The organism is Maritimibacter sp. UBA3975 (genome assembly GCF_002384975.1).
Taxonomy (GTDB): Bacteria; Pseudomonadota; Alphaproteobacteria; order Rhodobacterales; family Rhodobacteraceae; genus Maritimibacter.
Genome location: NZ_DGCP01000009.1, coordinates 973792 through 1031462 on the forward strand (window position 1 = coordinate 973792; position 57671 = coordinate 1031462).

Genomic DNA, 57671 nt, shown 5'->3' on the forward strand with positions numbered 1-57671 from the left:
CCCTTCCCGCCATGTCCCGGCACAGCCGGGGCATGGCTCGCCAAGCGCGGGCGGCACGCCCGCACCGCCTGAAAACTCAGACGTCCTCGACGTCCACGACGCCCGAGAGCGACTTCAAAGCGCCCTTGATCTGCGGGTTAAGCGGGTACTCAGTGCCAAGGTCCATCTCCACCTCACCCGGCAGCGCCGGGTCCATCAGGCAGAAACTCACGGGACCGGGCCGGGCCCCCTTGGCCTGCTCACGCGCGGTCTCCAGCAGGTCCGCCACCGTTGCCACCACGCCGGGGCTCGAGACATAGACCTTGAGCGCCATGCCCCCCGCGTCCGCCACGATGGTATCGACCGGCGCGACGGACCGCGCGAGCAGCTTCAACTGCTCCGATTCCATGTTCGCCTCGACCGTGACGACCACGTTCTGCCCGACTTCGAGGTATTCGCGGCAGGCTTCCAACGTGTCTGAAAACACCGTCACCTCGTAAAGCCCGGTGGGGTCCGACAGGCCGACGAAGGCGAAACGATTGCCCCGGGCCGACTTGCGCTCCTGCTTCGACGACACGGCCCCTGCGAGCTTGGCCACGCAGGGCGCGCGCTCGGCCTTTTTCGTCAGCTCTTCCAGCGTCACCACCTGCTTGCGCTTCAGCCCGGCCATGTAATCGTCAAGCGGATGGCCGGAGAGGTAGAAGCCGATCGCCTTGTGCTCCTCGGTCAGCCGCTCGTTGGGCAGCCAGTCGGGCACGTTCGACAGCCGCGGTTCCGGCAGGTCGTCGCCCGCCTCGCCGAAGAGCGACACCTGCGCGCTTGCGCGTTGTTCGTGGATCGCGCCGGAGTAACTCACCAGCGCGTCGAGGCTTTCGAACACCCGCCGCCGGTTCGCGTCGAGCGCGTCGAAGGCGCCGGCCCGCGCCAGCATTTCCATCGGACGCTTGCCCACGCGCTTGAGGTCCACGCGCCGCGCCACGTCATAGAGGTTGACGTATGGCTTTTCACGCCCGTCCACCTTGCGCGCCTCGACGATCAGCTTCATCGCCTCGACGCCCACGTTCTTCAATGCGCCGAGGCCGTAAACCACCCGCCCCTCGGACACGCTGAACATCGCGTCGGACCGGTTCACGCAGGGCGGCACAATCTCGATGCCCAGCCCCCGGCGCACCTCTTCGGCATAGACGCCCAGCTTGTCGGTCAGGTGGATATCGCAGTTCATGACGCCCGCCATGAACTCGACCGGGTGGTTCGCCTTGAGCCACGCGGTCTGGTAACTCACCACAGCATAGGCGGCCGCGTGGGACTTGTTGAAGCCGTAGTTGGCGAACTTCTCCAGAAGGTCGAACACCTCGCTCGCCTTCTTCTTGTCCACGCCCTTCTCGGCCGCGCCGGTCTCGAACTTCGGGCGCTCGGCGTCCATCGCCTCCTTGATCTTCTTGCCCATCGCGCGGCGCAGCAGGTCGGCGCCGCCAAGGCTGTAGCCCGCCATCTCTTGCGCGATCTGCATCACCTGTTCCTGATAGACGATGATGCCCTGCGTTTCCTCGAGGATATGGTCGATCAGCGGGTGAACGCTCTCGATCTCGCGCTGGCCGTTCTTGACCTCGCAATAGGTCGGGATGTTTTCCATCGGGCCGGGACGGTAGAGTGCGACGAGCGCCACGATGTCCTCGATACAGGTCGGCTTCATGCGCCTAAGCGCATCCATCATGCCCGTGGATTCCACCTGGAACACGGCGACCGTCTTGGCGCTGGCATAAAGGCGGTAGGTCTTTTCATCGTCCAGCGGGATCAGGTTGATCTGGTTCTCACCACCCTCCGCCGGGGTGTAGATCTCGGCCCCGTCCGGCCCGATATGCAGATCGCGCCCCTGCCCGTGGATCAGGTCGATGGCGTTCTGAATGACGGTGAGCGTTTTCAGGCCCAGAAAGTCGAACTTCACCAGCCCCGCCTGCTCGACCCATTTCATGTTGAACTGGGTGGCGGGCATGTCCGAGCGCGGGTCTTGATAAAGCGGCACCAGTTCGTCCAGCGGCCGGTCCCCGATCACGACACCCGCCGCGTGGGTCGAAGCGTTCCGCAAAAGCCCCTCGACCTGCTCGGCATAACGCAAAAGCCGCTCGACCACTTCTTCCGAGCGCGCTTCTTCGCGCAGGCGCGGCTCGTCTTTCAACGCCTGCGTGATCGACACGGGCTTCACGCCCTCGACCGGGATCAGCTTGGACAGCCGGTCCACCTGACCATAGGGCATTTGCAGCACCCGGCCCACGTCGCGCACGGCGGCCTTGGACAGCAGCGCGCCGAAGGTGATGATCTGGCCCACCTTGTCGCGCCCGTATTTCTCCTGCACGTAGCGGATCGTCTCTTCCCGCCGGTCCATGCAGAAGTCGATGTCGAAGTCCGGCATCGACACCCGTTCCGGGTTCAGGAAGCGTTCGAACAGCAGGGAGTAGCGCAGCGGGTCGAGGTCGGTGATGGTCAGCGCATAGGCCACGAGCGAGCCTGCACCCGACCCCCGGCCCGGCCCGACCGGGATATTCTGATCCTTGGACCACTTGATGAAGTCGGCAACGATCAGGAAGTAGCCGGGAAACCCCATGCCCTCGATGATGCCCAGCTCGAATTCCAGCCGCGCCTCGTAGTCCTCGACCGGGGCGGCATGAGGAATCACGGCCAGCCGTGCCTTCAGCCCGTCCTTGGCCTGCCGGCGCAATTCGTCCACCTCGTCATCCGCGAAGCGCGGCAGGATCGGGTCGCGCCGATAGGCCATGAAGGCGCAGCGCTTGGCGATCTCGACGGTGTTCTGTGTCGCTTCGGGCAGGTCCGCGAACAGCGTCACCATCTCCTGCGGCGATTTGAAATAGTGTTGCGGCGTCAGGTGCCGGCGCGGCTCCTGCTGGTCGACATAGGCCCCGTCCGCGATACAGATCAGCGCGTCATGCGCCTCATAAAGCCCGGTCTTGGGGAAATAGACGTCGTTCGTGGCGACCAGAGGGATGCCCATCTCATAGGCCATCTCGACAAAGCCGCGTTCGGTCTTCTGCTCGGGTTCGGTCAGTTGGCCGCCCTCGCCCGGATGCCGTTGCAGCTCGACATAAAGCCGGTCGCCGAACACGCGGTGGAACCATGACATCAGTTCCTGCGCCTTGGCGCGGTTGCCTTGCTGGAGCCGCTGACCCACCGGACCCTCGGCCCCGCCGGTGAGGCAGATAAGGCCCGCCGAGTATCTCTCCAGCTCTTCCAGCATCACCTCCGGCAGCGCCCCGTGCTTGTCGAGGTACAGGCAGGAGTTGAGCTTCATCAGGTTCTCGTACCCGCCCTCGTTCTGGGCCAGTAGAACCACCGGCGCGCCGGGCTTCGGCTGCTCCCCCGGTGCCGGTTTTTCGTAGGCCAGGGTGACCTGACAGCCGATGATCGGCTGCACGCCCGCTCCGCTCGCGGTCACGGAAAATTCCAGCGCGCAGAACATGTTATCCGTGTCCGTCACAGCAACGGCAGGCATGCCCATCGCCTCGCACAGACCGGGGAGTTTCTTCACCGGAACCGCGCCTTCGAGCAGCGAGTATTCCGTGTGAACGCGCAGGTGAATGAATCGGGGATCAGCAGCCATGCGCCCAGACTAGGCCCACGGTCGGCGGGGGCAAGCCGGGAACGTCACCCGGTCGCAATTGTGATGGACGCTGTTCGGGCAGCCACGCCAGACTGCCCCAAAACAACGAATGAGGCAGACATGATTCCCGGACCCACGCAGGATGTCCGCACGACCCGCTATCTCAAATCCACGCCCGGCGCGCTCTATCGCGGGCTGACCGACGGTCGGCTGCTGGTGGAGTGGTTCAAGCTCTTCGGCGAAGACCTCGCCGGTGCCACGGTCGAGCCGCAGCCGGGCGGAGCCTTCGACCTGACGCGGGCGCAGGCGGGTGCATCGCTCGAGACCTACCCGGCCTGCGTGATCGAGGCGCGGTCGGGGGCGCGGATCGTGATCACCACGGCGCTCGGCGCTGGGTATCGCCCCACGGGCGTCCACAATCCCGCGACGCTCATCCTCGACCTGCATGAGATCGCTTCGGGCACCCGGCTGGAAGCGAGCCTGATCCAGACGGATGGTGCGCGCCCCGGCCCGTTGGCGAGCTGGGACGACGGGGTGGCGCGGCTCGATTCCCTCGCTGCGGACATGACCCAAAACAGTTAGCCTCTGGGATAACTTTTTTCTTGACCGATGCGCTGGACTCGCAATAGTTAGCTTAATGGCTAACCAAATGGACTCCCTCTTCTCGGCCCTCGCCGACCAGACCCGCCGCGACGTGGTGGAGCGCCTGACGCGTGGCGAAGCGCCGGTCAAGGAACTGGCCGCGCCGCACGACATGGCGCTGCCCAGCTTCATGAAGCACATCGACCGGCTGGAAGAGGCGGGCGTTGTGTCCACCCGCAAGGTGGGCCGCCAGCGCATCGTTGCCCTCACGCCCGGGGCTTTCGGCCCGGCGGAAACATGGCTCGACCGACAGAAACAGGTTTGGGAGGGCCGCCTCGACCGGCTGGAAGCGCTCGCGCGGAAGATCGAGGCCGAAACGAATACCTTTCCGGGCGACGACCCCTAAAGGGCCGACCACACCGAACAAACAACCACGACCCCACGTTCTCAAGGATCCCGCACAATGGACATCTTCGCCTTCAATCCCGACACCGACCTCGAATTTTCCCGCACTATCGCGGCAAGCCCCGCGACCGTCTGGCGCTGCATGACGGATGCGGAGCTGCTCGCCCAATGGTTCTGCCCCAAGCCGTGGCAGGTGAAGAACGCCGTGATCGAGCCGCGACCGGGCGGCGCCTTTCACACCCCGATGTACGGACCCGACGGCGAAGTGATGGATGAGGGGGCGGGCTGCATCCTGATCGCCGACGAGGCGCGCGTGCTGGCCTTCACCGACGCCATGACGCCGGGGTTCCATCCAAAGGGCTCGGCCTTCATGACCGGCGTTTACATGCTGGAGCCGACCGAGGCGGGAACCAAGCTCACCGCCCGCGCGCTGCACGCGGACCAAGCCGCGCAGAAGCAGCACGAGGACATGGGCTTTTTCGGCGGCTGGGGCACCGCAATCGATCAGTTGGGCGCGCTGGCCGAGACGCTGTAGGTCAGGGTCCGCCCCCGGAAATAGGGCGCAAATCCGGTGTCGCGGACATAGCCGACCTCGCTTTCCAGCGGGATGCGCCGTCCGCCGATCTCGCGATAGTTGGAATAGCGCCCTTCCCAGACCATCGAGCGCATCGTTCCATCCGGCTGAATAGCCGGGCGGTCCTGCGCCGTCATACGCGCGACGTCGCCGCGATCATCGAAATAGAGCGTCACACGCGCGGTCCCGCCCGGCGTGTCGAGCGCGACCTCGACCGCATCACCCGCTGACGTCCAGACGAGGTCGCGGTTGAGCAGGATTGCGTCGGGCGACCATGGTATTTCGGCAAGGTAGCGTGCAGCCTCGGCCACATCCGCCGCCGGCCCTTTGAAGGCATCCATGCGCCACGCGCCGAAGAGCCGGACATCGAGAATACCGTGGCCGGCCGCGTAGCTGTCGAGGACGCGCACCACCGGCACGGGACCGGCCCGCATCACGGCGGTCCAGGCGAAGCCCGTCACCCCGGTCCCGATGACTTGCCGCGCCGACAGCGCCATCCAGTCATCGCCGGGGTTGCGCTGCATCTCGGCCGATTGCGTGAGGTGCGCCGCCGTCCCCGGTGTGGCCCCCATCATGCCGCGCAGGGCGAAGGCCTCGACCTTCTCCGGCAGATCGGCACGGGCAGCGCCCGCCCGGTCCGCAACCAGCCCCGCCTCGCGGTCCGCAATCGCGCGCGACACCTGCCACGCCTTTGCCCCGGTGACGATCATCGTCACGAGCAAGAGTCCCAAAACCACGAGAGCCACGATCTTCATGTCAGCCTCCTTCACCCTGGATGCGCCATGACACGAAGCGCCGCCACGCGCCTTGCGCCGGATCAATCCGGGGTCCGGCCGGTGCCGCGCTTTTGGGCAGTCACCCGCCGGACCGCCCGGATGCGTGGCGTTTTCAAGCCCTTGTGGGCCCCGCTGCCTTGCCCGATGGGTAGACAGCGCCCAATTTCTGCGCTTTCCTGACGGAACAACCCGGCTCTTCTACGCCGCATCGAAGGGCCGACCGGGGAAGATCGTAAAGCGGCGGGACAGACAGGGCATGGATATCGCGTTTCTTCTCAACGGAGAGACCGTTGAGCTGACCGGCGTATCTGCGACCACGACGGTACTCGATTGGCTGCGCGAAGAGCGCGGGCTGACCGGGACGAAGGAAGGTTGCAACGAGGGCGACTGCGGGGCCTGCACGGTGATGGTGACCGACCATTCGGGCACGAAACCCATCAACGGCTGCATCCTCTTCTTGCCGCAGATCAACGGAAAATCGCTGACGACCGTCGAGGGGCTCGCGGCCCCGGACGGCACGATGCACCCCGTACAGCAGGCGATGGTCGAACATCACGGGAGCCAGTGTGGTTTCTGCACCCCCGGCTTCGTCGTCTCGATGGCGGCAGGCCAAATCACCGGCGAGACGGATCACGACCGCCAGCTTGCGGGCAATCTGTGCCGCTGCACGGGCTACGCCCCCATTGTGCGCGCCGCCGTGAATGCCGCGCGGCAGCCGGTTCCGGCCTGGCTGCGCGACCGGCCCGCCGGGCCGCCGATGGGTGCTTACGTCAACGACTTTCAGCCGACGACAATCGCGGCCCTCGCCGAACTGCGCCGCGCCCATCCCGACGCCACCATCGTCGCCGGGGCCACGGACGTGGGGCTCTGGGTCAACAAGGACCACCGCCCGCTCGGCAACGTCATCTTCATCACCCAGATCGAGGAGCTGCGCCGGATCGAGGTCGCGCCCTACATGATCCGCATCGGCGCTGCGGCGAGCATCGAGGCGCTCCGCCTCGCCACCGCCCGCCGCTACCCGTCGCTGGCCGCCATGCTGGACCGCTTCGCCTCGGCCCAGGTGCGTGCTGCGGCGACCGTCGGCGGCAACATCGCCAACGGCTCGCCCATCGGGGATACGCCACCGCCGCTCATCGCGCTGGGGGCCATGCTGCAACTGCGCAACGGCGAGGACATGCGGGAAATCCCGCTCGAGGATTTCTTTATCGAATACGGCAAGCAGGACATCGGACCGGGCGAATTCGTCGAGGCGGTGGTCATCCCCCGCGATCAGGAGAGCGACCGGCTCAAGGTCTACAAACTTTCCAAAAGGTTCGATCAGGACATTTCCGCGGTCCTCGGCGCATTCAATATCGAGATCAAGGACGAAAAAGTGATATCCGCCCGCATCGCCTTCGGGGGCATGGCGGGCACGCCGCAACGGGCCCGGGCCGTCGAGCGCGCGCTGGTCGGGCGGCCCTGGACCGAGGCCACGGTGCGCACGGCCAAGTGGTCTTTCGCCGAAGATTTCCGCCCGATGTCAGACATGCGCGCCTCTGCCGCCTACCGGCTGGAAACCGCGGCCAACATGCTCGACCGCTACTGGCGCGAGGATCAGGGTGAAGCGGTGGACGTGCGGGAGGTGACCTCATGAGCATGGGCAAACCCCTCCCCCACGACAGCGCGCCGCTCCACGTCACCGGCGCGGCCCGGTATATCGACGACATTCCGGTGCCCGCCGACTGCCTGCACCTCGCTTTCGGTCTCAGCCACGAGGCGCGGGGCGTCATCACCGCGATGAACCTCGACGCGGTGCGTTCGGCCCCGGGCGTGATGCGCGTCCTGACCGCCGCAGACCTGCCGGGCGTGAACGACATTTCGACCGCCGCCCATGACGAGCCGCTTCTTGCGGCGGGCGACGTGCATTACCACGGCCAGCCGATCTTCCTCGTCCTCGCCACCTCGCACCGCGCCGCACGCGAAGCGGCGGCCAAGGCCGACATCACCATCGAGGCCAAGCCCGCGCTTCTTTCCATCGACGACGCGCTCGCCGCGCGCAGCTATTTCGAAGGCGGCCCCCTCACATGGCGGCGGGGCGAGGTCGCGCCGGCCATGGCCAAGGCCGAAACCATCGTCGACGGGCGCATTGAGATCGGGGGGCAGGAGCACTTCTACCTCGAAGGTCAGGTCAGCCTCGCCATGCCGCAGGACAACGGCGACATGGTGCTTCACACCTCGACGCAGCACCCGACCGAGATCCAGCACAAGGTGGCCGAGGCGCTCGCGACGCCGTTCCATGCAGTGCGGGTCGAGACGCGGCGCATGGGCGGCGGGTTCGGCGGCAAGGAAAGCCAGGGCAACGCGCTCGCCATCGCCTGTGCCATCGGCGCGCACCTGACCGGCAAGCCCTGCAAGATGCGCTACGATCGGGATGACGACATGGTCATCACCGGCAAGCGCCATGATTTCCGCATCGCTTACAAGGCGGGGGTGGATGCCAAGGGCAAGCTGGTGGCGGTGGAGTTCGACCAGTATGTGCGCTGCGGCTGGTCGATGGACCTGAGCCTGCCGGTCTGCGACCGCGCGATGCTCCATGCCGACAACGCCTACTGGATTCCGAACATCCGGATCACATCCCACCGGCTCAAGACCAACACCTGCTCCGCCACCGCGTTTCGCGGCTTCGGCGGGCCGCAGGGCATGGTCGGGATCGAGCGGGTGCTGGATCACATCGCCCACCGGCTCAAGATGGACCCGCTGGAGCTGCGGCAGGCGAATTTCTACAAGAAATCCCGCCCGCAGGAGACGCCCTATGGCCAGCCCGTGAAGGGCTTTATCCTGCCCGAGATGGTCAAGAGCCTCGCCGAGAGCGCCGACTACAAGGGCCGGAAGCAGGCCATCGCGCGCTGGAACGAGAAAAGCACCGTTCTGAAAAAGGGGATCGCGCTGACCCCTGTGAAATTCGGCATCAGCTTTACCCTCACCCACCTCAACCAGGCGGGCGCGCTGGTGAACCTCTATGCCGACGGATCGGTGACGATCAATCACGGCGGCACCGAGATGGGTCAGGGCCTGAATCAGAAGGTCGCACAGGTCGCCGCCGCGGGCTTCGGCATCGGGATGGAGCAGGTGCGCATCACCGCGACCGACACCGGCAAGGTGCCCAACACCTCGGCCACCGCCGCGTCGTCTGGCTCCGACCTGAACGGCATGGCGGTCAAGAACGCGGTGGACGAGATCCGCGACCGCATCGCGCGGTTCCTCGCGACCGAAGCCGGGGTGAAGCCCCGCGATGTGGTGTTCGCACAAGGGCGCGTCACGGCGGGCGAGATGGACATGACCTTTGCCGAGGCCGCCAAACATGCCCATGAAAACCGGATCAGCCTTTCGGCCACCGGCTTCTACGCCACGCCGGACATTTCCTGGGACCGCGCCATCGGCAAGGGGCATCCGTTCTTCTACTTCGCCTACGGCGCAGCGATCACCGAGGTCGCCATCGACACGCTCACAGGTGAGAACCGCATCCTGCGCGTGGATATCCTGCACGACGTGGGCCAGTCGCTGAACCCCGCCGTGGACGTGGGCCAGATCGAGGGCGGCTATGTGCAGGGCGCGGGCTGGCTCACCACCGAGGAACTGGTGTGGGACGAAAAGGGCGTTCTGCGCACCCATGCGCCCTCGACCTACAAGATCCCGGCCTGCTCGGACCGCCCCGACGTGTTCAACGTGGCGCTGTGGAACGGCGAGAACCACGTTCCCACGATCTACCGCTCCAAGGCCGTGGGCGAGCCGCCCCTGATGCTGGGCATCTCGGCGCTGATGGCGCTGTCGGACGCGGTGGGCGCCTGCGGTGACGGCTACCCCCACCTCAACGCCCCCGCCACGGCGGAACGCGTGTACATGGCCGCCAAGCGCGTGCAGGGGGCGCGGTAAATGGCGGAGCCTTTCGCATGAGCTTCGACCGCTCCGCCCTCGCCGCGCGGATCGCGGCGCATGGTCCGATGGTCCGGGTCGTGGTGGCCGAGGTCGCGGGGTCGGCCCCGCGCGAGGTCGGGGCCTCCATCACGGTGTGGGAGGACGGTCAGGACGGCACCATCGGCGGCGGAACCCTGGAATACGAAGCCGCGGCGACGGCGCGGGAGATGCTCCGCGCTGGCACCGACAAGATCACCCGAAGCGTCGCGCTCGGACCCGACATGGGCCAATGCTGCGGCGGGCGCGTGCGGCTCCTGTGGGAGCGGTTCTCCGAGGCTACCCTGCCCGACGGCCCCATCCATGCCCGACCGACGGGCAAAGCGGAACCGACCCTCACCGTCCAGCGCATCCTCGCCCGGTCGCGTGACCGGGGGGATCAACCCGGGCCCATGCTCATGGATGGCTGGATGATCGAGCCGCTCACCGCGCGCCCCGCCCCGGTCTGGATCTGGGGGGCCGGCCACGTCGGCCGCGCGCTGGTCTCGGCCCTGTCCGCCCTGCCCGACATCACCATCACCTGGATCGACACGGCGCCCGAGCGGTTCCCGGATGACATCCCTGAAGGCATCACCGCCCTCCCCGCCCCCGACATCGCGGCGGCCACCCGGTTCGCACCGCCGGACGCCCATCACATCGTGCTGACCTACAGCCACGCGCTCGATCAGGCGATCTGCGACGGTCTGCTCGCGCGCGGCTTTGCCAGCGCGGGCGTCATCGGGTCCGCGACCAAATGGGCCCGGTTCCGCAAACGCTTGCAGCAATCGGGTCACACCTGTGCCGAAATAGACCGCATCCGCTGCCCGATCGGCGACAAGAGCCTCGGCAAGCACCCGGCGGCGATTGCCTTGGGCGTGGCGGCAGATATCGTGAAGAATGTGGGACGCGCGCGGCGAGACGCGCGACCGGGGGACAAGGGGACCGAGAATGACAGACGCCTATCTGGCGATTGATGGGCTGACCAAGGCCTATCCCGGCGTCGTGGCCAACGACGACGTGTCCTTCGCCATCGCCCCCGGCCAGATCCATGCGCTGCTTGGCGAAAACGGGGCGGGGAAGTCCACGCTGGTCAAGATGATCTACGGGCTGGTCAAACCTGACAAGGGCCAAATGCGCGTGAACGGTACGCCCTTCGAGCCCGCCAACCCGCACGCCGCCCGCGGTGCCGGCGTGGCGATGGTGTTCCAGCACTTTTCCCTCTTCGACGCGCTCGACGTATCCGAGAACATCGCGCTCGGCATGGACAACCCGCCGCCCATGCGCGAGCTCGCCCAGCGCATCACAGATGTCTCCGAGGCCTACGGCCTGCCCCTCGACCCGACCCGGCGTGTCGGCGACCTGTCGGCGGGCGAACGCCAGCGGGTCGAGATCATCCGCTGCCTGCTACAGAACCCCAAGTTGCTTGTCATGGATGAGCCGACCTCGGTCCTGACCCCGCAGGAAGTCGAGATCCTGTTCAAGACGCTCAACAAGCTCTCGGACGAGGGCACGGCGATCCTCTACATCTCCCACAAACTCGAAGAGATCCGGGCGCTGTGCGATCACGCCACGGTCCTGCGGCTGGGCAAGGTCGTGGGCGAGTGCAATCCGCGCGAAAAATCGGCGCGGGAGCTGGCCGAGATGATGGTGGGCCAGACGCTCCACACCCCCTCACGAGACTACGCGGAGCCGGGCGACGTGCTGTTGACCGTCGAGGGCCTGACACTGGCCCCCGCCAACGAATTTGGCACCCGCCTGCGTGACGTGGCTTTCGAGCTGCGCGCGGGCGAGGTCCTTGGCATCGCCGGTGTCGCGGGCAACGGTCAGGACGAACTACTCGCCGCGCTGTCGGGCGAACGCACGACCAAGCCGGACGCGGTGCGCCTCAAGGGCATACCCATCGGCCGCCACGGCCCCAACGCCCGCCGCGCCGCCGGGCTTCTGGCCGCGCCGGAGGAACGGCTGGGCCATGCTGCGGCCCCGGAGATGAGCCTCACCGAGAACGCGCTTCTCACCGGCGATATCCGCGAGCAACTGACCACCAACGGCTTCGTCGCCTGGTCCAAGGCGCGCGACTTCGCGGGCAAGGTGATCGAGGCGTTCGACGTGCGTACGCCGGGCACCGAAACGGCCGCCGGGGCACTTTCCGGCGGGAACCTCCAGAAATTCGTGATCGGGCGCGAGATCCTGCAACGCCCCGAAGTGCTCGTCGTCAACCAGCCGACCTGGGGCGTGGACGCCTCGGCCGCTGCCGCGATCCGGCAGGCGCTTCTCGACCTCGCAGCACAGGGCGCAGGCGTGGTCTGCATCAGTCAGGATCTCGACGAACTCATGGAAATCTCCGACCGCATCTCGGCCCTGACCGAGGGGCGCATGGCCCCGCCCCGCCCGGCCAAGGGCATCACGATCGAGGAGATCGGCCTGATGATGGGCGGCGCGCATGACATGCACGAAGCCCACCCCGAGGAGGCCAACGCATGAGCCTCATCCGTCTCGAAAAGCGCCCGGCGCCCTCGCGGCTCCTCTCCGGCCTCACGCCGATCCTCGCCGTGATCGCCACCATGTTCGCCGGCGGCATCATGTTCGCGGCCCTGGGGTTCAGCCCGTTCGAAGCGATCCGTATCATCTTCTGGGATCCGCTCTTCGATCCCCAGTTCGGCCCCTATTCGCGGCCCCAGCTCCTCGTGAAGGCCGGTCCCCTGATCCTTATCGCGACCGGCCTCGCCCTCGGCTTCCGGGCGGGGATCTGGAACATCGGAGCCGAGGGTCAGTACATCATGGGCGCGATCGTCGGCGCGGGGGCGGGCCTTGCTTTCTACCCGTCCGAATCCTTTTTGATCTTTCCCTTCATGGTCCTTGCAGGCGCCTTCGGTGGCTGGGCCTGGGCAATGATCCCGGCGATCCTGAAGACCCGCTTCGGCACGAACGAAATCCTCGTGTCGCTGATGCTGGTCTATGTCGCCGAAAACATCCTCGCCTCGGTCTCCTCCGGCCTCCTGCGCAATCCCGACGGCATGGGCTTCCCCGGCTCACGCAATCTGCGGCGGGACTTTCCGGCAGCCTCCAACACGGAAATCTTCGCCGACACCGGGATGCACTGGGGCGTCGTCGCCGCCTTCATCGCCGTTATCCTCGCCTATGTCCTGATGTCGCGCCACAAGATGGGCTTCTCGATCCGGCTCGCAGGCGAAGCGCCGCGCGCCGCGCGCTTCGCAGGCGTCTCGCCCGCCCGGCTCATTATCTTTTGCCTCGGCACGGCCGGCGCACTCGCGGGCCTTGCCGGACTGTTCGAGGTCTCCGGCCCCGCCGGTCAGATCTCGATCGACTTCAACACCGGTTACGGCTTCACGGCGATCATCGTGGCCTTTCTCGGCCGCCTTCACCCGGTCGGCATCCTTCTGGCGGGCCTGCTCATGGCGCTCACCTACATCGGCGGCGAACTGGCCCAGCTCATGCTCGGCATGCCGGCAGCCGCCATCCAGCTCTTCCAGGGCATGCTCCTGTTCTTCCTTCTCGCGATGGACGTTTTCGCCAATTACCGCGTCCGCATCGGCACGCCCGAGATCGCCAAATGATGGTCTTTCCGGTCTCCAAATATCCCGGGAGAGCGCGAGAGGGCAGCGCCCTCTCGCCCGCCGCCGCGCCAACCGGCGCGGCTCCCAAAGCGCGCGCTTGCGCGCCCAATTCGACAGGAGCCGCCTGATGGACTCGATCAACCCGATCCTTCTGATCGCCTCGCTCATGGTGGCCTCAACCCCGATCCTGCTCGCGGCCTTGGGCGAAATGGTGGTCGAGAAGGCCGGCGTCCTGAACCTCGGGGTCGAGGGCATGATGATCACCGGCGCCGTGGTCGGCTTCGCCATCGGCGTGAACACCGGGTCGAGCTGGGCCGGCTTCGCCATCGCGGCCATCGCCGGGGCGGGCCTGTCAATGATCTTCGCGATCATCACGCAGATGCTTTTGTCCAATCAGGTGGCCACCGGCCTGGGCCTCACGCTCTTCGGGCTCGGCCTCTCGTCGCTGATCGGCAAACCCTATGTCGGAATGAAAGCGCCGGGGTTCGCGAAACTCGACATCCCGGTCCTGTCCGACATTCCGGTTCTGGGGCCGATCCTGTTTCGCCATGACCCGATGGTCTATCTCTCGCTCGCCGCAATCTTGGGCGTCTGGTACCTGCTCACATACACCCGCGCGGGTCTTGTCCTGCGCGCGGTGGGCGAGAACCACAACGCGGCCCATGCGCTCGGCTACAAGGTCGTGCGCGTGCGTTTCATGGCCATTGCCTTCGGCGGGGCCATGGCTGGACTTGGCGGCGCCTATGTAAGCCTCGTGCGCGTGCCGCAATGGGTCGAGGGGATGACGGCAGGCGCGGGCTGGATCGCGCTCGCCATCGTCGTGTTCGCCTCATGGCGCCCCTGGCGCATTCTGCTCGGCGCCTATTTGTTCGGCGGGATCACCGTGCTACAGCTTAATTTGCAGGCAGCCGGTTCGACCGTCCCGGTCGAGTACCTGTCGATGAGCCCCTACCTTGTGACCATTCTCGTGCTGGTCATAATCTCCGTCCGGGGTAATCACGGGGCACCGGGGTCGTTGGGACGTGTCTTCCACGCCTCGCACTGAGGCCGCCGGACAGATCGAGGGATGAGTGTCACGCGCCGAAATCTTGCAGATCCTGGATGGGACGCATCCGACCGTGGGCCGGTCCGTCGCGCTTGCGATGGACCTGCTGGTGCTCGCCTCGGCGCTTGCCATCGCGGTCGAGACCGTGCCGGGCCTCGACCCAACCTTGCGCCGTGCGCTGTTTTCCTTCGAGGTGCTGGTCGTCCTGATCTTCGCCACGGAATACTTCCTGCGGCTCTTCTCTGCGCGCAAACCGGCACGATACGTCTTCAGCTTTTGGGGCGTCGTCGACCTCATGGCCTGGCTTCCGGCCGTGCTCATGTTCATTCCGGCGTTCCAGGCCGTGCGCGTGCTGCGGCTCATTCGCCTTCTGCGTCTCATCAAGCTGTTCAACACGGCCCCCGCGCTGAACCGGCTGATGCAGGCCTTCGGGCGGGTCAAGAGCGAGCTTGTCGTCTGGGGCGTGATCTCGACCCTGCTGCTCTACATCTCGGCCGTCGGCATTTACGTCTTCGAAAACCCGGTGCAGCCCGAGGTCTTTTCCTCGATCCCCGCTGCGCTGTGGTGGTCGGTGGTGAGCTTCACCACGGTCGGTTACGGCGACATGTTCCCGATCACGCCGATGGGGCGGCTCCTGACCACCGTTCTTCTCTTTATCGGCCTCGGCATCTTCGCGGTGCCCGCGGCCATTGTGACCACCGCGCTGCTCGAGGCGGAAACCAAGCTCGACCCGCGCGACCCGGAACCGAAAACACCTGAATCCAACAAGGGAGACTGACATGAAACTTGCTACCAGACTACTCACCGGCACCGCACTCGCGGTTGGCCTCGCAGGCATGGCCCAGGCCGAAAGCCACGGCGAACCCGTGAAGGCGGGCTTCATCTACGTCGGCCCCGTCGGCGACGGCGGCTGGACCTATGAACACAACGAAGGCCGGCTCGCGGTCGAGGAAGAATTCGGCGACATGGTCGAGACCGTGTACCAGGAGAACGTGCCGGAAGGCGCGGACGCCGAGCGCGCCATCACCCAGATGGCCCTGTCGGGCGCCGACATCATCTTCACCACCTCCTTCGGTTACATGGAACCGACCGTCGCCGTGGCCGAGAAGTTCCCCGACGTCGTCTTCGAACACGCCACGGGCTACAAGACCGCCGACAACCTCGCGGTCTATTCCGCCCGGTTCTACGAGGGCCGTGCCATTCAGGGCCACATCGCGGGCAACCTGACCGAGTCGAACATCATCGGTTACATCGCGTCCTTCCCGATCCCGGAAGTCATCCGGGGCATCAACTCGGCCTACCTCCACGCCAAGAAGGTGAACCCGGACGTCGAGTTCAAGATCATCTGGGCCTACACTTGGTTCGATCCGGCGAAAGAAGCCGACGCGGCCAAGGCTCTCATCGAGCAGGGCGCCGACGTGATCCTACAGCACACCGACTCGACCGCACCGCAGGCTGCCGCGCAGGAAGCCGGCAACGTCTATACCTTCGGTCAGGCGTCCGACATGGCGGAATACGCGCCCATGCCGCGCGTCTCGTCGATCATCGACAACTGGGCACCCTATTACATCGACCGCGTGAAGGCGGTCATGGACGGCACCTGGGAAAGCCACAGCGTATGGCAGGGTATCGGTGACGGCATGGTCGGCATCGGCGAGATCACGGATGCGGTTCCGGCGGACGTGAAGGAAGAAGCCCTCGCGCTCAAGGACTCGATCGGCGCGGGCGAGTATCACCCGTTCACCGGCCCGATCAACAAGCAGGACGGATCGGTCTGGCTGGAAGAGGGCGAAACCGCCGACGACGGCACGCTCCTGAGCATGGATTTCTACGTTGAGGGCATCGAGGGCGAAATCCCCAACTGATCCCCGCTGAAAACGGACTGGAAAGGCCCCGCCCTGCGGGGCCTTTTCTTTTGCCGGGGGTCGTGCCAGCGTCCCGCCCATGGACGATTTTCTCATCATCGGCGGCGGGATCGCCGGGCTTACCGCAGGCGCGCATCTCGCCGCCCATGGCACGGTCACGCTTTTGGAATCGGAAGAGGCACTCGGCTATCACGCCTCATCCCGGTCGGCGGCGATCTTCATCCCCACCTACGGGGCCCCGTCGGTCAAAGCCCTGAGCCTTGCCTCGGCGGCGGACCTTCACGACACCGGCCTCACCAGCCCGCGCGGCGTGATGGCTGTTGGCCGGGCGGGCGAAGAGCAACAACTCGCCCATGTGGCGGCCGACCTGTCGCTCGCCCCCATCCCGCTGTCAGACGCGCGCGCACTGATCCCCATCCTCGACCCCGAGGCGATCACGGCCGCCGCGTATCGTGAGGAGGCGTGGGACATCGACACCGACGCGCTGCTCCAACTCTACGCACGCCGCCTGCGCGACAACGGACAGATCGTCACCCGCGCGCCTGTCACGACCATCCGCCACCTGGACGGGTGGGAGGTCGAAGCGGGTGGCAAAACCTACCGCGCCCGCACCCTTGTCAACGCCGCCGGTCCCTGGGCTGACGTCATCGCCGAAATGGCTGGCATCCCCCCCATCGGCATCACGCCCCTGCGCCGATCGATGGCCCGGATCGAAGTGCCGGGCGGCGCAGACGCCCGCGACTGGCCGATGGTGATCGGGGCGCGAGAGAACTGGTATGCCAAGCCCGACGCGGGCGCACTCATCGTGTCACCGTCAGAAGAAGACCCCATCGACCCGATGGACGCCTGGGCCGAGGACATGGTGCTGGCCGAAGGGCTCATGCATTTCGAGGAGCATATCACGGGCGAGGTGACGCGCATGCTCGCCAACTGGGCAGGTTTGCGCACATTCTCGCCCGACCGTCAGCTCGTCATCGGCGCGGAACCGGGGATGTCGGATTTCTTCTGGATGGCCGGGCAAGGCGGCTATGGGTTCCAGACCGCCCCGGCTGCCGGACGCCTGCTCGCCGCGCTCGCGACCGGTCAGGCGCCAGAGGTGGCCGGGGACATCGTCACCGCCTGCGATCCCGCGCGCTTTCGCTGAACCTACTTGCCGCGCAGGATCGCCGCCGGGTCTTCCCGCGCCGCCCGTGCGGCGGGCAGGTAAGCCCCGATCAAGCCGATCCCAAGGCCCAGCGCCAGAGCGCGGGCAAGGAGCGCCGCGTCAATCACCGGCTCAACGAACCCCTCGACACTGGGCGACCGCGCCACGATCCACGCCACGGCGACCCCCGCGAGGATACCCAGCACAGACCCGGCGGCGGTAAGCCACGCGCCCTCGAGCAACAGCACGCGGATCACCCGACCGCGCGGCCAGCCGACCGCGCCCATGATCGCGATTTCACCGCGCCGCTCGTTCACCGTCATGGCCATCGTGTTCAGCACGGCCAGCGCGGCGGAAAGCACAGCCACCGTGGACACCACCCAGGCGAGGATATTGGCGATGCGCAGGTTGAGGTATTCCTCCACCATCTCCTCGGTCGCATCGACGGACAGGTTGGGAAAGCGGTCCGCGAGACCGTCGATCACCGCGTCGCGCTCGGCGGGGGACAGATTGTCCTCCAGCCGCACCACGACCGAGGTCGCCTGCGCCTCGCGGTAAGTCTGCGCCTGCATGTCGCCCAGACGCATGAGGGCTCCGTTCTGCGACATCACCCCGTCGGCCGCGTAAATGCCGGTGACAGCGAAGGGCACGGCAAAGACCTGCACCCTGTCGCCGGGGGCGACGTTCAGCCGTTCGGCCAGACGAGCGCCCAGCGCGATGCCGCCCGCCACCTCGCCGCTCGCATCCTCGGCCACGGGAAACCGGCCCGCGATGATCTCGACACTGTCGAACCCATAGGCATCCGGCGGCCAGCCGACGATAAAGCTCGTCGTCGCCTCGCCCACCGTGGTCATGCGGCCCATCTCGGGCGCAGCGGCCTGCACGCCTTCCACCTGCGCCACCTCGGCGGCGAGGCTTTCGGGCACCACCGACGACAGGATGTCCGCCGCCCCTGCCTCGGTCATCACCACGTCCGTCCCGCGCGAGGAAAAGCCCTCGAGCAGCGTGTTCTCGATCCCGCGCGTGAGCCCCACGAGCGCGACATAGGCCGCGATGGCGAGCGCGACGCCCAGCAACGTCAACCCGGTGCGCCAGGGCCTGTGCGTGAGGTTTCTGAGCGCGATGCCGGTCAGCGTCATGGCGCATCCTCCAGCTTGCCGTCGACCATGTGAACCTCGCGCCCGCAAGCCGCCGCCACGCCCGGATCATGGGTCACGATGACGACCGTTGTGCCGGCGTCGTTCAGCCCGCGCAGCAGGCCGACCACGCGTTCGGAATTGGCCACGTCCAGCTCGCCGGTCGGCTCGTCCGCCAGCACGACGGCAGGGGAATTGGCCAGCGCGCGGGCGATGGCGACGCGCTGCCGCTCCCCGCCCGACAGGCCCGCAGGCAGCCGGTCCGCATGTTTGGCAAGTCCCACCCGGTCAAGCGCTGCATGGGCGCGCTCGGCCCTGAGCGTGGCAGAGCGCTCCACCCCGATCATCGGCATCTCGACGTTCTGCACGGCGGTAAGTGTCGGCAAAAGCCAGTCGTCCTGGAACACCAGCCCGAGCGAGGCCGCCCGCACCCGCGCCCAGTCGGCCCGGCGCACGGGCGTCTGGCCCAGCACCGTGACCGCGCCCGCGTCCAGCCGGATCAGCCCGGCCATCGCGTAAAGCGCGGTGGACTTGCCCGACCCGGAAGGGCCGGTGATCGCCAGCATCTCGCCCTCCGCCACGTCCAGCGACAGATCGTCGAGCGCCGGGTGCTCCATCGCGGGGAACCGTTTGACGAGCCCGCGGGCCGAGATTGCAGCCGTCATGGCGCCCCGGACAGGTAAGCGACGAGCGCGGGCATGTCGCCGGAGATGAGGATGGGCCGGAAGTCCTTTTGCTGCTGGGCCGTGACCAGCACGCCCTCCACCGCCACGTTGCTCACCCGAAAACCACCTCCAACGGGCCTCATGTAGAACTCGGTCATCCGCACGAGCCGCCCGTCCTCGCGCACTTCAGTGCCGACCAGCGTGAGGGAGCCAAGTTGCCTCGTGCCAATCGGGATCAGGTCACCGTCACCCGCCCGCAATGTCCGGCGAACGAACGCGCGGGCGAGGTTGGACCGGTAGGCCTGCAAGTAAGCGTCGTCCGCCTTGTCCCGAAACGCCTCCGGCAAGGCCGACAGTGCCATGGACCTGAGGTCGAACCAGCGATCCAGCGCTGCACCCACCTGCGCAGCGCCGGCAGACGGGTTCGACCCGGCAACCTCGGCCGCCGCTTCGAAATCGGCGCCAAGCGCGCGCACGGCATCTTCCGGCGTCTGGGCCGAAGCCGCTGTCGCGACTATCGCCGCGACGAATGCCAATGCGGCCAGCCAGCCGAGGATCTTCAACATGGGGGCAGCATATGGCGCGGCCCCGCCTCTGGAAACCCATTGCGGATTTGAGCGCTGCGGCTTGATACGCATCAAGGACTTGCCACGAGGGGGCGTCATGGTGCGGGATGGGGAGGCGAACAGGAACGGGCCACCAGCCCAAGGAGCCAGACATGGAAGACAGCCCCCTCAAGGGCATGATGGACCCGGCCTCGGTCGCGGTCATCGGCGCGTCCGAGACACCGGGCAGCGTGGGCGCACAGGTGTTCGCGAACCTCACCGGCGGCGGGTTCGCGGGCGACATCTATCCGGTCAATCCGCGCCGCGACACGGTGGGCGGGCTGCGCAGCTATCGCTCGGCCACGGCCATCGGCAAGGACATCGACCTCGCCGTTATCGCGGCCCCTGCCCGCACGGTTCCGGGAATCATCCGCGACTGCGGCGAGGCGGGCATCCGAAATGCCGTGATCCTTTCACCCGGCTTCGACGAGGACGGGAGCGGGCAGAAGCCACACGGCGACCTGCGCGCCATCGCCGCGCGGGCGGGTGTGCGCTTCATGGGTCCCAACTGCGTGGGGCTCGTGCGCCCGTGGCACAAGATGAACGCGACGATCCTGCCCGCCGGAACCCCCAAGGGCCGCCTCGCGCTCATCTCGCAATCCGGCGCGCTGTGCTCGGCGATTTCCGACTGGGCCGGGCCGCATCACCTGGGCTTTTCCGCGCTGGTGTCGCTGGGCAACTCCATCGACATCGACTTCGGCGACATGCTGCAATACCTCGCCTCCGACCCCCATACCGACGCGATCCTGCTGTATGTCGAGGGCGTGCGCGACGCGAAGAGCTTTATCTCCTCGCTGCGATATGCGGCCCGACTGAAGCCTGTGATCGTGCTCAAGTCCGGGCGCCATGCCCGCTCCGGCGAGGCGGCACATACGCACACGGGCGCGCTCATCGGGTCGGACGCCGTGTTCGACGCGGTGCTGGAACGGGCGGGCGCCGTGCGCGCGATGACCTTCGGACAGCTCTTCGCGGCGGCCGAGATCCTGTCGTCCAACCGCAAGGCCACGGGGAACCGGCTGTCGATCATCACCAATGGCGGGGGTGCGGGTGTCCTCGCCGCCGACCGCGCCGCCGACCTGAACGTGGCGTTGCCCGCGCTGGAGGTGAAAACGGTCGCCGCGCTCGACAAGGCGCTGCCGGGCGGCTGGAGCCACGCCAACCCGATCGACATTCGTGGCGACGCTGGGCCGGCGGCCTACGGCGCGGCGGTCAAGGCGGCACATGACGATCCGAACTACGACGGGGTGCTCGTGCTCCTTACCCCACAGATCAAATCCGATCCGGAAGGTGCCGCGCAGGCGGTCGTGGACGCGCTGCCAAAGCGACGGCGCAAGCCGGTTCTGGCGTGCTGGATGGGCGAGGCGAGCGTGGCCGAGGGGCGCAGGCTCCTCTCCGCGAACGGTGTGGCCGACTTCATCTCGCCGGAACGGGCGGTCGAGGCGTTCTCCTACCTCGCCAAGCATCACCGTAACCGCAAGCTGGCGCTGGAGGTGCTCGGCCCGCTCTCGCCCACGACCGCGCCGGACCTCGACGGGGCGCGGCTCATCATACAAGCGGCGTTGGCCGACGACCGCGAGATGTTGTCGGACCTCGAAGCCAAGGCGGTGCTCAAGGCCTTCCGCATCCCGATCAACGTCACCTTCGAAGCCGAGAGCGCGACCGAGGCGCTCGTCGCGGCTTCGTCAGTGGGGTTCCCGGTGGCGATGAAGATCTCTTCCCCCGACATCACGCACAAGTCCGACGTGGGCGGTGTGCGCACGGGCATCGGGGACGCTGCCGAGGTCAAGCGCGTCTTCCGCGACATCTGCGACCGGGTGCGCCGCGAACGGCCCGGCGCACAGATCAAGGGCGTCACGGTCGAAGCGATGGCGAACATCGAGGCCCCGCGCGAACTGGTGATCGGGGCGAGCCGTGACCCGGTCTTCGGCCCGACGATCCTCTTCGGCGCGGGCGGCACGGCGGTCGAAGTGCTGGCCGACAATGCCGTCGCCCTGCCGCCGCTCAATGCCGTGCTGGCCAACCGGCTCATCAGCCGCACTCGCGTCTCGCGCCTGCTCGCCGCCTATCGCGACATGCCGGCGGCGGACCGCGAGGCAGTGATCTTCGTCCTGCGCCGCATCTCGATGATGGTGAGCGAACTGCCGGAAATCGTGGAGCTGGACCTCAACCCGCTTATTGCCGGGTCGAACGGCGTGCTGGCGGTGGACGCGCGCATCCGGGTGGCGCGCCCGCCCGCGCGCGACGGGCTTTACGATCACATGGCGATCCATCCCTACCCGCGCCACCTGATCCGGCAGGAACACCTGTCGGACGGCACCCCGCTCATCATCCGCCCGATCCGGCCCGAAGATGCCGAGAGCGAGCAGAAGTTCGTGAAGAACCTGTCGGAAGAAGCGCGGATGTTCCGGTTCATGGGTGTGCTGAACGAGCTGTCGCCGGAGATGCTCGTCCAGTTCACCCAGATCGACTACCGCCGCGAGATGGCGCTGGTCGCGATGGCCGAGATCGACGGGGAAGAGGTGCAGTGCGGCGTGGCCCGCTATGTCATCAACCCCGACGGGCGCAGCGCGGAATTCGCCGTGGTCGTGGGCGACCAGGTGCAGCACCAGGGGATCGGGACGCGGCTGATGAAGGGGCTGTTCCGGGCTGCGCGGGACCACGAACTGACCACGATCGAAGGGACGGTGCTGCGCAACAACGCGCCGATGCTCAAACTCATGAGCGAGTTGGGCTTCACCACCCGCCGCGACCCGGACGACGCGGAACTCGTGATCGTCGAGCGCGCGCTCTGACGCGACGAAATACCACCGCGCGGGCGGGGAGGCCCGCGCGGTAGACAGGATGAGGGACAGACGGGAGGGGACATGCTGGCGTTTATATCTCACCACGAGTGCCACGATCACGACGCGGGGCCATTGCACCCCGAACAACCGCTCAGGCTGGAGGCGATCACCAATCAGCTGATCTCCTCCGGGCTCGACTACGTCTTGCGCCATTACGACGCGCCGCTGGTGACCCGCGAGCAGCTGATCCGGGTCCACGACGACGACTACATCGACCGGGTCTACGCCATCGCTCCCGGCGAGGGGATGCAGTCGGTCGAGGTGGACGGCGACACGGTCATGTCCTCGGGCACGCTGCGCGCGGCCGAGCGGGCCGCGGGCGCGGGCGTGCTGGCCGTCGACCTTGTCCTTTCGGGCGAGGCCAGCCCGGCCTTCTGCGCCGTGCGCCCACCCGGCCACCATGCCGAGCGTGGCACCGCGATGGGGTTTTGCCTGTTCAACAACATCGCCGTCGCAGCGGCACATGCGCTGGAAGCGCACGGGCTGGAGCGGGTGGCCATCGTCGATTTCGACGTCCATCATGGCAACGGGACCGAAGACATCTTCCGCTCAGAGCCGCGCGTTCTGTTCTGTTCGTCGTTTCAGCATCCGTTCTATCCCTTCACCGGACACGAGAAGGAGACAGACAACCTCGTCGATGTCCCGCTGTCCGCCGGAGCCGGGTCCGCGGAATTCCGGGCGGGCGTGACGGACCACTGGCTGCCGCATCTCGATGCGTTCAAGCCGCAACTCCTGCTGATCTCGGCGGGCTTCGACGCGCATGTGGCCGACGACATGTCCTCGCTTCAACTGACCGACGACGACTACGCCTGGGTGACGCAGGCGCTCGCGGATGTCGCGGGGCGCCATGCGGAGGGCCGGATCGTGTCGATGCTGGAGGGCGGGTATGAGCCGGGGGTGCTGGCGCGTTCCGTCGTGCGCCACCTCGACGTTCTGCTGGGGTGAGGCGGGGCGCCGCCCCCGGACTCACGAAGTATCCGCAAAGAAAAGAAGACGGACCGGGCGCTCAGACGAAGCCGCGGTCGCGGATGAGGGCGACGAGTTCGTCGCAGCTCTCGTCCTCGGCCTTGCCCGAGGTGTCGAGCTGGGCCAGCGCCTTTTCATAAAGCGCCTCACGCGACGTGAGGATGGACTTGAGCTGTTCCATCGCCTCGGGGTTGCCCGCCATCGGGCGCTCGTCCCCCTGCTCGCGCACCCGCGCCATGTGCTCGGCCGGGGTCGCCTTGACCCAGATCGTGTGGAAATGGGTGAGCAGGCGGTTATAGGTCTCGGGCTCGGCCACGATGCCCCCGGCCACGGCGAGGATCATGGAGTCGTGCGTGGCGATCACGCGGCCCAGCGCCTGCGCCTCGAGCCGCCGGTAGCCCTCCTGCCCGTAAAAGGCCATGACCTCGTCCACCGGCATCCCGGCCTGATCTTCGATCTCGCGGTTGAGTTCCACGAAGGGGATGCCGAGTGCCTCGCCCGCACGCCGTCCCAGCGTCGACTTGCCAGCGCCGCGCAGGCCCACGAGGCAGACACGGTTCGCCCGTTGCATCGCCGTCGGCTCCGGCGACAGGGTCGCGCGCACCGACGCCTGAACGCCGCTGTCGGCGCTGCGGTAAAGATCGGCGACGCGCAGCGCGTCGGAGGTCCAGGGGTCATCCTCGCCCACGAGCCACTCGATCTTGTGGTCGAGCGCCACCGCCACCCGCTGCAACAGACCGATGGAGATGTTTCCCTCGCCCGCTTCGAGCTGGGCGAGGTAGCGCGGCGAGACACCGGATTTCTCCGAAAGAACGCGGCGGGGGATGCCCTTGCGGTCCCGCGCCCGGCGTACCCGTTCACCGACCCGCGCGATCAGGTCGTCGACCGCCCGGTCACCATCGGACCGGTCGTCGCGCGCTTCTCCACGGAAATTGGTGATCTCGGACATACCGCCTCATGTTCAATAGTGCATAAATCCTAGGCGGTGATGCGGGGCGGTTCAAAGGAAAACCGGGATCGACCGGGATATAGTGCACAAAAGCCTCAGCCGCGCACCAGCGGCTCCAACAGGCTGCGCACCCGATCCGGCGGCGGCTGCTTGGTGAAGGTCGAGGCCTGGATGAAGACTTCGACGAAGCTGCCCTCGAAACACAGCGTGCCATCCTGCCGCCCGACCACGCGGAACGTCACCGACGTGGTGCCGAGCCGTTCGGGCCAGACTTCGCAGTCCAGCGGATGACGCGGCGTGACCGGCGCGCGGAAATCGAGCGACATGGACACGAAGGGCATCCCCATGTCGTGATCGATCTCCTGAAAATACCAGCCGCCGCCGATATGGTGGTCGAGAAACGCGTTGATCGCGTCGAGGCACCAGTTCGGGATGCGGCCGGTATAGGCGATCCGGGCCGGGTCGCAGTCCCCCCAGGAAACCTTGACCGTGTGAATGAAAGGTTCGCTCATCTGTGCTGCCTCGCGCAAAAGGACGGGGGCGCGCGGCCCCCGAGTCCTGGTCTGTAGCCGCCGGACAGGCCCGGCTCAGTAGGTCTCGACGTGATAGCGGCCCTCTTCGCGCATCCGGTCCCGGATCGGGGTCCAATCCTGACCCTGGGCACGGGCGATGTCGGCCAGCGCTTCCTCGACGCCGTGCTCCATCTCCTTCTTGCCGCAGATGTAGATATGCGCCTTGTCCGAGGACAGGAGCTTGCCGACCGCGTCCTTCTCCTCACGCAGCTTGTCCTGAACGTAGTGCTTGGGCTGATCCTCGAGCCGCGAGAAGGCGAAAACCTTGCGCATGAAGGGTTCAGGCACCTTCTTGAGCGGCCCGAAATAGGGCAGTTCGCCCGGCTTGCGCGCACCGAAGACCAGCGTGAGCTTGCCTTCGTTGGACGGCATGTCGCGTTGGCGGCGCATGGTAAAGCCGCGAAACGGGGCCGAGCCGGTGCCGGTACAGATCATCAGGAGTTCCGCGTCCGGGTCGGAAGGCAGCAGGAAGGTCGAGCCGAAGGGGCCGGTCACGCGCACCTTGTCGCCCTTCTTGAGGTCGCAGACGTAGTTGGAGCAGACCCCCTGCTCTTCCCGCTTCACGGTGAGCGAGATGTTGTTGTAACCGGGCCGCTCGCCGTCGCGGGGAGATGACACCGAGTAGAGACGTGGCAGGTGCGCCTTGCCGTCCGGCCCCTCGCCCGGCGGGATGATCCCGATGGACTGACCTTCGAGCACCGGCATGGGGGCCGCGCCGAAATCGAGGATGATGTGGCGCACGTCCGCGTCGCTGTCCTCGGCGGTGAGGCGGTAGTTGCCCTGCACCGTCGCCTCGACCGGCTTGCCGAGGTTGTAAAGGTTCACGGTCGCCTTGGAGGCCGACTTGGGAGCCACGGACTTGCCGCCAGCCCCGGCATGGGCTTCGGCCAAGAGCGCCGCCATCGCCTCGTCCAGCGCTTCCATCGAGCCGTCGCCCTCGGAGGCAGGCTCAACGTCGCCCTGCTCGGGAAGCTCGGTCCATTCGAATTGTTCGTCCAGCGAATACGGCTCGTTCACCACGCGCCACTCGTCGATCGAGCCGGTCGGGCAGACCGGGATGCAGTCCATGCAGAAGTTGCACTTCTCGGCATCCACCACGACGTTGTCGTCGTTATGGGTGATCGCCTCGATCGGGCAGGTCATCTCGCAGGTGTAGCAGCGGATGCAGATTTCCGGGTCGATCAGGTGTTGTTTGAGCGGCTTGTTCATTTCTCTTCCGTCCAGAATGGCTGCGTGGACCAATCGAAATTGAAACACGCTTGCTGTTCTCGTTTCAGGCCTTCTTCATCCAGACCCAAACGCCGATAGAAGTTGGCGTCAGCTGAAGGCAGTCGGGTTTGTTTGTTGACGACCAAGACCGGCAGCAGGGGCAAGCCCTGATCCTTGAGCCATTCTCCCATTTCGGTGAGCTTCGCGCCCCATCCTTGGGCAATCCCTCCGAAACGGTCCGCAAATTCACCGTATGTAACCAGCCGTTGTTCCGTCGCTGCTATGGCAAGAAAGGCGGCTTGTTCCGGCGAGAACCTGGGTGAGGCCAAGTCACTTGCCCTTGAGCACGAGATCGGGAACCAGCATCGTCTCGATCAACTCGTGACACAGCCCCCGGCAATCGGCGCAACCGACGCAGCCCTGTTTCAGTTCGACGATCCGGCTCGCGACGTCGCGGGTGCGCGGCGCGTGTCCTGTCTGGCGGTCAACTTGCATGGTCTCCTCCCAATGTCGGGGGCAGGATGAGGGTCTCCCCCCATCCTACACCATTGCTTATGCCATGTGCAGCTTCACGTATTCGAAGTCGCCCGGCTTGTTGTCGATGCCCACTTTCGGCGGCGCGATCCAGCTGGCGAACTTGCCCGGCTCGGTCACGGGAACCATGAGCGACTGGATGAAATCGCCGTCGGCATGGGTCGGCAGCCAATTGGGGATGCCCGCGTCGTATTCGGCACCCGAGACCATCTTGCCCTCCGGATCGAAGTTATGGCCCGAGAAGACGCCGATCTTGCGGTTGAAGCTCTCGTGCGGGAGCTTCAGCTCGAACTGAACGCCGGCCTTTTCGATGATCTTGTTCCAGCGGCCCACGCCACCGGCCGCATCCTTGATGTAGTCGTCGCGCAGACGCATGTTGATGGCCGTCAGCGCCGGGACTTCTTTCTGCACGGCCTTGCCGTCCTCGAAATCCCACACGGTATAGGTCGCGTCCTTGAGCTGGTGATCGTCGTCGATCCGGTGCTCGTGGAAGCGGCCCTTGATCCCTGCGTTGAACGCGTTGGCGGCGTTCGTCGACACTTCCTGGCCGAACAGGTCGAGCGACAGGGTGTAGTGCAGGTTGAGCTTCTTCTGGATCGTCGGCAGGTCGATGACACCGAGCGAACGGATCTTGTCCACCTCATACGGGTCTTCGATGCCGTTCTCGCGCATGACCTGACAGGTCTTTTCGACCGTGCGGCCCACGCCGGTTTCGCCCACGAACATGTGGTGCGCTTCCTCGGTCAGCATGAAGCGGCAGGTGCGCGACAGCGGGTCGAAGCCCGACTGCGCCAGCGATTCGAGCTGCATTTTGCCGTCGCGGTCGGTGAAGTAGGTGAACATGAAGAACGACAGCCAGTCCGGCGTTTCCTCGTTGAACGCGCCCAGCATACGCGGCGCTTCCTCGGAGCCCGAGGAGCGGACCAGCAGGTCGTTGGCCTCTTCGCGCCCGTCACGGCCGAAGTATTTCTGGAGCAGGTAGACCATCGCCCAGAGGTGACGCCCCTCTTCCACGTTCACCTGGAACAGGTTGCGCATGTCATAGAGCGACGGCGCGGTGAGGCCGAGGAACCGCTGCTGCTCGACCGAGCCCGGCTCGGTGTCGCCCTGAATGACGATCAGACGCTTGAGCATGTTGCGGTATTCGCCCGGCACTTCCTGCCAAGCGGCCTGGCCGAAATGCTCACCGCAGGGGATCTTGCGATCCTCGACCTGCGGGGCCAGCAGAACGCCCCAGCGGTATTCCGGCATCTTCACATAGTCGAACTTGGCCCAGCCCTTGGGATCGACCGACACGGCGGTGCGCAGGTAGACCATCGACTTCTGGAATTTCTCGGGGATGAGATCGTTCCACCAGTTGATGTAGCCCGGATGCCATTTCTCGAGCGCCTTCAAGACCTTACGGTCCGAGGACAGCCCGACGTTGTTCGGGATCTGCGTGTCGTAGCTGACATTGATGAGGTCGACCATTTGTCTCTCCCTGTGGGTTTGGGGCAGGCACGATAGCCTGCCCTGCAAATTCTGTTAGACGCGTTCCATGTTGTATTTGCCGCGCACGCCGGTGCCGTAGCTTTGCAGCGCCCCATCGGCGCCAACGGCATTCGGGCGGTTGAAGATCCAGTTCTGCCAGGCCGTGAGGCGGCCGAAGATCCGGGTCTCCATCGTCTCGGGACCGGCGAAGCGCAGGTTGGCCTCCATCCCGGTCATCGCGTCGGGGCTGAACGAGGCGCGCTCTTCCATGAAGATGCGGATTTCGTCGTCCCAGTCGATATCGTCGAGGATCATGGTGACGAGGCCAAGCTCGTCGGCCTCTTCCGCCTCCAGCGCCTCGCCGATGCTCTCACGCGCCTTGTCCACGCTCTCCGGCTCACCATAGAAGCGGGTTTCGAGCCGGGTCAGGTCATTGCCCATCGGGTAGCGCCCGAAGTTCGACTCGCTCAGCGTGATGGTGGCGGTCGGGCGGTTGTCGCCCTCGAACTCGTCTTCCATCATGTAGGTGCGGTCGACCGAGAACAGGATTTCCGCCAGCACGCCCGCATAGCACGACCCATGCTCCACCAGCGCGGTGAGCGAGCGGGAGGTCACGTCGATGCGCTTGAGCACGCGCTTCCAGAACTTGAGGATCTCGTTGGCAAGCCAGTGGTCGTCATTGGCGAGCAGCAGGTCCTCATGGGCCTTCACCTGCTCCGGATCGCCCTGCGTGCGGAACACCCACAGGCCCTGCTCCATTTCGTTGAGCCGCAGGTGCATGATGGCGTCGTCCAGCTCGCGTGCCAGCTTGAGCATGTAGCCGTCCGCGCCCTGCGACACGACCTCGTCCATCGACGCCGGAGCGTCGGCATCGGGGCCGGAGAGCGTGATCGTCGCCTTGCGGCCTTCGCGGTCGATCTCGACCTCGACGAGGTCGTAATGCACGCCCTTGTCGTCGATGGTGCGGTTGAGCGGGGTCAGCTCAATGCCCGTTTCGGCGTCGGCCTTGGCGGAATTGGCCGCGAATTCACGCGCCCGCTCCATCACCGTGTCGGCGAATTTCGAGTTCGGAACCACCTCGTCCACAAGGCGCCAGTCCAGTGCGCGCTTGCCCTTGATGCCCTCTTCGATGGAGCAGAAGATATCGGCCCGGTCCCGGCGCACCTTGCGCTTGTCGGTAACGCGGGTCAGGCCCCCGGTGCCCGGCAGAACCGCAAGAAGCGGCACTTCTGGCAGCGCGACCGAGGTGGTCGAGTCGTCGGTGAGCATGATGTAGTTGCAGGCCAGCGCGAGCTCGTAGCCACCACCGGCGCAAGCGCCCTTCACGGCCGCGATCCACTTCTGGCCCGAGTCGTCCTCGGCGGCCTCGAAGGTGTTGCGCGTCTCGTTGGTGAACTTGCAGAAGTTGACCTTGTGGCTGTGGGCAGCGCCCCCCAGCATCCGGATATTGGCCCCGGCGCAGAACACCTGATCCTTGCCGGACTTCATCACGACGGTCTTCACTTCCGGGTGTTCGAAGCGCATCCGCTGCACGACGTCGGAGAGCTCGATGTCCACGCCGAGGTCGTAGGAGTTCAGCTTGAGCTTGTAGCCGTCGAAAAGGCCGGCGTCTTCGTCCACATCCATGATGACGGTGGCCACGGGGCCGTCGTATTCCACCTTCCAGTGGCGGTACTTGGACGGGTCGGTCTGAAAGTCGATCACCTTGCTCACGGCTGGGTCTCCTTGTTCGCGTGGGTAGCAACATAGTGCGTGTTCATTGCCGAGTCTACCGCATGTTGCATTATAGTGCTAATTTTTCTTTGCTTACTTTTCAATGCCTTGCAAAATAGCATTCCCGTTTATGCACTATTTTGCACCATTTGCCGGGCCTGATTCCAACGCCTCCAGCTCCCGCCAGGCCCAGTCCACCCGTTCGCCCTGCCCGGCGCGCCCAAGATGCTCACGCACCATCGTGGCGATGCGGGTCGCGGCGCGGGGCTGGCCCGTCACCCGCTTGAGGTTACCGTTGGCGAGCTGGATCGCCGCCTGAAGCAGCGACTTCTCCGGCGAATTGGGTGCGGCCTCCATCCAGACCGGCTCCCACGCCTCATGCGCTTCCCAGAAGTAGCCCGCGCGATACTGCGCGAGTCCCTCCGCCCAGCCGGGGGCGATAGAGCCCTCGGGCGGGCGGGCGTTGCGCCCCGGGATGTGGGGCGCGGGCGTCACAGCCCCTCGGGCTCGGCGGCTTCCATCTGGTCGAGGCGTTCGCAGAACTCGGTGATCGCCGCGAGCGTGTCCTCCGGCTGCTCCAGATGCGGCGCGTGTTTGGCCCCCTCGATGATCGCGATATCGGCGGGCGAGTAGGTCCGCGTCTCGATCTCCTCGATCTGGGCGAGCGTACCGTACTGGTCGTCACGGCCTTGAATGGCGAGGCAGGGAATACGCCAGTAGTCGATGACCTCGGCCACATTCCACTCCTTGAACCCCGGCGCGAGCCAGCTGTCATTCCAGCCCCGGAAGGTGTTGTCCGGATCGCGGTGATAGCGCGCCATCTTCTCGCGCATGTCGGTGGTTTCATAGGCTTCGCCCGCCTTGGCGATCTCGGCCAGCCCCATCTCTTCCGTGAAGAAATGCGGCGCGATGAGGATCAGGCCGCGAACCCGAACGTCTGACACCCGCCCCGCGTATTCGGCGGCGATGGTCGCCCCGTCGGAATGGCCCATGAGGATGAACCCCTCCGCCCCGATCTGGTCGAGCACGTCGGGAAGCACGTCCACCGCCTCGCGCGTCATGTAGTCGAGCGGGCGCGGCAGGTCGGCAAGGTCGGACTGGCCATAGCCCGCGCGGGAAAAGACGAAGACCGGATGCCCCGTCGCCTGGGCCACCTTCGCCGGAACGTCGCGCCACAGCGCGGTGCAGCCCAGCCCCTCGTGCAGCATCACGATCACCGGCTTGTCGCCGGGCTTCGGCCCGTGAACGGCGTATTCCAGTTGCTTGCCACCAGCGGCGACGAAGCCGTCACTCCAGTCGAGCATCAGTGCGTCTCCCTCAGCTTGAAGCGCTGGATCTTGCCGGTCGCCGTCTTGGGCAATTCGTCGACGATGTCGATCCAGCGCGGGTATTTCCACATGCCGATCTTCTCTTTTACGAAGTCCTTGATGTCCTCCGGCGTCGGCGCATCGACGCCTTCCTTGAGGACGATAAAGGCGGCGGGTTTGGTCAGGTCTTTCTCATCCTCGCGCGCCACCACGGCGGCCTCGAGCACTGATGGGTGGTCGATCAGGGCCTGTTCCACCTCGAACGGCGAGACCCAGATGCCGGACACCTTGAACATGTCGTCGGTGCGCCCGCAGTAAACGAAGCGGCCCTCCGGCGTCTGCTGATACTTGTCGCCGGTGCGGGTCCAGTGGCCCTGAAACGTGTCCTGCGACTTGTAGCGGCGGTTCCAGTAGCCCTCGGCGCTGGACGGCCCGCGCACGAGCAACTCGCCCACCTCGCCCTCCGGCACGTCCTCGTCATGTTCATCCACGAGCCGGACCTCATAGCCCGGAACGGCTTTGCCGGACGTGCCGTAGACGATGTCGCCGGGGGCGTTGGACAGGAAGATGTGGAGCATTTCGGTGGACCCGACCCCGTCGATGATCTGCGCCTTCCACAGCCGTTCCCACCGTTCCCCGATCTCGCGCGGGAGCGCTTCGCCAGCCGAGGTGCAGATGCGCACGGTGTGCGCGGGCTCCGTCCCGGCCTTTTCCTGTGCGGCGACCATCGCGGCATAGAGCGTCGGGACGGCGCAGAAGACCGTAGGCTTTTCATCCGCGAGGATGGCCGTCACGCCGTCTGGCGTCGGGCGGCCGCCCAGCAGGATCGAAGTCGCCCCGACGGACAGCGGAAAGGACATGCCGTTGCCGAGGCCATAGGCGAAGAAGAGTTTGGCGACGGAGTAGACCGTATCGTCCTCGCGGATGCCAAGAACCTGCGTCGCGAAAGTATCGCAGGTCGCCTTGAGCGAAGAATGAATGTGACGCACGCCCTTGGGGGTGCCGGTGGACCCGGAGGAATAGAGCCAGAAGGCAAGCTCGTCACCTGAGGCCTCGCAGGTTTCCTCGACCGGCGCGTCGGCCATGAAATCGGTATAACTTTCAGTGCCTTCCGGGGCCTCACCGATCACGACGACGGTGCGCAGATAGCGGTTGCCCTCCACCGCCGGCTTGACGGTATCCCAAAGCTGAGCGCTCACGACGAGGATCGAGGCGCGGCTGTCGGTCAGGATCGCCTCATAGACGCTGGCGGACAGGAGCGTGTTGAGCGGAACCGGGATCGCGCCGGCCTTGAGCGAGCCCCAGAAGACCACGGGAAACTCGATCTGGTCGCGCACGATCATCGCGACACGCTCTTCGCGCCGAACCCCGTGTTTGTGGAGCGCACCGGCCCAGCGGCCCGCCTGTTCGTGCAGGTCGCCGTAGGTCAGGGTGCGCTTGTCGCCGTCCGCCTCGCGAAACGCGGGCTTGTCGGCGCGGCCCTCGTCGATGTGCCGGTCCACGAAATAGACGGCTGCATTCTCGTTGGTCATGTGATCCTCCCAGACGGACGCCTCCCGCGCCCAGACCCGTTATTTCCCTGTAAATTCAATGGCGCCCTCGGGGAGCAGGTAGAGGACATAGGCGTCACCCCCGCTCACCGTCGGATGATGGTCGGACCCCGGCGGGTAAACGTACCAGCCCGGTTCGAAGTCGTCGAATTTGGGGCTTCCGGCGAGCGGGAAGATCGCCCCGATCTCGCCCGTCGTGTGGACGTGATGCGGGCCTTTGACGTCCTTCATGCGCACCACGTCGACCGAGAAGCTGCCAGCCGCCCCGCCCGGTTTGATCGGACGGCCGAACTTGATGCCCCCCGCCTCGCGGCTCATCAGCCAACCGTCGCGCTCGCCATCGGCGCAGAGCTCGGAAAGTCGTTTGAATTCAACGCTGTCGGTTGGATACTCGCGGTTCAGGAACGCGGCCATATCGTCATCGAGCGGCACGCCTTCGAGACGGGCGGCGATCCCGCCTATCAGCATGGAAAACTCTTCTGCGGACATCCATTCCTCCCTGGTCATCAGCCGTGAGTCGTTTGTGCAGTATTTTGCACAATAGCACACACAGATCAACAGGCTCTGCGGTGTATTGCACTTTATTGCATATGCCGGGATGTGCACACGGCGTATGACTCCTGTACATACGCCGTGCATACGATTGCTGTATTCAGGCCGCCGTCATCTCGGCAAGGTCGGCTTCGGTCCGGGCCGATTGGCGGGCGACGAGGGCGGCCACGCGCCGGATGCGGTCCGGGTCCGGGTGGTGATCGGCGGCCGCCGCCATGCGCGCCCACATCGCCTGCTCCAGAACGCGGGAGGTGAGGCGGATGAAGGGCGTCGCGATCTGGCCCGGATCGACGCCGGTTTCCAGATGCCCGCGCGCCGCCTCCCACGCGGTCAGAGCGCGGTCGAGCGCAGGGCCGCCATCGACGCCTTTCACGAAATCGACGAAGGCGTCCATCGCCGCGCCGTTTTCCAGCCGCAAGAGCCGTGCCGCGACACCCATCGCGTGAATGCCCGAGGCACCCTCATAGATCGCGGCGATGCGCAGGTCGCGGTAGGTCTGTTCGATCCGGTATTCGGAGAGATAGCCGTAGCCGCCCAGCACCTGCATCCCGGTTTCGGCGGCGCGCAGGCCCTGCTCGGAGGCATACCATTTGATGACATGGGTCAGCAGCTCCAGAAGCCACGGGTTGTCGCCCGACTCCAGCGTCACGAGGGCGAGGTGGGTCATGGCACGGGCGCCCATCGCGATGGCGTCGATCTCGTCCAGCATCCGGCGCACGTCGCCGTGCTTGTCGATGGTCACGGGGCCATCGGGGCCTTTGCCCTGCACACGGTCGGCAGCGTAGGAGGACGCGATGTCATAGGCGCGGGACGCATGGGCCACGCCTTGGAGCGCCACGTCGACGCGGGCGTGGTTCATCACCTCGAACATTGCCTTGAGCCCCTGCCCTTCGGCACCGATGAGCTCCGCCTCGGCCCCGTCGAAGGCGAGCTGGCAGGTGGGCTGAAGGTGGAGGCCCATCTTTTCCTCGATCCGGGTGACGTTGACCGCGTTGCGGCTGCCGTCGGCGCGATCAGAGAGGCAGGCGAAAAGCGAGAGGCCCTTAACGCCGCTGTCCATCTCACCCGTGCGGGCAAGGACCATGTAGAGCACACCCCGGGACATGTCCTGGTCGCCGCCGGAGATGAAGATCTTTTCGCCGGTGATGCGCCAGACGTCGCCATCCGGCACCGCACGGGTACGGATACGCCCGAGGTCGGAGCCGGCGCCGGGTTCGGTCAGGGCCATCGTGCCGAGGTAGTCGCCGGAGGCCAGCAGCGGGAGATATTTCGCCTTCTGCGCCTCGGTCCCGAAGTTCTGAAACACCCGGTTGTGGCCAACGGCGAGCGAGACGAGCATCTGGAAGGCGTGATTGGCGCCCATCAGGATTTCGTGGACCACGCCGCCGGTCACGCCGTCGACGCCCATGCCGCCGTGCTCTTCGGGCAGCATGAGGCCGGGCCAGCCGCCCTCGACATACTGCGCGAACATCTGTTTCACGGCGTCGGGCAGGACCACGCGCCCGTCGACCAGCTTTGCCCCGATCCGATCCCCGACCTCGTCCGTCGGTGCGATGACATCCTCGGCAAAGGACGCGAAGTGCTGCGCGATCTCGCGCGACATGTCGGCGTCGTAGTCGGCCACACAGTCGGCATCGACCACATGGTTCAGGATGAAGAAAATGTCGTCGAGCGGAGCGGCGAAGGGTTTCATGGTGGCCTCAGATGGTGATCGTCGCGGGGTCGGCGTCGTCGTAGAGCCGGTCGAGCAGCGCGCTTCTGCGGTCGAGCACCTTCCGGTAGTTCAGGTTGCCCTTGGCGGTCATTTCGCCCTCACCCATGTTGGGCGGCTCTTCCAGAACGATGGCGCGACCAATGCGCGAGGACGATCCGGACACCTCGCCCGCCCGGGTGGCGAGGCGGCGGCGCACGTCGGATTGCAGCGCCGCGTTGATGAGCGCACCGTTGTCTGAATCGAACGAATAGCCCTCTTTTTCCAACTCAGCGACGTTCGGGAATATCATGATTCCGATTTCATTCTTGTCCGCGCCGGTGATGACGATGTCCTGCGCGAGCGGTCCGATACAGGCCAGCATGTCGAGCCGAAGCTGCCCCGCGCGCACCCATGTGCCGGTGAGCAGTTTGAAGTCCTCGGAAATGCGGCCGTCGAATTGCAGGCCCATGTCGCGATTGTCCGGGTCCACGAATTTCATCGCATCGCCGGTGAGGAAGAAGCCCTCGTCATCGAACGCCTCGGCGGTCTTTTCCGGGTTATCGAGGTAGCCGGTAAAGATCGACGGACCCTTCACGCGGACCTCGCAGCGCATGTCGTCGTCCGGGATCAGCTTGACCTCGACACCCGGCAGCGGGACGCCGACGATGCCTGAGCGCGTGGTCGGTTCATGCTGGAGGAGGGCGGCCGGCGCGGTTTCGGTCAGGCCCCAGGAGGAGTTCATCAGCGGCAGGTCGCCGCGCACGTCATGCGCCGCATCCTCGATCCCCTTCCAGACGTCCTGCGGGAGCGAGGCACCGGCGTAGAAGATCATGTCGAGTTCGGCGAAGTAGCTTTGCTTGAGGGCGTCGTCGGTCTGCATCGCCTTGACCAGACCGGCGAAGCCCACGGGGACGTTGAAGCTGATGGTCGGGGAGACGAGCTTCAGGTTCTCGACCGTGCGCGAGATGAGCGCGGGGGTCGGCTTGCCGTCATCGACGTAAAGCGTGCCGCCATTGGCGAGGATCATGTTGAAGTTGTGCGAGCCGCCGAAGACATGGTTCCACGGCAGCCAGTCGACCAGCACCGGGGGGCGCGTTTTCAGGAAGGGCAGCGCGGAGGCGAGCTGCGCCTGATTGGTCGTCATCATCCGGTTGGTGGTCGGCACGCCCTTGGGGGCCGAGGTGGAGCCGGAGGTGAGGAGAATCTTGCCGACCGTGTCGGGGCCGGTCGCGGCGAAGGCGGAATCCACATCGGCGCTTGCGTCGCCTTTGACGAGGTCGGCGAAGGGCGTGACCTTGTCGTTCTTGCCCGGGTTGGAGGCGACCAGTTCGATCCCGTCGAAGATGTCGAGCGCGAGCGCCTCGGCATATTGATCGGCATCGACGGTGTAGGCCATGCGCGGACGGGTCATTTCGACCGCGTGGCGCAGGCGGCCGTGGGCGCCGTGGATCAGGGCGTATTGCTCGGCCACCGGCACGATCGGCACGCCGACATATTGGCCCGCCAGCGCGAGGAGGCCGTGGTCGACGCCGTTGCCGGACATGACGAGCACCGGCGTCGAGGCGTTCAGGCCCCGGGCCAGCAGGGCGGCAGCGATGGCGCGGACCTGTTCCAGCGCTTGCGAATAGGAAACCTCCCGCCAGCCCGCGCCGTAGCGCTCGGCAAGGAAGGTGCGGTCGGGCGCGGCCCCGGCCCAGTGGTGGAGCCAGTCGCCGGTGCGGTCCGCGACGGGGCCGAGCGGGTCGGCGGCGCGGTAGATCATGGTCCCGTCGTCGCGGGTCTCGATCGTCGTGGCGTGGGCTTTGTATTTCGACATGGGTCAGCTCCTCCCTGTCCCGGTGGATTCAATGCGCCGGAACGCGGCGATCAGGGTGGCCCGGTCGGCCTCGCCCAGATCGGCGTAGAGCGCGCTTTCGTGGTCGTGGACGGCGGTGGTCGCGCGGGCGAGCAGGCTCGCGCCGGACGCCGTGAGACGCAGCGCGTAGGTGCGCCGGTCCGAGGGCACGCGTTCGCGCGTCACCAACCCGCGCGAGGCGAGTTCGTCGGTGACGGGCACGAGGTTCGGGCGCTCGACCGACAGCGCGGTCGCGAGTTGCGCCTGACTCAGCCCCGGATTGTCACCGATCACGGCCAGCGCCGAGAAGGTGATCATGCGCAGGTCGTGCGGTTCGAGCGTCGCGGTCAGGTCCGCGTGGATCACGTTCCACGCGCGGCGCAGGTTGAAGCCCAGGAAGGGGCGCAGCGCCGCGTCGGTGACCGTCTTGGCCGTGTCTGTGTCCTCCCTCACTGACATGGCCTTACCGGAAACTCGGGTCGCGTTTCTGAAGGAAGGCCTGCAACCCCTCGACCGCGTGGGGGCTGGTCTGGGTGAGCGCGGCGCAGAGGCTTTCGGTGAACAGGCCGTCCGCCTTGGACATATCCTCGATCCGCGACAGGGCCTGGATCATGACGTAGTTCGAGAGCGGCGCGTTGTCCGCGATCTTGCGGGCAAGCTCCTGCGCCAGCGCCAGCGCCTCGCCCTCGCCGACGGAATAATGCGCGAGGCCGAGCGCCTTGCCCTCGTCCGCCCCGTATTTGCGGCCGGTGAGCATCATCTCGATCATCCGGTCGGCCCCGAGGATGCGGCCCACACGCACGCTTGCGCCGCCGCCGACGAATATCCCGCGTCGCCCTTCGGGCAGTTGGAAGATCGTCGAAGGTTCCGCGATGCGCACATGCGTCGAGGTGGCGAGTTCCAGACCGCCGCCGATCACCGCGCCGAACATGGCCGATACGACCGGCAGACCGCCATACTGGATCTTGTCCATGATCGCGTGCCAGCCGCGCGAATGGCGCATCGTGCCCTCGGCGTCGCGCTGTTCGTGTTCGGCGAGGTCGAGGCCGGAGCAATAGTGCCCCTCGGTCCCGGTCAGAACCACGGCTTTCACGCCCTCGGGCGGATTAGAGAAGAAATCGTCCAGCGCCGCCAGCAGCTTGTCCGACATGGCGTTGCGCTTGCCCGGACGGTTCATCGTGACGGTGGCCACACCGTCGTCCGACAGATCGACCTTGATGATATCGTCGCTCATGTCTGAAATGCTCCTTATTCGTTATGACTCGTATCTATCGTGCCGTGCAAATACCGCTCGGACCGCCCTGCCCCCGATCACATGATCAGGAACAGGGTGATGGCCGGGAATGCGACCAGCAGGGCCACCCGGATGAGGTCGGAGGTGATGAAGAACATCACGGCCTTGTAGGTTTCGACAATCGGGGTCTGCCGGTCCATCGCGTTGATGATGAACAGGATCATGCCCACCGGCGGCGTGATGAGCCCGGTCTCGACCACGATCAGCACGAGGATGCCGAACCAGATCGCTGTGTATTCAAGGCCGATGGCATTGGCGCGCAGTTCGGTCAGGCGCACGCCCACCTCGGCCGAGAGCTTGCGTGGCACTTCCTCGCCCGCGGCCATGAGGGCATTTATCTGACTCATCACATCCTGCGCGACCCCTTCGGCCGCGCCCGACGCTATGGCGTCGCGGATCATGTCGTGCTGCATCGTGACGAAATCGACCATGCCGAAGTCCAGCACCGAGATGATCGGGTAGAAGATCGGGATGGTGAGCAGGATCATGGACAGCGAGTCCATGAGGCAGCCCAGAAGCAGGTAGAACACGAGGATGATGATCAGCACCGTGTAGGGTGCGAACCCCTGATCGGCGACCCAGCTCGCCGCCGTCTGCGGCACCTGGCTGACCGCGAGGAAGCCGTTGTAGAACGCCGCCCCCAGAACGATGAAGAAGATCATCGCGGTCGAGCGTGCGGTGGCCGTGAACGAACCGAGCAGCGACTGGAAGTTCAGACCGCCGTTGGAAAAAGCGATGATCGCGGTGCCCAGCGCACCGACGGCCGCACCTTCGGTCGGGGTGAAGAGGCCGCCATAGATACCGCCCACGACAAGCGCGAAGACCAGCATGACCGGCCAGACGTCGATCATGGCCCGGAACCGCTCGCCCATCGGGACGGGCGGGCGCACGCCAGCCGATTTCGGGAACAGGCGCACATAGATCGAGATCACGATGATATAGCCGAGTGCGGCGAGGATGCCGGGCACGATGGCCGCGGCAAACAGCTTGGCGATGTTCTGTTCGGCGAGGATCGCGTAGATCACCAGCACGATGGACGGCGGGATCAGGATGCCCAGCGTGCCGCCCGCGGCCAGCGTCGCCGTTGAAAACCCGCCGGAATAGCCATAGCGCTTGAGTTCCGGAAGCGCGACGCGCCCCATCGTGGCCGCCGTGGCGAGCGAGGAGCCGCAGATCGCGCCGAAGCCCGCACAGGCGCCGATGGACGCCATCGCGACACCGCCCTTGCGGTGCCCGAGCCAGCTTTCAGCCGCCCGGAACAGCGAAGTGCTCATCCCGCCCAGCGTCGCGAAATGGCCCATCAGCAGGAACATCGGCACGATGGACAGCGAATAGGACGAAAACGTCGTGTAGGTCTCGGTCTTGAGGCGCGCGAGCGCGATGTCGAAGCCGCCGTTGATGAGGCCGAGCCCCGCAAAGCCCGCGATGAACATGGCGAGCCCGATCGGCACGCGCAAAAAGATCAGGACGAGGAGCGCCGGGAAAGACCACAGGCCAATCTCGATATTGGTCATACTTCGCCCCCCTCGACGGCGATTGTCTTGCCGGTCGCGGCTTCGGTCACTTTGACCAAGGCATGCCAAACCCCCACCACGCCGCCGACGACGGCGGCCGCGAAGGCGGCGGCATAGCCCCACCAGACCGGAAACTGCAAAAGCAGGGTCGTCTGACCCGACCGCAGCTTGCTTTGAAACCCGCCCAGAAGCTGGACGGCGATGATGACGAGGACGATGGCAAAGACCACTTCGATGATCGCGATCAGCCAGGCCTGCGTCTTGTTGCCCAGCGAGTTGGTGAAGATATCGACGGTCGCATGGGCGCCGGTCATCTGCGCATAGGGCAGGAAGGCGAAGATGCAAAAGGCCATGCCGGCCTCGACGATCTCATAGTCTCCGGTCACGGCGCCGAGGCCGGTTTCCCGGCCGATGATCGACGCGACGATCAGGATGATGAGCACGCTCAGGACGAAACCGCCCACGATCGCCAAAGCTTTTGACAGGCCAAGAAAGAAGCTGTTCATGAGATCCCCTGTTTCAGGTCCGGGTCAGACGAAAAACGCGCGGCGAAACCCGTTCGCCGCGCGCCTGTGTTGGCTTATTGACCGTAGACGTCGATGGAGGCCATGTCTTCGCCGCACTGCTCCATGAGCATCTTGGCTTCGTCGATCAGCTCCTGACCGTTCTCCATGCTGGAGGCCCATTCTTCGTACATCGGGCTCACGATCGGATCCCAGGCCGCTTTCGCGTCTTCTTCCGAAACGGTGATGATGTTGTTGCCGAGGTCGACGGCGACCTGACGGGCCGGGCCGTCGGCATCCGCTTGCGTGCCACCCGCAAAGACCGAGAATTCGAGGCCGGAGTTGGCGTCGATGACGGCTTTGTTCTCGTCGGACAGGCCTTCGTAGACCTCTTTGTTCATCGCGAGGACGAAGGTGAGGTTATAGAGCGCCGCGCCTTCGAATTCCGTGTGGTTGGTCACGAGTTCCGGCACTTTCAGCGCGTAGGTGACTTCCCACGGAATGGTCGTGCCGTCGAGAACACCCTTGGACAGGCCTTCGGCGATGGCCGGGACCGGCATGCCGATCGGCTCGGCGCCGACGCGGGTCAGCAGGTTGTTCACGAGGCGCGAACCGCCGCGGATTTTCATGCCTTCGAGATCGGCGGGTGTTTCGACCGGCTCGGCGGTGTGGAACATGCCGGGGCCGTGGACCCAGGTGCCGATGATGTGGACGTCGGAAAACTCGCCGTCCTTCATGTGCTCGTCGAACATTTTCGAGTAGGCGCAGGACGCCTCGCGCGCATCTTCGACCATGAACGGCAGTTCAAAGACTTCGGTGGTCGGGAAACGGCCCGGCGTGTAGCCGACGACGGTCCAGACGATATCGGCGATGCCGTCGATTGCCTGATCCATCAGCTCCGGCGGGGTGCCGCCAAGCGCCATCGACGCGTAGCGCTCGACCTCGATGCGGCCTTCGGACTGTTCTTCGACATTGTCGGCCCAGACGTCGAGCACGTCCTTCGGGACGTTGGCCTGCGCGGGCAGGAACTGGTGCAGTTTCAGCGTGACTTCCTGCGCGGATGCCGCACCGGCCACGAGGGCCGACAGCGCGACGCCGGTCGCAAGTGCCTTGAGCGTTTTACCTTGGGTCATTGATTCTCCTCCCATTGACCTGATGTGGCATTATAGTGCCACTATCGCGGATTGCATGACATATATTGCCACCGAATGCCACCCTGAACTGCCGGATACTGGTGTTTTTCAGCTCTGAGTGCGGTGGCGCGTCGGGCAGATAGATATAACGTATACCGATTTCACGCAATACCCGTCTCGCCCGACACGGCGGGTCGATGCATTCCCAACGGTTGTGCCATTTGGGGCCGGGGATCAAGTACCTTTTTCGACCCACCGGTTGGTGAATTCATTTGACCTCTGTGACCTCACATCGTCGCCGGGACCGAAACAGTCGGTCAGATTTGTCGCCACATGAGCCGGAGAGGAAACAAAAACGTAAATAATTCAGTGTATTAATTGACTTTGCGGGCGGTTTTGGGCCACTCATTTCACGGGGGCGCCGGTTTGCAAGGGAACCTGCTGCCATGTTCAATTACGATCCATCCGCATTCCGGACGGCTCTTGCCGAGGAAGGCTACGTCCACCTCAAGGGTCTTCTCAGCGACGATTTCGTGCGCGGGCTTCAGGACCTGTTCGACGCGGCGTTGACCGGCGGCGACACGGAAAGCGCCGAGTGGCGCATCTCGAAGAAGAAACGGCAGTTCGTGTTCGACTTTCCGTCGACCGAGGCCGCCGAGACCTTCCGCACCGGCATGGCTGCACTGACGGGCATCCCGGCGGGCGACCTCACCATCTCCGAGCGTCACATCAAGCTTTATGAGCCAGAAGCCGATCCCTACCCTGCCCCGCACAAGGACCGTGCGGCGTCGTTCTATTCCATCGGCCTGCCGATCCGACTGTCCGAGGGTTCGTCGGTCTGTGTCTTTCCCGACCTCGACCCCGGCCCGAATACCGAAGAGCGCGCTGTGTTCCTCGAACCCGCTGAGGGGCAGGCCCCCGCTGATCTCTATTCCTCCGATGACGCGCGTATTCTGAACGAGCAGGTCGGCGACGTGATCGTGTTCCTGGGCTCCGGCCTTTACCACGAACGGATGAAGGCCGCCGGAACGGCCGTCCTTTACATCAAGGTCAACGGCGAAGGCGACGACCCGCTGGGCGAGAATATCTACGCCCGCGACAACGTCACGGCCTGAGCGGACGGGAGCGCCGACGATGCAGGTGGATATCATCCGTCCGGACGAGATCGACACGGATGTCGAGGTCGCGTGGCGTGGCTTTCAGGCCTCGGACCCGGACTTGCGCAGCCCGTTCTTCACGCCGGAGTTCTGCCGAATCGTGGGCGCGGTACGGGCGGATACGCGGGTTGCGGTGTTGCACGAAGGCGGTGATATCGCCTGTATCTTCGCCTATCAGCATCAGCGCTTCGGACGGCTCGCGCCACTAGCGGGCCAGATCTCCGATTACCACGGCTTTCTCGCCCGGCCAGAGACGACGATCGACATGGGCCTTATCCTGCGGGCCGCTGGCGCGCAGGCCTATGACTACAACCACGCGCCGAAGTCGCAGCAGAGCTTTGCCGCACAGGCGTTCCGCGAAACGACGTCGCCGCTCGTCGACCTGTCGCATGGGTTCCAGAGCTGGTTCGATGCCAAGAATGCAGAGACCCGTGCGGTCCGCGACCTTGGTCGCAAGGCGCGCAAACTCGCCCGCGAGAACGGTGAGCTTCGGCTCGTCGCGAACGACCTGTCGGAAGATGCCTGGGCGCAGTTCCTGGACTGGAAGCGCGAGTCGCTTGCGGCGCAGGGCGCGTCCTTCATCCTCGACGTGCCCTGGGCCCGCGACATCGCCCGGATGGTCCGAGAGACCGACACGCCGGGGCTCGGCGGCATGACGTCATCCCTTTATGCCGGCGACACGCTCGTCGCCGTGCATTTCGGGATGCGCACGGACAAGACCCTGCACTGGTGGTTCCCGGCCTACTCGAACGAACACCGCAATGTCTCACCGGGACTGGTTCAGATCGTGGAAGTGCTGCGCCACCTCGACGCCGCGGGGATGACCGAGCTCGACTTCGGGCGGGGCGACCAGCGATACAAGCTCGACCTGATGAACGGCGCGCGCAGGCTGGTCGAAGGCTCGCTCGAACGCCCCATCAGCCCGTTGGGCGCGCCGCGGCGGATTCGCAAGAGCCTCCAGTCGATGCTCGCAAGGCTTCCGGGCCCTGCGGTGCCCGAGTTCACACGGCGGGCTGGGGACAGGATTCTGGGTGCCGGACGGATCTCATGACGGATTTCCGTTGCCGAAACGCGTTCAGTGCTGGGTACGGCCCATGACTGTCTCAGATACCGCAACATACTGAATATTTTGAAGTTTATCCTTCGGCCCACCCAACAGAGGTGGTAAGGTAAACCACCATACTTTGGGGAACAGGATCATGGATTTCCGCGACATTGACGTGCGTAGCGATACGAGTAAGGACAACGTTTCGTCGAAATTCCTGAAACCGGGTGCGACCAACTCGCTGCCCAAATCGGCCGACATATCACCCGGTCCCGGATTCATGGTGCGAACGCGTTTCGACCGACCCGACGCCGATGTGGTCGCGGGCTTCGAACACTTCGAGTCCACCGACATTTCCGACAGCCTCAACCGGCTCTATGCGATGGGTCCGGGGATACACAACGTGGTCAACGACGCGCCGCTCTGCGGCCCCGTCTGCACGGTCAAGGTCTATCCCGGCGACAACCTGATGGTGCACAAGATCCTCGACATCGCCCAACCCGGCGACGTGGTTGTGGTCGACGGATCAGGCAGCATGAACGCGGCGCTGATCGGAGACCTCGTGTCGAACAAGGCCCGCCATCGCGGCATCCAGGGTTTCATCATCGACGGACTGGTGCGCGACCTGCCCGGCCTGCGTGAATGCGGCCTGCCGATCTATGCGCGCGGCGTGACCCCGTTCGGCCCGCTCCATCGCGGACCGGGCGAGATCAACTATCCGGTCGCCTGCGGCGGGATCGTGGTCAATCCGGGCGACATCGTGCGTGCCGATCCGTCCGGCGTGGCCGTGGTGCCGCGCGACTGGGCGCCGGAAATCCTCAAGCGCCTTCGCGCGGGTGAAGAAAAACTGGCCGCCTACACCGCGAACGTGAAACGCGGTGTCTTTTCGAACGCCTGGGTCGATGACCAACTGGAGGCCGCAGGCTGCATTTTCGATGACTAGAACCGTCACACCGACGGCCGGCGGCGCGGGCTTTCTGCCCGACCTCGACCGGCTGCGCCGCGCTGCGCGGCTCCATCGCCTGCCCGATGCGCTGAACGTGCTCAAACGGCGGCGGCTTGCACCCGTGAGCCGCCGGTTTTACCGCGAGATGTGGCAGGCCGCGGCGGACAACATCGGCGCGACCTGCCGCCCGGTCGGGCCCGGCCTGACCCGGATCGACCGGGACGGGTACGCCACCTTCGTGGAAGGTTCGGACCTGATGCTCGACAGCGCCGTGACCCTGTCCATGATCGGCGACCGGGAGGTGAGCTTTGAACTGATCGCGGGCCACGGCATCCGCACGCCCGCCTACAGGGTCTTCGACCGGGCACGGGCGCGGGAGGCGGAGGCGTTCCTCGCGGCGACGGGTGGCCCCGTGGTGGTGAAGCCCCTGCGCGGGACCGGCGGCGGGCGTGGCGTGACGACCGGCGTGGATACACCCGAACGGTTGCGGCGGGCCATCCGCCGCGCGGCCCGGTTCGGACGCGACCTCGTGGTCGAGGAGCAGGTGCCGGGCGACTATTACCGCCTGACCTATCTCGACGGCGACCTGATCGACGCGGTGCGTCGCGACCCGCCGGCCCTCGTCGGCACCGGCGACAAGACGATCCGCCACCTCGTCGCGCGGGAGAATGACCGCCGTTTGAACGGGCCGGTTCCCACGGCTTTGAGCCCGCTCCTGATCGACGCGGATATGCGCAACCGGCTGGCCGAGGACGGGCGGCGCCTGTCCGATGTGCCGGCCCGGGGCGAGACGGTCGTGGTCAAGCGCGCGGTGAACGAGAATGCGGCGGCGCAGAACCATTCGGTTCAGGGTCAGGTGCCCGAGGCGACGGCGGCCCGGCTGGGCCAGCTTGTCACCGACCTTGGCCTGCGCTTCGCGGGCGTCGACCTGATGACCCCCGACCTCGCCACACCTCTTGGACCTGAAGGGCCCGTGGTGATCGAGATCAACGGAAACCCCGGCCTGCATCACCATGTCCTCGTCGCGAACCCCACTCAGGCGGTTCCGGTGCCGCGGATCGTGCTCGAACACCTGTTCGCGAACCGCGTGGGCGTGGTGCGGCCGTGAAGCATCGTGGCATGACCTCGACGCTCGACACCGCCTTGCCCGTGCTCCTTCTTGGGGGCGAGGCCAATACGCTGGAAGTGGCGCGTCACTTCGGGAAAACCGGGATCGCGGTGGAGATTTCGGGCGGGTCGGACACCTGGGGCATGGCGAGCTGGCATTGTCGGCGGGCCTATCCCGTGCCCTCCGGAACGCGCACGCATGATTTCTGGCGGGCATTGCTGCTTGCGGACGATCACAGCCATGACGGCCATGTCCTGTTCGCGATGTGCGACGATGCCATCGACTTCGTGTTGGAGAACGAGGCCGCGTTGCGGGACCGCTACCGGCTGGAAAAGTTCGACGGGCAGTTGCGCCGGGAGATGCTCGACAAGCAGCGCACGCTGGAATTGGCGGGCAAGGTGGGTGTGCCCGCCCCGGCCTACTGGCCGGTGGAGACCGCCGCGGACGTGGCGGCGCTTGCCGGCAAGCTTACGTTTCCGGTCATGGTGAAGCCGATCCATTCGCACCTGTTCAATCACCATTTCGGGCGCAAGCTGTTCATCGTCGAGGACTCGTTCGACGAGGTGGTGGCGCGGGCGAACGAGGCGCTGGAGGCGGGGCTCGAGATCCAGATCGTCGAGATGATCCCCGGCCCCGACAACCTGCTGTCGAGCTACTACACCTATATCGACGATCAGGGCGTGCCGCTGTTTCACTTCACCAAGCGGGTCGAGCGGCGCTATCCGGTCAATTCCGGCGGCGCGGTCTATCACGAAACGGTCTGGCTGCCGGAAACCGCCGAGATGGGGCTGCGGTTCCTGCGCGGGATCGGCTGGCGCGGGCTCGCCAATATCGAGTTCAAGCGCGACACGCGGGACGGCAAGCTCAAGATCATCGAGGTCAACGCCCGCTTCACCGCCGCGCACCGGCTGCTGGTGCGGAGCGGCGCGCCCATCGACCTCGTTGCCTATTGCGACCTGACGGGGCAACCTGCCCCGGTGTTCACCAGCTATGCCCAGCATATGTATCTCTGGCAGCCCGTTCATGACTTCCGGGCGTTCCTTCAGTTGCGCGCGAAGGGCGAGCTGACCTTCGGCGGGTGGCTGGCGAGCCTGCCGTGGCGGCGGGCGATGAACCCGATCTTCAGCCTGTCTGATCCAATGCCCGGGGTCGCGCGGTTGCGTCATTCGCTGGCCCGTCAATGGGCGGTGAGGCTGGGGCGTGGCTGATCCCGTCCGGGTCGGGACACCGGCGCTGACGGCGTTCGGCCGGGCGCTTATGGAACGCGCCGGTGTGGACAGTGCACAGGCTGAGAGCGTCACCGAAAACCTTGTCTGGAACGATGCCGCCGGCCGCCACAATCACGGCTTCGAGCGCCTGCCTGTCTTGCTCGACCGTGTGGCATCGGGCGCGATCCGGTGTCCGGCCGAGATTTCGGTGCGCGAGGTCGGACCGGCGCTTGCCCATCTCGACGCGGGCGGCGGCTTTGGCCAGCACGCCGGGAGGGTGGCGGTGGACCGCGCCTGCGACATGGCCGAGGCGGGGGGGATCGGGGTGGTCGGCGTGTCGGGGAGCAATTTCTACGGCACCGGCGCGGCGTTCGTTGCGCGGGCCACGGCGCGCGGGCACATCGCCTTTGCCCTGTCCAATTCCTACGCCAAGGTGGCCGCCCATGGCGGGCGCGCGCCGGTCCTCGGGACCAACCCGCTGGCCTTCGGCGCACCGCTGGCAGACGGCGACCTGATCGTCGATTTCTCGACCGCTGCGCTGGCGGGATCGACGCTGCGTGACGCACAGGCGACCGGCACGCCGCTCCCCGAAGGATTGGCTATCGACACGGAGGGAGCGCCCGTCACCGATCCGGCGCAGGCGGCCGGGGCGACGCTGTTGCCGGACGCGGGGGCCAAGGGCTTTGGCCTCGCTTTGATGGTCGAGGTGCTGGCGGGCGTTCTGACCGGCGCGGGCATCGGGCCGGAGGTCGGCTCGCTTTATGCCGACACCGACCGCCCTGCCGACAATGGTCATTTCTTCCTCGTCCTCGATCCCGGGCGCTGGTTGCCCGGTGGCGGGTTCGGTGAGCGGATGGCGGCACTGGCCGGGATGGTGGCGGCGTCGGCCCCCGAGGGGGTCGTGCGACTGCCCGGCGCCGCCCGTGCGGCAGCTTTGAGAGAGAGCGCGGAACAGGGTGTTGCCCTCACAGCGGCAACATGGGCCGGGCTCGGAGGGCTCGCGGAGCGCCACGGGGTCGCCCTGCCCAAACGTCGGTCATAATGCTGCCCGACTTGGCCGGTATGCCCTTGCGCGGGCAGAAACGAAGACAAATCGCATGACACTCGACATTTGCGTCATCCTCGACGCGGGCCGGCCCGTCGGCCCGGGAGAACGCCGGTTCCTAGCCGCGCTGGCGGATGATCCGCGTCTGTCCGTGGCGGGGGTGTTCACCGCGCCGGGTGCCGATCCCCTGCTCCCCGCAATTCTGCGAGGGGCGCTCGCGGTTGAAACCCGCGCCTTTCCCGCGCCAGACACTGCGCCGCCATTGGCCAGGACGCCGGAGCCGATCCCGCCTGACGGGTTGCCCACTTGCGATGTGATCGTCGATTTCGCTGGGTCCGCGCCGGAGGCCGCACCGGTGCATGGCATCTGGCGGCTGTCCTCCTTCACGCCGGAGGCTGCGATTACCGAGGCCCGCCTGCGCGCGCCCGTAACCGAGGTGGTTCTCAGTGTCGAGAACGGCGGCGCGGCCCGCCCGATTGCCAGCGCCCGCTATGACACCAAGTTCCTTGCCACCCGCAACGCCGCCTATGCGCGGGAGAAATCGGTGCAGCTTCTGCACCGGGAACTCGCGCGGCTGGCCGGGACGAACACCCTGCCCGCCCCGATCACGCCGCCCGATGCGCTGACGCCTCCGCGTAGCAGCCACCTGCCCGACTACATCGGTGCGGTGGGCCGGGAGCTTGCCATGCGGGCCTGGCGCAAGGTGCAGGCCAAGCGCGGGCAGCGGCCCGGCATGTTCTTTCTGCGCCTCGGGCATGGCACGTTGGCCGACCTCGACCCCGCCACCGGCACCGACCTGATCCCCGACGGCAATACCTATTGGGCCGACCCGTTCCTGTTCGAGGACAGCGGCGAGACCTACCTGTTTTACGAGGATTTCGACTTCGCCACCGGGCGCGGCCACCTGTCGGTGGGGCGGCTCGACGGAGACGGGATGGTTCCGCTGGGCCCTGTGATGGTGCAGCCGCATCACCTGTCCTACCCTTTCGTGTTCCGGTGGGGCGATGAGATCCTGATGATCCCCGAGACGCATCAGGCCGAGCGCATCGAGGTCTGGCGCGCCACCGAGTTCCCGCTAAAATGGGAGCTTGCCTCGACCGCGCTCGAGGGTGTGAAGGCCGTGGATAGCGTGGTGTTCGAACGGGCGGGCGCGTGGTGGCTGATGACCAACATCTGCCGCGACAGTTTCGGGGACTTCGGGACGGAACTGCACCTTTACCGGATCGACGATCCCTTGCTGGGCGGTGCGACAGCCCATCCGCTCAACCCCGTCGTGATCGACGCGACCATTGCGCGTGGCGGGGGGCGTGTGTTCGAACACGAGGGGCGGCTGTTGCGGGCCAGTCAGGACAATTCGCACGGGATTTATGGATACGGCCTGAACCTCATGGAGATCACGGCGCTGAGCGACACGGATTATGGAGAGCGCCGGTTGCGCTACCTGTCGCCCGAGGCGCTGGACGGTGTGATGGGTCTGCACCACATGGACGCGGCGGGCGGGCGCACGGTGATCGACCTGCGGCGCACCTTCACCGGGCTGCACCGCTCAGGGCGTGGGAAGCACCAGCACGCGGCGGCGCAGGAAAACCACCATGAGGACGAGCCAGATCGCCGCCGCCTCGGTAATGGTGAGGCCGAGCCCGACTTCCCGGCCCAGTGACTCCCGCTGCCCGGTGGAGAGCGTGATCGCCGCGTAGGTCATCAGGGTGAGCGCAGCCGCAGGGAGGAAGGTCGTCACGATCTCCATCACCCGTAGTTGGAGCGCGCGCGAGATCGCGATGAGCGAGAGCGAGCCGACAACGACGCTTGCGCCGAGATGTGAATAAGCGGCCGCCTCGGGTCCATAGCGCCCCACGGCGAAAAGCAGGATGACCAGCGTGGCCGCGCCCGCCGAGCGGATCTGAAGCTGCCGCCCGCCGTGGCTCGTGGTGATCATCACGGGTTCAAGCAGGCCCGACAGGAAAGCGATGGACTTGGAGACCGAGAGGATCGCGACGATGGACGCGGCCGCGAGCCATGTTTCGTCGAGGATCGTCACCACCAGCATGGGCGCGAGCAGCGACACCGCGCAGGCGATGGGCCACAGGAGTGCGGCGGCGAGCGACATGTTTTCGATCCACGCGCGTTTCATCGCGTCACGCCCAAGCCCCTCCTTCTCGATCCGGGTGAACCGGGACCAGGACAGGATGCCCAGCGGCTGCACCACGAGGTCGGTGGCGGTCATGGCGATGCGGGCGCCGCCGCGGTAGGCCCCGACGACGGCGGGCGACAGGAAGGCGCCGAGGACGAGGTCAGCCCCGTAATTCGACAGGAGGCCAACGGACGTGGTGCCCCAGAGCGGGGCCGTCGTGCTGCGGGCGTCGCGCAGGGTCTCGCGCCGGAATTCGAACCGGGGAAGCGCACGGACCATACCGCCGGTGATGAAAAACCCGGTGAGCGTGGAGACATAACGCGAGGCGACGAGCGCCTCGATCCCCCATCCGCGCGACAGGAGGGCCACGGCAGCAGCGAGGCCGAGCGCCTCGGACAGGACGACATAGACGCTGGCGGTGCGCACCTTGGCATCGCGCACGAGCTGCGCCTCCCACCAGGCCGTGGGCACGATGACCAGAGGCAGCGGGGCGAGCGAAATGAGGGCGAGACCGCTTACCGTTCCAAGGCCGCCCTGAAGCAGGCCGACGACGAAAATCACCAGCATGGCAATGGCGCCCACGCCGAGCTTGGCCCAGAAGAGCGTGGAGCGGTCCCGGTCGAAATTCTGCGAGCGCAGGAGCGCCTGATAGAAGCCGGTGAAAACGAAGGTCGTCCCGATGACCGTGAGCGCCCAGGCGAAGGCATAGGTGCCGAAGTCGGCAAGATCGAGGTAGCGCGACGCGACCGCGACGGCGAGGAACGATATGACCTGACCGATAACGCGGGAGCCGACGCCGACGACATAGGGCGGGAACAGCTTGGCTAGCATGGCCGTCCCCCTGCGCCGAGCGCGATGTAGCGTATCGGCAACGGTTTCACGCGGCTTGCGCGAACGCCTTGTTTTGCAAGGCAACGGGGCGCTGCGCGCTGTATTCGGGAGGTGTGACAGGACAAGCGCCGCGAACCATGACGACACCCTCTCTCGCCATACGGGTCATCAGCCTGACCGACAGCACCGAGCGCCGCGCGGCGGTGGCCAAGAACCTGTCCGCCGCGACGTTCGACTGGGCGTTTCACGATGCCCATCGCCCCGGTGACGACAGCGCGCTGATCCCCGATCCCGAAGGCCAGAAGCGGCTGTTCGGGCGCACTCTCACCCCCGGCGAGACGGCCTGTTACATGAGCCATGTCGCGGCGATCGAGACCTTTCAGGCGATGCCGGAACTCGACTGGCTGCTGGTGATGGAGGACGACGTCTGGATCGATCCGGATTTCCCCTATGCCGAGCTGGCCGGGGCGCTCGATGCGCGTGACATCGGCTATATCCGCCTGTTCGCACGGGAATGGAAACGCGGTCTTCCGCAGTTCCGGTTCGGCGAGCGGCAGATCCTTTACCTTACGTCCGATCCGTACGGCGCGCAGGGCTATCTCATCCGCCGCGACCGGGCGCGGGCCTTCCGCGCGCGGCTGACCCACATCCAGCGGCCCATCGACGACGAGCTGGGACGGTTCTGGGAGAACGGGCTGGGCAACCACATCCTGTTTCCCTTCCCGCTGATCGAGCGGCACATGCCCTCGACCCTCAACAGCGCGCGCGAGGATGCCAAGGCCGGGACGATTCTGGCCGCCCCCGCACGGCTTCGGGCGCGGCTGGGCGATTTCGTCGCCAAGCGGGCCTATCTCGCCGCCCGACGTATGCCGTTCACGCGAAACCGGATCCGGGCGCGCAAACGCTAGCCCGGTTTCAATCACCCGCGACCTCCGCCATGTTCACGGCCATCCCGTTTTCACGCAGGACGCTCGCGATTCCGCGGCGGAAGTTGCCTTCGTCGAACTGACGGGCATGGGCGGTCAGCGTGGCTGGGTCGAGGTCGTCGTACCTCTCGGCCTCGAACGCCTCCACGGCGGCCATCAGGCCTTCGGCGTCGGCCTGTTCATACAGGAGGCCCGTGCGGCCGTGGACAACGGTGTCGAGCACCCCGCCCCGCGCCATCGCGATCACCGGGCGGCCGGCCGCCATCGCCTCGACCGGGACGAGGCCGAAATCCTCTTCGCCCGGAAATACGAGCGCCTTGCAGGCGGCCATATAGGCTTTGAGCTTCTCGAACGGCACGCGGCCCAGAAAGCGGATGTTCTCGTTCGCCGTGGCGGCCAGCGCCTTGGCCGTCTTGTCCGGGCCGCCGATGACATAAAGCGGTTTTCCGAGGCGGTTGAAGGCCTCGATGGCGATGTCCGGGCGCTTGTAGCCCGCAAGCTCGCCCGCCCAGAGGTAGAAGCCACCACGTTCGGCCGCCGTCGCAGGCGCGAAGTCGTCCACCGCCACGGGCGGATGCACGACACGCGCGTCCCGGCGCCAGTATTTGTTGATGCGCGCCTGAACATGGGTGGAATTGGCCATGAAGGCATCGACGCGGGCAGCGCTCGTCACGTCCCATTTGCGCAGTTCGTGGACCATGCGCGGCATGAGCGCGCGTTTCAGCGGGCCGGCGGCCGCATGGTAGACGTGATACTGGTCCCACAGGTAGCGCATGGGCGAGTGGGTGTAGCACAGGTGCAGCGCGTCGGGGGCCGGGATGACCCCCTTGGCCGGGCCGGATTCGCTCGACAGGACGAGGTCGAAGCCGGACAGGTCGATCTCTTCCAGCGCGCGGGGCATCCGGGTCAGGTAGTTCTGGTAAAGCCGTGTGGAGAAAGGCAGGCGCCCGACCGAGGTGAGGTGGACGGTCTTGGAGCGGATCAGCTCACTCACCTTCGAGGGGTCATATGCGTGGGTGAAGATCTCGGCCTCGGGGAACATGCGCAAGAGCGACTCGAGCACCTTTTCCCCGCCGCGCATACCGACGAGCCAGTAATGGATGATCGCCACGCGCGGGCCAGCGCCGCCGGGACGCCGCATCAGCCGCGGGGCGGCGGGTTTGCGGGGGGCGGAAAAACCTGGAGCCTGACGATCAAGCATATGCTGCATAGCTGTCTCCATAGATCTTCTCGGCCGCTTTCGGATCGACCTGGTTGAGCACGATGCCTGTCGGGCGCAGGCCGACCTCGCTGAGGGCGTCGAGCCCGTCGCGCACGGCCGTGCGGCGCGTGTCGTCCCAGCGCACGACGTAGATGATGCTCTCGGCCACCGCGCCGAAGACGAGGCCGTCGGCCACGTTCACCAGCGGCGGGGTGTCGATGATGACGAGGTCGTAGCAGCGTTTGAGTTCGGCCATGAGCGGGCGCAGCCAGTCCTCGGACAGATCGTCCGCGGCTTCCTGACACGGCGTTCCGGCGGCAAGGAAATGCACGCCCATGTCGCTGTCGAGGTGGATCGTCTCGGGCAGGTCGGCGGTTTCGAGAATGAAGTCGGCGAAGTCGTATTCCACGTCCCATCCGAACGTCTCGGCGAGCCGGGAGCGACGCAGGTCTCCGTCCACGACGATCACCGACTTGCCCGCAAGCGCGGCCATCTGGGCGAGCCCCATGGCGGTCGTCGACTTGCCCTCGCCGGGGTGTGAGGAGGTCACCATGACCACGCGGGCCTCGACGCCCTTTTCGCGCATCGACAGCATGGTGCGCAGCTGGCGCAGCTTTTCGCCCAGCATGGTGTTGGAGTTGATCCGAAGGCCGCGGACCAGTTCGCGCAGGTTGGCCTGCGGCTGGAGAGGCAGGCTTGCCAGCACCGAAAGGCCGGTTTCCGCCTCGACCTCGCGCCGGGTGCGGAAAGTCGAGCGGGTCATTTCCAGAAACAGGGCCGCCACGATCCCGGCGGTGAGGCCGAGGACAAGGCCGAAGGCGGCAAGCAGCTTGGGCCGCGGTGCGGCGGGCACGTCGGAATAGGTCGCGCGTTCGATGACGCGGGCCTCGGGGCGTTGCAAGCTCTCCTGCCCGCTGGCGGCGCTCAGGCGCGACAGCAGGGCCTCGTAGTTTTCGCGGGCCGCCATCGCCTCGCGCTCCAGCTGGCGCAGGCCGATGTTGTTGGCGGACATGTCGTTGAGTTGATCCTCGAGCGACTGGATGCCGTCCGCGAGGGATTGCTCGCGCAGGCGGGCGACCTCGAGGTCGTTGCGGCGCAGTTCGATGATCCGCTCGGCTTCCCGCTGTAGGTCGGCGTCCACGCGCCCGATCTCGTCCCGCAGGCGCTTGCGCTGCGGGTGGTCGGGGCCGAAGGATTGCGCCCACTGGTCGTCCTGCCGCTGAAGCGTCAGCTTGTCCTCGTTCAGCTTTTCGAGAAGCGGCGAGGTCACGGCCTTGGCGAGCGCGTCGGACCCCTGCGTCTCAAGCAGTCGCTTGAGCTGGTCATACTGCGCCTCGGCGGTCACCCGCTCGGAGCGCGCGACGACGAGCTGGCTTGTGAGGTTGCCGAGTTGTTGCGTCGATGTCTCGTAAGTGCCGCCCTCTCGGTCGAGGGACGCGGCGCGGTAGCCGGCGAGTTCCTCCTCGGCGCGGTTCATCGCGGCGCGGGCGTCGTTCACCTGATCCTGAATCCACGTCGTCGCCTGCCGCGCGCTGTCGCGGCGGTTCTCGACCATCAGGGATATATAGGTGTCGGCGACGCCGTTCGCGATTTCCTGCACGATCCCCGGCTCGCCGCCTGAGAAGGAAATGACGAAAACATAGCTCTGCGGCTCACGCCCGACGGTAAGATCTTTGCGGATCGCCCAGGTGAGATCCTTGATCCGCTTTTCCTCGGCCACGTCATAGAGCGGCTGGCCCCAGAAATGCGTTTCGAGCTTTTCGATCCCGAGGTCGCGGATCAGCCGCTCTATCAGGATGTTGGAGCGCATGACCGAAATCTCGGACTGGATCACCGGGTCCGAGAGGCTGAGGTTCGACACGACTTCGTCCGACGACATCACGCGCACCTGGCGCGGGTCGAGCATGACCTTGGAGAAGGACTTGTAGGTGGGAGCAAGCAGGCTCGTCGCGACATACATGAACAGCGCCAGCCCGACCGCGAGGCCCGCGATCAGCTTGTAGCGCGAAGCGATGGCGCCGAGCAGCCCGCGCACGTCGACGCGGTCGAGATCCTCGAACCGCGACGCTTTGCGCGCCGGTTGTGGTGCCTGCATGTCGAACGTGGTCACGTTTGCTACTCCTCGGCCTTCATGTGCGTTCTGTCACCGTCTTGTCCGGCACACACTTCGCCCATGCCGCCGACGCTTTGCCGATGGCCGGTCCCCGCATCGGAGACGAATACGCGCAGCGCCGGAACATCCCGGCCACACCACGCGCCGTGGTGAAGTGGTGGCAAAACAGACAATGGACCCCACGCAAAGGCCCCCCCAGTCCTCGCAAATATACGGGCTCGGGGGCATTCACGCTACTGAATTGCGGAAAATTTTGGGAAATTACTCAACACGTTACCGTATTTTGGCCTCAATTCCATACCGACGTGGAAACAATGAAACGACTGGGAAAAACTGGTTCGCAACTGGCAACAGTGCCGGGTGGGTTATCCTGCCCGTGCTGCGGTTGATTCTATCCCGAGTGCCCGCGACAGCCCGGTGAGCAGACCGGCGAGCGCGAAGAAGAAGACGCCCATGTCCGGCGTGGAGTGGGTGAGCACCGCAGCGCAGAGCATGGCGAGGCACCCGGCCTTGAGCGCGCGCACCACGATGGCGCGCGGGTCCGACAGCGGCCGCGACGGGGCGAGGCCGAGCGATGCCATGAAGGCGAGAAACAGAACTGTTCCCGGCACGCCGATACTGGCGAGACAGGCGATCACCCAGTTGGACGCGCGCACCGATCCCAGACCCGCGCCGAGCCCGTAGGTATCCCAGGCGTTCTGAAGCGCCTGCGCGTTCCAGCCCATCCGTTCCACCCCGGATTGAGAGTCGAGCTTGGTAAACAGCGCCCGGTCGAGGAAATCGGTGACGGGCTGGACGTATTCGTAAGAGGCAAAGACCGCCACTGTCGCGACCCAGGCCGTAAGGATGCCCCCGGCGGCCAGCATGAAGGCGCGGCGGCTCGTCTCGGGCCGCAGGTTGGCGAAGATCGTGTAAAGCGCGAACAGGCCGAGGAACACGACGAGCGCGATATAGGCCGAGGACGAGGTAGAGCGCAGCACCGAGATGGTGGACAGCGCGAGCATCCAGCGGCCCAGCCGGTTCTCGGGCCTGAGCAGCCAGAACTGCATCCAGAAACCGAAGAGGCCGAGGGTGAAATAGCCGAAGCTCGACGCCTCGGGAAACCCGCCGATCATCCGCTTCATGCCCACCATCCGGTCGGTGATGTGCATCGCGTAATTGGCCGAGCGCAGCCAGGACATAAGGTCGGTCATGCCGAGTTGAAATGTCAGAACGTCGAGCCAGCCCAGCGCGAAGTTGATCGCCGTCGCCACAGCCAGCGCAGTCAGCACCGGCTGCACGGTCGAGGTGCGGCGAAAGCTCGTGGCGAGCGCGGCGAAGGTCAGGAAGCCGAGCATGAGCCGGAAAAGCTGCGTGATGTTGCCGGTGGTCGGCTGGAGCGGGAATTGCAGGATGCGCGTCATCCCCTCGATCCGCGCGATCAGGAACACGCTCGTCTCGCCCGCGAAGAGGCGCGGGAAGAACATCGTCGCGATGAAGGACACCACCATGACCAGCGCGAACCAGAACCCCGGACCGAAGGGGCGAAAGCTGCCCAGAAGACTGCCCGCTGTCCCGCGCGTCAGAAGCACCATGCAGAAGATCGCGACGGCGGCGAGGTCAAGCACCCCGATCGTCGCGCCGCCGAGTGCGGGCAGGTTGAACGCCGCCGCCGCCCCGAACGGGGCCAGCGCCATGAAGGCCCAGAGACCGCGATGGAGGCCCAGCCCCAGAAGCAGCAGGATCGACAGGACGGCGAGAACTGTTGAAGGGACGAATTGCAAGGGCGGGCGGTCCGTGGCTGCTGCCCTGTCTTCCTGCACGAAACAGGCTGTGCTGTGAAGTGCGCTTGCGGCAGGGGGGCCGCTCGGGCAGGCTTTCGGGCATGATCCGCTTCGCCCCCCTTGCCCTCCTGGCACTCGCCCTCCCTGCCGTCGCGCAGGAGCCTGTCGGCCCCAAGCTGGGCGCCGCGTCGAACTTCGGGCAAAGCTGGGATGCCGGGATGCTGGACGCGGCCGAGGCGCTGGGCGTCACCGATCTGCGCGACGCGGTCTACTGGAACGACGTGGAACAGGGTGGCGTGGACAGGTTCAACACGTTCCGCAGCACCTATCCGGCCCTCCTGCCCCCGCGCGGCATGGGGATGAGCGCCACTTTGAACAACGGGCACGCGGACTATGACGGGGGCGTCACGCCGCACACGGCCGAGGCGGTCGCAGGGTTCGGAGACTTCGCGGCCCGGCTGGTTGCCCAATACCCGGCCATCGACGCCGTCGAGGTGGGCAACGAGATGAACAGCGCCACCTTCACCTCCGGCCCGATGCGCGAGGCGGACCTGTCCGGAAAAGCCCGGTATTACACCGCCCTGCTCGCCGCCACCAAGGCGGCGGTCGGGGCTGCGCGGCCAGAGGTCCGCATCCTTGGCGGCGCGGCCCATTCCATTCCGATCGC

General features: G+C 66.0%; 50 protein-coding genes (1 of these 50 running past the window's edge). 23 read left to right on the forward strand and 27 right to left on the reverse strand.

The genetic code is table 11. The features are described from left to right. Nucleotides 1–76: 76 nt before the first annotated feature. Nucleotides 77–3592 carry a DNA polymerase III subunit alpha gene (gene dnaE, locus B2585_RS09930; RefSeq protein ID WP_292022524.1) on the reverse strand — a complete coding sequence of 1172 codons (3516 nt, stop codon included), beginning with the start codon at nt 3590–3592 and terminating at the stop codon, nt 77–79. A gap of 120 nt (nt 3593–3712) precedes the next feature. Between dnaE and B2585_RS09935 the strand changes: the two genes are divergently transcribed. The 3 genes from B2585_RS09935 to B2585_RS09945 are packed head-to-tail and all read left to right on the forward strand — an operon-like array spanning nt 3713 to nt 5114. Next, nucleotides 3713–4174: an SRPBCC domain-containing protein gene (locus B2585_RS09935; protein ID WP_292022526.1), complete on the forward strand. Its 462-nt coding sequence runs from the start codon at nt 3713–3715 to the stop codon at nt 4172–4174. Between the two features lie 55 nt (nt 4175–4229). Next, on the forward strand, nt 4230–4580 hold the full coding sequence (locus B2585_RS09940) for an ArsR/SmtB family transcription factor (protein ID WP_292022528.1): 351 nt from the start codon (nt 4230–4232) through the stop codon (nt 4578–4580). A gap of 57 nt (nt 4581–4637) precedes the next feature. Next, a complete protein-coding gene (locus B2585_RS09945; RefSeq protein WP_292022529.1) occupies nt 4638–5114 on the forward strand; it encodes an SRPBCC family protein in 477 nt (158 codons plus the stop codon). Here B2585_RS09945 and B2585_RS09950 read toward each other — a convergent pair. Next, nucleotides 5084–5908 (reverse strand): DUF6544 family protein, encoded by an 825-nt coding sequence (locus B2585_RS09950; protein WP_292022531.1) that lies wholly within the window; start codon nt 5906–5908, stop codon nt 5084–5086. The genes B2585_RS09945 and B2585_RS09950 overlap by 31 nt on opposite strands. A 277-nt stretch (nt 5909–6185) precedes the next feature. On the opposite strand from B2585_RS09950, the gene B2585_RS09955 reads away from it, so the two are divergent. The 9 genes from B2585_RS09955 (at nt 6186) to B2585_RS09995 (ending at nt 17488) form a co-directional block, all read left to right on the forward strand. Further along, the gene (locus B2585_RS09955) at nt 6186–7562 is read left to right on the forward strand and encodes a xanthine dehydrogenase small subunit (RefSeq protein ID WP_292022533.1); all 1377 of its coding nucleotides are present in this window, start codon (nt 6186–6188) and stop codon (nt 7560–7562) included. After that, a complete protein-coding gene (gene xdhB / locus B2585_RS09960) occupies nt 7559–9841 on the forward strand; it encodes a xanthine dehydrogenase molybdopterin binding subunit (protein WP_292022535.1) in 2283 nt (760 codons plus the stop codon). Before B2585_RS09955 ends, xdhB begins: the two co-directional genes overlap by 4 nt. A 17-nt stretch (nt 9842–9858) precedes the next feature. After that, nucleotides 9859–10833: a xanthine dehydrogenase accessory protein XdhC gene (xdhC, locus tag B2585_RS09965; RefSeq protein ID WP_292022537.1), complete on the forward strand. Its 975-nt coding sequence runs from the start codon at nt 9859–9861 to the stop codon at nt 10831–10833. Next, nucleotides 10808–12340, forward strand: coding sequence for an ABC transporter ATP-binding protein (locus B2585_RS09970; RefSeq protein ID WP_292022539.1), 1533 nt, complete (start codon nt 10808–10810; stop codon nt 12338–12340). Before xdhC ends, B2585_RS09970 begins: the two co-directional genes overlap by 26 nt. Further along, a complete protein-coding gene (locus tag B2585_RS09975; protein ID WP_292022541.1) occupies nt 12337–13434 on the forward strand; it encodes an ABC transporter permease in 1098 nt (365 codons plus the stop codon). Before B2585_RS09970 ends, B2585_RS09975 begins: the two co-directional genes overlap by 4 nt. Before the next feature lie 127 nt (nt 13435–13561). Beyond that, on the forward strand, nt 13562–14479 hold the full coding sequence (locus tag B2585_RS09980; protein ID WP_292022543.1) for an ABC transporter permease: 918 nt from the start codon (nt 13562–13564) through the stop codon (nt 14477–14479). Nucleotides 14480–14504: 25 nt separating this feature from the next. Then, nucleotides 14505–15257, forward strand: a complete 753-nt coding sequence (locus tag B2585_RS09985; protein WP_292022544.1) for an ion transporter — start codon at nt 14505–14507, stop codon at nt 15255–15257. 1 nt (nt 15258) lies between these two features. Further along, nucleotides 15259–16344, forward strand: a complete 1086-nt coding sequence (locus B2585_RS09990; protein WP_292022546.1) for a BMP family ABC transporter substrate-binding protein — start codon at nt 15259–15261, stop codon at nt 16342–16344. 79 nt (nt 16345–16423) lie between these two features. Continuing rightward, nucleotides 16424–17488, forward strand: coding sequence for an NAD(P)/FAD-dependent oxidoreductase (locus B2585_RS09995; RefSeq protein WP_292022548.1), 1065 nt, complete (start codon nt 16424–16426; stop codon nt 17486–17488). Between the two features lie 2 nt (nt 17489–17490). On the opposite strand, the gene B2585_RS10000 is transcribed toward B2585_RS09995, so the two are convergent. Genes B2585_RS10000 through B2585_RS10010 form a run of 3 tightly spaced genes read right to left on the reverse strand, consistent with a single transcriptional unit; the run spans nt 17491 to nt 19855 of the window. Further along, nucleotides 17491–18627 carry an ABC transporter permease gene (locus tag B2585_RS10000; RefSeq protein WP_292022549.1) on the reverse strand — a complete coding sequence of 379 codons (1137 nt, stop codon included), beginning with the start codon at nt 18625–18627 and terminating at the stop codon, nt 17491–17493. After that, a complete protein-coding gene (locus tag B2585_RS10005; RefSeq protein WP_292022551.1) occupies nt 18624–19289 on the reverse strand; it encodes an ABC transporter ATP-binding protein in 666 nt (221 codons plus the stop codon). The genes B2585_RS10000 and B2585_RS10005 overlap by 4 nt, the downstream gene beginning before the upstream one ends. Further along, complete coding sequence (locus B2585_RS10010; RefSeq protein WP_292022553.1) at nt 19286–19855, reverse strand: ABC transporter substrate-binding protein; 570 nt, start codon at nt 19853–19855, stop codon at nt 19286–19288. The genes B2585_RS10005 and B2585_RS10010 overlap by 4 nt, the downstream gene beginning before the upstream one ends. A gap of 152 nt (nt 19856–20007) precedes the next feature. Between B2585_RS10010 and B2585_RS10015 the strand changes: the two genes are divergently transcribed. Further along, nucleotides 20008–22686: a bifunctional acetate--CoA ligase family protein/GNAT family N-acetyltransferase gene (locus tag B2585_RS10015; protein ID WP_292022555.1), complete on the forward strand. Its 2679-nt coding sequence runs from the start codon at nt 20008–20010 to the stop codon at nt 22684–22686. A gap of 72 nt (nt 22687–22758) precedes the next feature. Then, on the forward strand, nt 22759–23682 hold the full coding sequence (locus tag B2585_RS10020) for a histone deacetylase family protein (protein ID WP_292022557.1): 924 nt from the start codon (nt 22759–22761) through the stop codon (nt 23680–23682). Between the two features lie 61 nt (nt 23683–23743). Here the strand turns inward: B2585_RS10020 and B2585_RS10025 are convergent, their stop codons facing one another. The 18 genes from B2585_RS10025 to B2585_RS10110 form a co-directional block, all read right to left on the reverse strand. Further along, nucleotides 23744–24652, reverse strand: coding sequence for a helix-turn-helix transcriptional regulator (locus B2585_RS10025; protein WP_292022559.1), 909 nt, complete (start codon nt 24650–24652; stop codon nt 23744–23746). A gap of 95 nt (nt 24653–24747) precedes the next feature. Continuing rightward, complete coding sequence (locus tag B2585_RS10030) at nt 24748–25164, reverse strand: acyl-CoA thioesterase (protein WP_292022560.1); 417 nt, start codon at nt 25162–25164, stop codon at nt 24748–24750. A 75-nt stretch (nt 25165–25239) separates the two neighbouring features. Further along, nucleotides 25240–26433 (reverse strand): benzoyl-CoA 2,3-epoxidase subunit BoxA, encoded by a 1194-nt coding sequence (boxA, locus tag B2585_RS10035; RefSeq protein WP_292022562.1) that lies wholly within the window; start codon nt 26431–26433, stop codon nt 25240–25242. After that, nucleotides 26430–26762, reverse strand: coding sequence for a hypothetical protein (locus tag B2585_RS10040; RefSeq protein ID WP_292022564.1), 333 nt, complete (start codon nt 26760–26762; stop codon nt 26430–26432). The genes boxA and B2585_RS10040 overlap by 4 nt, the downstream gene beginning before the upstream one ends. 1 nt (nt 26763) lies before the next feature. After that, nucleotides 26764–26928 (reverse strand): hypothetical protein, encoded by a 165-nt coding sequence (locus B2585_RS10045; RefSeq protein WP_292022566.1) that lies wholly within the window; start codon nt 26926–26928, stop codon nt 26764–26766. A gap of 57 nt (nt 26929–26985) precedes the next feature. Continuing rightward, nucleotides 26986–28437 carry a benzoyl-CoA 2,3-epoxidase subunit BoxB gene (boxB, locus tag B2585_RS10050; protein ID WP_292022568.1) on the reverse strand — a complete coding sequence of 484 codons (1452 nt, stop codon included), beginning with the start codon at nt 28435–28437 and terminating at the stop codon, nt 26986–26988. Between the two features lie 54 nt (nt 28438–28491). Next, entirely contained in the window at nt 28492–30150 is a 1659-nt protein-coding gene (gene boxC, locus B2585_RS10055) for a 2,3-epoxybenzoyl-CoA dihydrolase (protein ID WP_292022570.1), read from the reverse strand. A 135-nt stretch (nt 30151–30285) separates the two neighbouring features. Further along, nucleotides 30286–30645: a DUF309 domain-containing protein gene (locus B2585_RS10060; RefSeq protein ID WP_292022572.1), complete on the reverse strand. Its 360-nt coding sequence runs from the start codon at nt 30643–30645 to the stop codon at nt 30286–30288. After that, nucleotides 30642–31454 (reverse strand): alpha/beta fold hydrolase, encoded by an 813-nt coding sequence (locus B2585_RS10065; protein WP_292022574.1) that lies wholly within the window; start codon nt 31452–31454, stop codon nt 30642–30644. The genes B2585_RS10060 and B2585_RS10065 overlap by 4 nt, the downstream gene beginning before the upstream one ends. Further along, a complete protein-coding gene (locus tag B2585_RS10070) occupies nt 31454–32989 on the reverse strand; it encodes a benzoate-CoA ligase family protein (protein ID WP_292022576.1) in 1536 nt (511 codons plus the stop codon). The genes B2585_RS10065 and B2585_RS10070 overlap by 1 nt, the downstream gene beginning before the upstream one ends. A 39-nt stretch (nt 32990–33028) precedes the next feature. Then, nucleotides 33029–33496: a DUF4863 family protein gene (locus B2585_RS10075; protein ID WP_292022578.1), complete on the reverse strand. Its 468-nt coding sequence runs from the start codon at nt 33494–33496 to the stop codon at nt 33029–33031. 163 nt (nt 33497–33659) lie between these two features. Continuing rightward, nucleotides 33660–35252, reverse strand: a complete 1593-nt coding sequence (locus B2585_RS10080) for an acyl-CoA dehydrogenase family protein (RefSeq protein WP_292022580.1) — start codon at nt 35250–35252, stop codon at nt 33660–33662. A gap of 7 nt (nt 35253–35259) precedes the next feature. Continuing rightward, a complete protein-coding gene (locus B2585_RS10085) occupies nt 35260–37068 on the reverse strand; it encodes a feruloyl-CoA synthase (protein WP_292022582.1) in 1809 nt (602 codons plus the stop codon). Between the two features lie 3 nt (nt 37069–37071). Beyond that, nucleotides 37072–37545: a MarR family winged helix-turn-helix transcriptional regulator gene (locus B2585_RS10090; protein WP_292022583.1), complete on the reverse strand. Its 474-nt coding sequence runs from the start codon at nt 37543–37545 to the stop codon at nt 37072–37074. Between the two features lie 4 nt (nt 37546–37549). After that, nucleotides 37550–38320: a crotonase/enoyl-CoA hydratase family protein gene (locus B2585_RS10095; RefSeq protein WP_292022586.1), complete on the reverse strand. Its 771-nt coding sequence runs from the start codon at nt 38318–38320 to the stop codon at nt 37550–37552. A gap of 77 nt (nt 38321–38397) precedes the next feature. After that, nucleotides 38398–39894 (reverse strand): TRAP transporter large permease, encoded by a 1497-nt coding sequence (locus tag B2585_RS10100; RefSeq protein ID WP_292022588.1) that lies wholly within the window; start codon nt 39892–39894, stop codon nt 38398–38400. Beyond that, nucleotides 39891–40400 carry a TRAP transporter small permease gene (locus B2585_RS10105; protein ID WP_292022590.1) on the reverse strand — a complete coding sequence of 170 codons (510 nt, stop codon included), beginning with the start codon at nt 40398–40400 and terminating at the stop codon, nt 39891–39893. Before B2585_RS10105 ends, B2585_RS10100 begins: the two co-directional genes overlap by 4 nt. A gap of 74 nt (nt 40401–40474) precedes the next feature. Further along, complete coding sequence (locus tag B2585_RS10110) at nt 40475–41530, reverse strand: TRAP transporter substrate-binding protein (RefSeq protein ID WP_292022592.1); 1056 nt, start codon at nt 41528–41530, stop codon at nt 40475–40477. Nucleotides 41531–41976: 446 nt separating this feature from the next. Between B2585_RS10110 and B2585_RS10115 the strand changes: the two genes are divergently transcribed. The 7 genes from B2585_RS10115 (at nt 41977) to B2585_RS10145 (ending at nt 49699) form a co-directional block, all read left to right on the forward strand. After that, nucleotides 41977–42645 carry a hypothetical protein gene (locus tag B2585_RS10115; protein WP_292022593.1) on the forward strand — a complete coding sequence of 223 codons (669 nt, stop codon included), beginning with the start codon at nt 41977–41979 and terminating at the stop codon, nt 42643–42645. Between the two features lie 19 nt (nt 42646–42664). Continuing rightward, nucleotides 42665–43738 carry a GNAT family N-acetyltransferase gene (locus B2585_RS10120; RefSeq protein WP_292022595.1) on the forward strand — a complete coding sequence of 358 codons (1074 nt, stop codon included), beginning with the start codon at nt 42665–42667 and terminating at the stop codon, nt 43736–43738. 148 nt (nt 43739–43886) lie between these two features. Continuing rightward, nucleotides 43887–44675 (forward strand): RraA family protein, encoded by a 789-nt coding sequence (locus B2585_RS10125; protein WP_292022597.1) that lies wholly within the window; start codon nt 43887–43889, stop codon nt 44673–44675. Then, a complete protein-coding gene (locus B2585_RS10130) occupies nt 44668–45786 on the forward strand; it encodes a hypothetical protein (protein ID WP_292022599.1) in 1119 nt (372 codons plus the stop codon). Before B2585_RS10125 ends, B2585_RS10130 begins: the two co-directional genes overlap by 8 nt. A gap of 11 nt (nt 45787–45797) precedes the next feature. Beyond that, entirely contained in the window at nt 45798–46994 is a 1197-nt protein-coding gene (locus tag B2585_RS10135) for a hypothetical protein (RefSeq protein ID WP_292022601.1), read from the forward strand. Continuing rightward, the gene (locus tag B2585_RS10140; RefSeq protein ID WP_292022603.1) at nt 46987–48036 is read left to right on the forward strand and encodes an Ldh family oxidoreductase; all 1050 of its coding nucleotides are present in this window, start codon (nt 46987–46989) and stop codon (nt 48034–48036) included. Before B2585_RS10135 ends, B2585_RS10140 begins: the two co-directional genes overlap by 8 nt. Nucleotides 48037–48091: 55 nt before the next feature. Continuing rightward, complete coding sequence (locus tag B2585_RS10145) at nt 48092–49699, forward strand: glucosamine inositolphosphorylceramide transferase family protein (protein WP_292022605.1); 1608 nt, start codon at nt 48092–48094, stop codon at nt 49697–49699. On the opposite strand, the gene B2585_RS10150 is transcribed toward B2585_RS10145, so the two are convergent. Continuing rightward, nucleotides 49586–51001, reverse strand: coding sequence for an oligosaccharide flippase family protein (locus B2585_RS10150; protein WP_292022607.1), 1416 nt, complete (start codon nt 50999–51001; stop codon nt 49586–49588). The two genes, B2585_RS10145 and B2585_RS10150, sit on opposite strands and share 114 nt — an antisense overlap. A 137-nt stretch (nt 51002–51138) precedes the next feature. Here B2585_RS10150 and B2585_RS10155 point away from each other — a divergent pair, with 137 nt between their 5' ends. Further along, nucleotides 51139–51909, forward strand: coding sequence for a glycosyltransferase family 25 protein (locus B2585_RS10155; protein ID WP_292022609.1), 771 nt, complete (start codon nt 51139–51141; stop codon nt 51907–51909). Nucleotides 51910–51916: 7 nt separating this feature from the next. Here the strand turns inward: B2585_RS10155 and B2585_RS10160 are convergent, their stop codons facing one another. The 3 genes from B2585_RS10160 to B2585_RS10170 form a co-directional block, all read right to left on the reverse strand. Beyond that, nucleotides 51917–53137: a glycosyltransferase gene (locus tag B2585_RS10160; protein WP_292022611.1), complete on the reverse strand. Its 1221-nt coding sequence runs from the start codon at nt 53135–53137 to the stop codon at nt 51917–51919. After that, nucleotides 53121–55238, reverse strand: a complete 2118-nt coding sequence (locus tag B2585_RS10165) for a GumC family protein (RefSeq protein WP_292022613.1) — start codon at nt 55236–55238, stop codon at nt 53121–53123. Before B2585_RS10165 ends, B2585_RS10160 begins: the two co-directional genes overlap by 17 nt. Before the next feature lie 368 nt (nt 55239–55606). Then, the gene (locus tag B2585_RS10170) at nt 55607–57004 is read right to left on the reverse strand and encodes a hypothetical protein (RefSeq protein WP_292022615.1); all 1398 of its coding nucleotides are present in this window, start codon (nt 57002–57004) and stop codon (nt 55607–55609) included. 101 nt (nt 57005–57105) lie between these two features. Between B2585_RS10170 and B2585_RS10175 the strand changes: the two genes are divergently transcribed. Beyond that, a protein-coding gene (locus B2585_RS10175) for a hypothetical protein (protein WP_292022616.1) crosses the window boundary here: on the forward strand, nt 57106–57671 show its 5' end (the start). 1084 nt of this gene lie beyond the right edge of the window; 566 of the gene's 1650 nt are visible here — the first part of the coding sequence; its start codon is at nt 57106–57108; the stop codon falls past the right edge of the window.

What these genes read in the sequence shown, in the direction of transcription:
- dnaE (WP_292022524.1), bottom strand. Translation starts at nt 3,592, where the DNA reads ATGGCTGCTGATCCCCGATTCATTCACCTGCGCGTTCACACGGAATAC.
- B2585_RS09935 (WP_292022526.1), top strand. Translation starts at nt 3,713, where the DNA reads ATGATTCCCGGACCCACGCAGGATGTCCGCACGACCCGCTATCTCAAA.
- B2585_RS09940 (WP_292022528.1), top strand. Translation starts at nt 4,230, where the DNA reads ATGGCTAACCAAATGGACTCCCTCTTCTCGGCCCTCGCCGACCAGACC.
- B2585_RS09945 (WP_292022529.1), top strand. Translation starts at nt 4,638, where the DNA reads ATGGACATCTTCGCCTTCAATCCCGACACCGACCTCGAATTTTCCCGC.
- B2585_RS09950 (WP_292022531.1), bottom strand. Translation starts at nt 5,908, where the DNA reads ATGAAGATCGTGGCTCTCGTGGTTTTGGGACTCTTGCTCGTGACGATG.
- B2585_RS09955 (WP_292022533.1), top strand. Translation starts at nt 6,186, where the DNA reads ATGGATATCGCGTTTCTTCTCAACGGAGAGACCGTTGAGCTGACCGGC.
- xdhB (WP_292022535.1), top strand. Translation starts at nt 7,559, where the DNA reads ATGAGCATGGGCAAACCCCTCCCCCACGACAGCGCGCCGCTCCACGTC.
- xdhC (WP_292022537.1), top strand. Translation starts at nt 9,859, where the DNA reads ATGAGCTTCGACCGCTCCGCCCTCGCCGCGCGGATCGCGGCGCATGGT.
- B2585_RS09970 (WP_292022539.1), top strand. Translation starts at nt 10,808, where the DNA reads ATGACAGACGCCTATCTGGCGATTGATGGGCTGACCAAGGCCTATCCC.
- B2585_RS09975 (WP_292022541.1), top strand. Translation starts at nt 12,337, where the DNA reads ATGAGCCTCATCCGTCTCGAAAAGCGCCCGGCGCCCTCGCGGCTCCTC.
- B2585_RS09980 (WP_292022543.1), top strand. Translation starts at nt 13,562, where the DNA reads ATGGACTCGATCAACCCGATCCTTCTGATCGCCTCGCTCATGGTGGCC.
- B2585_RS09990 (WP_292022546.1), top strand. Translation starts at nt 15,259, where the DNA reads ATGAAACTTGCTACCAGACTACTCACCGGCACCGCACTCGCGGTTGGC.
- B2585_RS09995 (WP_292022548.1), top strand. Translation starts at nt 16,424, where the DNA reads ATGGACGATTTTCTCATCATCGGCGGCGGGATCGCCGGGCTTACCGCA.
- B2585_RS10000 (WP_292022549.1), bottom strand. Translation starts at nt 18,627, where the DNA reads ATGACGCTGACCGGCATCGCGCTCAGAAACCTCACGCACAGGCCCTGG.
- B2585_RS10005 (WP_292022551.1), bottom strand. Translation starts at nt 19,289, where the DNA reads ATGACGGCTGCAATCTCGGCCCGCGGGCTCGTCAAACGGTTCCCCGCG.
- B2585_RS10010 (WP_292022553.1), bottom strand. Translation starts at nt 19,855, where the DNA reads ATGTTGAAGATCCTCGGCTGGCTGGCCGCATTGGCATTCGTCGCGGCG.
- B2585_RS10015 (WP_292022555.1), top strand. Translation starts at nt 20,008, where the DNA reads ATGGAAGACAGCCCCCTCAAGGGCATGATGGACCCGGCCTCGGTCGCG.
- B2585_RS10020 (WP_292022557.1), top strand. Translation starts at nt 22,759, where the DNA reads ATGCTGGCGTTTATATCTCACCACGAGTGCCACGATCACGACGCGGGG.
- B2585_RS10025 (WP_292022559.1), bottom strand. Translation starts at nt 24,652, where the DNA reads ATGTCCGAGATCACCAATTTCCGTGGAGAAGCGCGCGACGACCGGTCC.
- B2585_RS10030 (WP_292022560.1), bottom strand. Translation starts at nt 25,164, where the DNA reads ATGAGCGAACCTTTCATTCACACGGTCAAGGTTTCCTGGGGGGACTGC.
- boxA (WP_292022562.1), bottom strand. Translation starts at nt 26,433, where the DNA reads ATGAACAAGCCGCTCAAACAACACCTGATCGACCCGGAAATCTGCATC.
- B2585_RS10045 (WP_292022566.1), bottom strand. Translation starts at nt 26,928, where the DNA reads ATGCAAGTTGACCGCCAGACAGGACACGCGCCGCGCACCCGCGACGTC.
- boxB (WP_292022568.1), bottom strand. Translation starts at nt 28,437, where the DNA reads ATGGTCGACCTCATCAATGTCAGCTACGACACGCAGATCCCGAACAAC.
- B2585_RS10065 (WP_292022574.1), bottom strand. Translation starts at nt 31,454, where the DNA reads ATGCTCGACTGGAGTGACGGCTTCGTCGCCGCTGGTGGCAAGCAACTG.
- B2585_RS10070 (WP_292022576.1), bottom strand. Translation starts at nt 32,989, where the DNA reads ATGACCAACGAGAATGCAGCCGTCTATTTCGTGGACCGGCACATCGAC.
- B2585_RS10075 (WP_292022578.1), bottom strand. Translation starts at nt 33,496, where the DNA reads ATGTCCGCAGAAGAGTTTTCCATGCTGATAGGCGGGATCGCCGCCCGT.
- B2585_RS10080 (WP_292022580.1), bottom strand. Translation starts at nt 35,252, where the DNA reads ATGAAACCCTTCGCCGCTCCGCTCGACGACATTTTCTTCATCCTGAAC.
- B2585_RS10085 (WP_292022582.1), bottom strand. Translation starts at nt 37,068, where the DNA reads ATGTCGAAATACAAAGCCCACGCCACGACGATCGAGACCCGCGACGAC.
- B2585_RS10090 (WP_292022583.1), bottom strand. Translation starts at nt 37,545, where the DNA reads ATGTCAGTGAGGGAGGACACAGACACGGCCAAGACGGTCACCGACGCG.
- B2585_RS10095 (WP_292022586.1), bottom strand. Translation starts at nt 38,320, where the DNA reads ATGAGCGACGATATCATCAAGGTCGATCTGTCGGACGACGGTGTGGCC.
- B2585_RS10100 (WP_292022588.1), bottom strand. Translation starts at nt 39,894, where the DNA reads ATGACCAATATCGAGATTGGCCTGTGGTCTTTCCCGGCGCTCCTCGTC.
- B2585_RS10105 (WP_292022590.1), bottom strand. Translation starts at nt 40,400, where the DNA reads ATGAACAGCTTCTTTCTTGGCCTGTCAAAAGCTTTGGCGATCGTGGGC.
- B2585_RS10110 (WP_292022592.1), bottom strand. Translation starts at nt 41,530, where the DNA reads ATGACCCAAGGTAAAACGCTCAAGGCACTTGCGACCGGCGTCGCGCTG.
- B2585_RS10115 (WP_292022593.1), top strand. Translation starts at nt 41,977, where the DNA reads ATGTTCAATTACGATCCATCCGCATTCCGGACGGCTCTTGCCGAGGAA.
- B2585_RS10120 (WP_292022595.1), top strand. Translation starts at nt 42,665, where the DNA reads ATGCAGGTGGATATCATCCGTCCGGACGAGATCGACACGGATGTCGAG.
- B2585_RS10125 (WP_292022597.1), top strand. Translation starts at nt 43,887, where the DNA reads ATGGATTTCCGCGACATTGACGTGCGTAGCGATACGAGTAAGGACAAC.
- B2585_RS10130 (WP_292022599.1), top strand. Translation starts at nt 44,668, where the DNA reads ATGACTAGAACCGTCACACCGACGGCCGGCGGCGCGGGCTTTCTGCCC.
- B2585_RS10135 (WP_292022601.1), top strand. Translation starts at nt 45,798, where the DNA reads ATGACCTCGACGCTCGACACCGCCTTGCCCGTGCTCCTTCTTGGGGGC.
- B2585_RS10145 (WP_292022605.1), top strand. Translation starts at nt 48,092, where the DNA reads ATGACACTCGACATTTGCGTCATCCTCGACGCGGGCCGGCCCGTCGGC.
- B2585_RS10150 (WP_292022607.1), bottom strand. Translation starts at nt 51,001, where the DNA reads ATGCTAGCCAAGCTGTTCCCGCCCTATGTCGTCGGCGTCGGCTCCCGC.
- B2585_RS10155 (WP_292022609.1), top strand. Translation starts at nt 51,139, where the DNA reads ATGACGACACCCTCTCTCGCCATACGGGTCATCAGCCTGACCGACAGC.
- B2585_RS10160 (WP_292022611.1), bottom strand. Translation starts at nt 53,137, where the DNA reads ATGCAGCATATGCTTGATCGTCAGGCTCCAGGTTTTTCCGCCCCCCGC.